Consider the following 56,020-nt stretch of genomic DNA (forward strand, 5'->3'; position numbering starts at 1 on the left):
CAGCGGGCCCACACCGCGCGCGTCCTCGTGCAGACCACCGAGCTGTCCATCACCGAGATCGCGTTCGCGTCGGGCTTCGCCAGCGTGCGGCAGTTCAACGACACGATCCGGGCGGTGTACGCGTCGACGCCGAGCGAACTGCGCGCGAGCGCGCCGCGCAACGGCAGGGGCCACCGTACGGCGACCCCGGACGCCGGCATCCCGCTGCGGCTCGCCCACCGCGGCCCCTACCGGGCCGGACCCGTCTTCGACCTGCTGGAACACCAGGCCGTACCCGGCATCGAGGAGGTGAGCGGCCCGCCCGGCGCCCGCACCTACCGGCGCACCCTCCGCCTCCCGTACGGCACCGGCATCGTCGCCGTCGACGAACGCCCCGGCACCGCCCGGACCGGGCTCGGCGCCCACCCGGGCGGCTGGCTCGACGCCCGGCTGCACCTCACCGACCCGCGCGACCTGACCACCGCCGTCCAGCGGCTGCGACGGCTGTTCGACCTCGACGCCGACCCCTACGCCGTCGACGAGCGCCTCGCGGCCGACCCCCGGCTCGCCCCCCTGATCGTCGCCCGGCCCGGGCTGCGCTCGCCGGGCACCGCCGACCCGGAGGAACTCGCGGTGCGCGCCCTGACCGGCCGGACGGGGGCGGAACGGCTCGTACGCCGCTACGGCAAGGCCCTCGACGCCCCCTGCGGCAGCCTCACCCACCTCTTCCCCGAGCCGGCCGTGCTGGCCGGGGCCGAGCCCGCCGGCACCCTCGGCGCGCTCACCGCCGCCCTCGCCGACCAGGCCGTACGCCTGGATCCGGGCGCCGACCGGGACGACGCGCAGGACGCCCTGCGGGCCGTGCCCGGCCTGGACGCCCGAACCGTCGCCGAGATCCGCACCCGCGCCCTCGGCGACCCGGACGTGGCCCCGCCCGGCCTCGACGCCCCCGACAGCTGGCGCCCCTGGCGCTCGTACGCCGTGAACCACCTGCGCGCAGCAGGGGAGTGGGAGTTGTGATGACCTGCCCGACCTACTGGACGAGCGTGCCCGGCCCCCTCGGGCCGCTGCTCCTCACCGCCGCCCCGACCGGCGAGCTGACCTCCCTGTCCGTGCCCGGACAGAAGGGCGGACGCGTGGTGCGGGACGACTGGCGGCGCGACCCCGGGCCCTTCCGGGAGGCCGAGGAGCAGCTCGCCGCGTACTTCGCCGGGGAACTGAAGGAGTTCCGCCTGGCCCGGCGCACCGAGGGCACCGCCTTCCGCGAGAAGGTCTGGGCCGCGCTGGACGACATCCCGTACGGCTCGACGGCCACGTACGGCGAGATCGCCGCGCGCATCGGAGCGCCCCGGGCCGCCGTGCGGGCGGTCGGCGGTGCGATCGGGGCGAACCCGCTGCTGGTGGTCCGCCCGTGCCACCGGGTGATCGGGGCGGACGGCGCACTGACCGGGTATGCGGGCGGTCTGGACCGCAAGGTGCGGCTGCTGACCCACGAGGGGGTGCTGTCTTCCTGAGGGCCGCCGGCCCAGCGGGGTCCGTCCGAGGGCTGACGGCTCAGCCCCAGAGGACCGCGCCCAGCCAGGCCGCCGCGATCAGCTGGCAGGTGAACAGTTCGGTCAGGATGCTGGAGCCGCCCGCGCGCATGACCGTGCGCAGGGCGGCCATCGCGTCGGTGTGGCGGCCGAGGCGGAGCCGTTCGAAGAGGTAGACACCGCCCAGGAAGCCGGGGATCGCGCCGAGGACGGGTATCAGGACGAAGCCCAGGACGGAACCGGCCCCGGCACAGGCCAGCATGCGGCGGGTGGTGCCGTTCATACGCAGCCGCCGGGGCGGGAGCGCCCAGCGGACGGCCTGGGAGACCAGCAGCAGGACCGTGGCTCCGACCAGCACCCACCAGGTGACGGGCTGCGGGTCCTTCAGCGCCCACCACATGACCGCTGCCCACACCAGCAACGATCCCGGCATGGCGGGCAGCAGCACTCCGCACAGCCCGAGCAGGATGACCAGCCCGACCAGCAGGAGGTCCCACACTCCCATCTACCCAGACTGCCGGAACACCGGAGAACGCGCAGGTCAGAAGCGTGGGCAGGGCTCAGACCCGCAGGTCAGCCACGCGCGCCGCGCCGGGCTCCGCTTTTCGCATGACCGTTCTACGGCTCACTCGACGTGCCGCTCACCGCCCCTTGGTGGGCCGGTTTTTTCCACAAGCCCCGTTTTCATCCGGCTCGTGCGGTGGACAATGACGGTCATGAGCCAGCAGGGGGGAAGGCCCACCGGTCACGAGGACGACTGGTGGAGGGAGTTGTACGACGACTCCACCGACGACACGGGCCCCGCGCCGGCGCGGGATTCCCTCGACGACCGGTTCGCGTCGGCGTCGGGGGCGGTGGCAGACGGGACGGAGGGGCGGACTGGTTCCTCGGAGGGGTCGGGCTCCTCGGACCGACCGGGGCCCTCGGACCGATCGGGGCCCTCGGACCGATCGGGGCCCTCGGACCGATCGGGGCCCTCGGACCGATCGGGGCCCTCGGACCGATCGGGGCCCTCGGAGCGGTCGGGTTCCTCGGACCGGTCGATGGGCCGGGACTTCGGAGCGGAGCCGGCGGTCCCGGCGCCCCGGACCGGTGCCGACGACATGCTGGACACGCCCCGCCCGAACGACAGGTCCCCGCAACGCGCGCCCTGGGAGCCACCACCGCCCGGCCCCACCGGGCCGGTGAGCTTCCCGACCACGGCGCGTCCATCGCAGCGGGCCGACCAGCCCCCCGCCCACGCACCCTCGGACGAGCGCCCGGGACCCGTCGCCCCGTCGCCCGGCGCCCGTACGCCCTCGGGCGAACAGCGAGGTGAAGCAGCGCCGCCTGCGGCCGACGCCCGTACGCCCTCGGACGAGCGCGCGGGGCCGGTCGCCTCGCCGCCCGGCGCCCGTACGCCCTCGGGCGAACAGCGAGGTGAAGCAGCGCCGCCTGCGGCCGACGCCCGTACGCCCTCGGACGAGCGCGCGGGGCCGGTCGCCTCGCCGCCCGGCGCCCGTACGCCCTCGGGCGAACAGCGAGGTGAAGCAGCGCCGCCTGCGGCCGACGCCCGTACGCCCTCGGACGAGCGCGCGGGCCCTTTCGCCCCGGCCCCGCAGAGCCCGGGGCAGCCGCCCGCGCCGGTGGTTCCCGACGGGGGAACGCCCCGGGTCCCGCCACCTCCCACAGCCCCTCCGACCTGGCCGAACCCCGAGTCTCACCCGGCCAGGGGGGCCGTGCCGCCGCTCCCCGCCGGGCCGCCGTCCGTGGTCCCACCGCCCGAAGAGCCGCCGTCCGTGGTCCCACTCCCCGAAAAGCCGCCGTCCGTACCCGCGCGTCCATCCGAGTCGCCGCCCGAGGCGCCCTCGCCCCCGGCCACCGATCCCTCTCCCGACGAGCACAGCCCCCGGATCGAGCGCCCCGCGCCCGTCGCCCGGTCCCGTGGTCACGTCGGCACGCGGCCGCCCACGTACGACGCCGAACCCACCGCTCTCCCGGCCGCCGATCCGGACGATCTCGACGATCTCGTGGCGGACACCGTGCTGGACGGGGCCCGGTACGGGGCCTGTACGGTGCGGGCCGTCTCCCTGCGGGGGGACTCCGCGCGGTATCGCGGAGAACCCCGCCGGGACGCGCTGCTCACCGCCCGGTTCGGCGCGGGGGAGCACGCGCTGCTGCTGGTGGCGATGGCGACCGGCGCCCGGGCCACGCCCGGGGCGCACCGGGCCGCCGCCGAGGCCTGCCACTGGATCGGGCGAGCCGTCGGGCGCAGCCACGCACGGCTCGTGGAGGACATAAGGGACGGCCGGCGCGGCGACCTGAAGTCCGGGCTGCACCGGCTCACCGACCGCAGCCTCGGCAAGCTGCGGGCCAGCGCCTCCGAGCAGGGCGTCGATCCAGGGGAGTACGCGGCCAGCCTGCGCTGCCTGCTGCTGTCGGCCGACCCGGAGTGCCGGACGCGGGTGTTCTTCGGGGTCGGACCGGGTGGACTGTTCCGGCTGCGGGAGGGGGAGTGGCAGGACATCGAGCCGCAGGTCGCCGAGGTCAAGGGCGATCCCGTCGTGGGTTTCGGTTCGCCGCCCTCCGAGACCCCCGAGGGCGACCGGCTCACCATGGACCTGGGCATCCCGACCCCGCCCAGCCCGTACGAACCGGCCCCGGAGCCGCCCCGCGAGCCCTTCCGCTTCCGGACCTCCGTCGCCCGCCCGGGTGACACGCTCCTGATGTGCAGCGGCGGCCTGGCCGACCCCCTGCGCGGCGAGCCCGAACTGGGCGAGTACCTCGCCGAGCGGTGGTCCCGCCCCGATCCACCCGGTCTCGCCGCGTTCCTCGCCGACTCCCAGGTACGGGTCAAGGGTTATGCGGACGACCGTACGGCCGCCGCGGTATGGGAGGCGTGAGCGCGACCGGTGTGACTTGATGGAACCCGGAGGGATCCCAGGAGACCGAAGGGGCAGACGAGAACCATGGCCAAACAGAACGTCGCGGAACAGTTCGTCGACATCCTGACCCGTGCCGGAGTCAAACGTCTCTACGGAGTCGTCGGCGACAGCCTCAACCCGGTCGTCGACGCCGTCCGCCGCAACTCCGCCATCGACTGGATCCACGTCCGGCACGAGGAGACCGCCGCCTTCGCCGCCAGTGCCGAGGCGCAGATCACCGGCGGGCTCGCCGCCTGCGCCGGCTCCTGCGGCCCCGGCAACCTCCACCTCATCAACGGCCTCTACGACGCCCACCGCTCCATGGCCCCGGTCCTCGCCCTCGCCTCGCACATCCCGTCCAGCGAGATCGGCCTCGGCTTCTTCCAGGAGACCCACCCCGACCGGCTGTTCACCGAGTGCAGCCACTACAGCGAGATGATCTCCAGCCCGGAGCAGATGCCGCGGCTGCTGCAGACCGCCATCCAGAACGCCGTCGGACGCAGCGGCGTCAGCGTCGTCACCCTGCCCGGCGACATCGCCGACCGGCCCGCCCCGGAGAAGGCGGTCGAGACCGCCCTCGTCACCTCCCGCCCGACGGTCCGCCCGGGGGACGCCGAGATCGACCGGCTCGTCGAGATGATCGACGAGGCCGGCAAGGTCACCCTCTTCTGCGGCAGCGGCACGGCCGGTGCGCACGCCGAGGTCATGGAGTTCGCGGGGAAGATCAAGTCCCCGGTCGGGCACGCCCTGCGCGGCAAGGAGTGGATCCAGTACGACAACCCCTTCGACGTCGGCATGAGCGGACTGCTCGGATACGGGGCCGCCTACGAGGCCACCCACGAGTGCGACCTGCTGATCCTGCTCGGCACCGACTTCCCGTACAACGCCTTCCTCCCCGACGACGTCAAGATCGTGCAGGTCGACATCCGGCCCGAACACCTCGGCCGCCGCTCCAAGCTGGACCTCGCGGTGTGGGGCGACGTACGGGAGACGCTGCGCTGTCTGATCCCGCGGGTGAAGGAGAAGAAGAACCGCCGCTTCCTCGACCGGATGCTCAAGAAGCACGCCGACGCGCTGGAAGGCATCGTGAAGGCGTACACCCGCAAGGTCGAGAAGCACACGCCGATCCACCCCGAGTACGTGGCGTCCGTGCTCGACGAAGTCGCCTCCGACGACGCCGTGTTCACCGTCGACACCGGCATGTGCAATGTCTGGGCCGCCCGCTACATCTCACCCAACGGCCGCCGCCGCGTCATCGGTTCCTTCTCCCACGGCTCCATGGCGAACGCGCTTCCCATGGCGATCGGCGCCCAGTTCACCGACCGGGGGCGGCAGGTCGTGTCGATGTCCGGCGACGGAGGCTTCTCCATGCTGATGGGCGACTTCCTGACGCTGGTGCAGTACGACCTCCCCGTGAAGGTCGTCCTGTTCAACAACTCCTCGCTCGGCATGGTCGAGTTGGAGATGCTGGTCGCCGGCCTCCCGTCGTACGGCACCACGAACAGGAACCCCGACTTCGCCGCCGTCGCCCGTGCCTGCGGTGCGTACGGCGTGCGCGTCGAGAAGCCCAAGGACCTCCCCGGGGCCCTGAAGGACGCCTTCAAGCACAAGGGGCCGGCCCTCGTCGACATCGTCACCGACCCCAACGCGCTGTCCATCCCGCCGAAGATCAAGGCCGAGATGGTGACCGGCTTCGCCCTGTCCGCCTCGAAGATCGTGCTGGACGGCGGGGTCGGCCGGATGCTGCAGATGGCCCGCTCCAACCTGCGCAACGTTCCCCGGTTCTAGCTGTAGGGCATCCACTCGCGAGCCGAGATGTCGTACACGTAGCGGGGCAGGCCCTTGATCCCGCTGGTGCGGAACGGGCTGCCGTCGTCGTCGATCCGGACCGTCCCCCTGCGGCCCTGGGAGGACCAGTCCAGCTCCAGGTGCCAGCGGCAGTCGCACCCTTGGGTCCTGGCGTTGACCAGCAGCACCTCGGGATCCCGCGCGGAGACGCGGTACGGCATGCGCACCGCCGGGATCGGCGTACCCGCGTCGCTCCCGGCGACCGCGCGGGCGATGGGGCGGTCCTTGTCCAGGTTCACGTCGAAGGAACGCGGGGTGATCGAACCGCCGCAGCCCCGGTTCATCGCATAGGCGTTGCCCCGCGCCGGTGCCGTCCGCCCCACCACGCGCACGCGCAGCGCCTCCAGCACGACGGCCGTGTCGGTGCGCCCCTGCACGGTCAGCTGTACGAGCGTCTCGCCGCCGTGCACCGCGTTCTGCGTCGCGGCCCAGACCCCGGCGTCCTGCGGGACCGGCGGCGGTGGCACCTGCGCGGGCGGCTTGGCGACGACGTAGTCGTGACCGCAGCCGAGCTTCCAGGACTGGGAGTCGGCGGACCAGGTCAGGGGTGGGGCGGAGGCGGTCGTGCCGGGAGGCGGGGTGGTGCGGGCGGAGGGGGACGGGGAGGGCTTCGGCTGCTTCGGGGTGGCGGACGGCGCGGGCCGCCGAGCGGTGGGGGAGCTGTCGCTCGGGGTCGGCGAGGCGCTCTTTCGGTCCCGGGGTTCGGCCTTCGCCGTACCGGACGGGGCCGGCCCGGTCACAGGGGCCCGGTCGCCGGTGGTCGTACGCCGATCGTCCGGCAGCGCGGTGAGGCTCCCGAGGGCCGCGAGCGTCGCGCAGACGGCGGCCAGTGCGACCGCGACGCGTCTGCGGCGGTACCAGGGGCGGAGGCCGGGCGGCGGGGATTGTGCTGTGGAGCGGTCGGCCGGGCCGTCGACGACGTCCCGTGCACCCTCCGGCTCGTCCACCGTGGCGCAGGCCGCGTCCTGCCGTGCCGGAGCGGCCGGGCTCGCCGATCGGGGCCGCTGCCGCGCCGCCACCGCCAGGAGCCAGCGGCGGTGCAGCTCCAGACGTTCCTCCGGGGACGCCCCGCACAGGGCGGCGAAGCGCTCCACGGGGGCGAAGTCGACCGGGACCGCGTCGCCCGCGCAGTAGCGGTGCAGGGTCGAGGTGTTCATGGCCAGGCGGCGGGCCAGCGAACCGTAACTGCGGTCCGTGCGCTCCTTGAACGTCCTCAGCAGCGCCGCGAACTCCCCGACGTCGTCCGCGTTGTCCATGCCGTCCATGTCGTCCTGTGCCGACACCCGTTCCCCCGTCTCCAACGTCGGACCCGGCCCGGAACGGCATCCCAGGCACCCCATGTACCTGCACGTCAGACGGGCTGGGATGGTTCCACCGGGACCGATCGGAGGCGGGCTGTTGCGTCCGCCCGGTGGGACCGCTGATGCTCTTGGTGTCGCACCGACCAGGTCCGGGCCGACCAGCGGGCCTCGGGGCGGCATCCGACATCCACGCATTCATCCACGGGGGGACACCCATGCCCATGCGCATCCCGACAAGCGCGCTCACCGCACTCACCGTCGCCGCCGTCGCGGCCGGCACGGTCCTCACCGCACCGGCGGCCGGCGCCGCACCGAAGGCCGCCGGGCCCAAGTTCCTGTCGGCGTCCCAGCTGCCGCCGCACCCGACCTCGTCCTGGACGGCCGGCCCGGTCACCGAAGGGTTCCCGGAGGGACTCGGCTTCTGTGTGAGCACGGAGGGCGTGCCCTCCTACGACTACCGGCACCGGGAGTTTTGGACCGACCTGGACACCGGCGCCGTGCAGTTGACCGTCGTGGCGGACACAGCCGCCCTGGCCAAGGCCCTGGCGAAGCACTACGACGACCTGATCCGCACCTGCGCCGACCGGATCGAGGAGAACGACCCGGACGTCGAGGCGGAGGGCCGGGACTACGGTTCGCTGCCCGTCGAGGAGGGGGCCCGTGTCCGCGGCCTGCACACCGAGACGTCCTGGGGCGCCACGGACATCTCGCTGCTGTCCGTCGGACGGGACGGCAAGACCGTCACCGTCGTGTCGTGGGGCCAGATGGGCGACTTCGACGACGCCCCCGTGACGGCCTTCAAGAAGACGACGACCACCGCCGTCAACAAGCTGTACTGACCGCGCCCGCCGAAGGACCGGGGCCGTCCTCCCGCCACGGGGGTGGGGAGGACGGCCCCGTACCGGTTCCGGCCGCTGTCAAGACCGTCGCACTTCGGCCAACTTCACCGGAGTGCCGCGCACGGCGGCCCGTCGCCCCGGCCCCTTCTCGCGTACGCAGGGATCGACAGCCGGCCCTCGGCCCATCGTCCGATCTCCGGCGGTCAAGGATCCACCCGAGGACGTCGACCGGCCGCTCTCCCGTCCCCCTGCGCGCCGTCGCCGTCCTGCTCGGCGGCCCGCCGCCCGGGCCGCCCGCCCCGTTCCGGTGGCCGAACACCCGGTCGTTGACGATTCGACATGACTGCCGCGTTTGCGATGGGGCATGGATCCCCGTGAACGTGTTCGAGCAGGAGGGGAACCGACATCGGCGCGCGGGCGGGGGTCATGGAGAGGCAGGCACGACGAGGCGGTCCCATAGCGATCGGGGGCTTCTCGGCGAAGACGGTGGAGGACAGGACCGACGATGTCACGGAACACGATCCGGCGCCGCAGTTGAGGCGCCGACTCGGGCGAGCGGACCTGCGGGCCGTCCCGGAAGCCCGCAGGGCCCTGCGGGAACTGCTCGGGCAGTGGGGGAAGCACGGGCAGTCCGACGTCGCCGAACTGCTCACCAGCGAGCTCGTCACCAACGCGATCGTCCACACCGACCACGACGCGGTCCTCACGGCCACCGTCGGACCCCGCGGACTGCGGGTCGAGGTCCGGGACTTCGTCGCCCGCAGACCGCGAGTGCGCGTACCGGTCGCCGACGAGGGCACGAACGGCAGGGGCCTGTTCCTGGTGCAGTCCCTCGCGGACGCCTGGGGTGTCCGGCCGCACGGCGTGGGCAAGGCCGTCTGGTTCGAGCTGGGGGCCGGGGCGGCGTGAACGCCGAGGGGGCGCGGCCCGCAGGCCACGCCCCCTCGCCGCTCTGCTGCGGCTCGGCTAACCGAACTGCTGCTCAAGGTCCTTGAGCTTGCGCTCCAGGGAGTCCAGACGCGGCAGCGCCATGGTGTCGTCCTCCGCGGTGAGGTCGACCGTCACCGGGTCAGTTCCTTTGCGCACCGGCTGAAGGGAGGGACGCGAGCGCACGGGCAGGGGCTCCGGCGCGGATATGGCAGGCTCCGCGGAGACCTGCGAGGAGTCGCGCTCCACCTGCACCTCCAGCTGCCGTCCGCCACCCCGGCCGAAGTGGCCGCGGTGACCGCGGCTGATCGCCTTCAGCTGGGCCCGCTCCACGCGCTGCTGGTCGCGCCGTCGCTGCCGGGCCTCTTCCTTCTTGCGCTTGTCGTCGCGCACCTCGTCGACCGCCTCGTCCAGGCTGCGCACATTCTCGAGGAGCATCAGCGACCAGGCGCGGTAGGTCTCCCGGGGGGCCCGCAGCCAGCGCACCATGCGGATCTGCGGCAGCGGGCGGGGCACCAGGCCCTGCTCCCGCAGGGCGGCCCGGCGGGTCTGCTTCAGCGCACGGTCGAAGAGGACCGCCGCCGACAGGGACATGCCCGCGAAGAAGTGGGGGGCACCCGCGTGGCCGACGCCCCGGGGCGCGTGCACCCAGTTGAACCAGGCCGCGGCGAAGGCGAACGTCCACACCAGTATCCGGGAGCCGAGCGCCGCGTCACCGTGGCTGGCCTCGCGCACCGCGAGGACGGAGCAGAACATCGCCGCGCCGTCCAGGCCGAACGGGACGAGGTACTGCCAGCCGCCCGAGAGCCCGAGGTTCTGCTCGCCGAAGCCGACCAGACCGTGGAAGGAGAGCAGGGCGGCGACGGCCGCACAGCAGAAGAGGAGGAGGTAGGAGAGGGTGCCGTAAAGGGCTTCCTTGCGTCTGCGGCGTTCCTCGCTGCGCTCCCAGGAGTCGTCCGCGCTCGTGTCCTTGACCGAGGAGCGCTTGCCGCGCGCGAGCACCGCCACCGCCGCCAGCATGCCCAGGAGAAGCACGGCGCCCGGAAGCAGCCAGTTCAGCGATATGTCGGTCAGTCTCATCTGGGTGGTCCCTTGCATTGGGATAGGGCGTAACGCCCGCCATAGTGGCCCAATCCCATCGACCCTCAGGGGGTTTCGGGGCAAGAGGCCGCCAAGGAAGTGCAAGGGAATGCCCAGGGCGGCGTTCTGCTCGAACTGCCGCTTGAGGCTCGGGAGTTGAGTTCGAACAAGACTACCCGTACGAGTGGTTCCTCGGAAAGTTCCCGTGACACGTGGGGATGATGTGAATCGCCTGTGGGTACGCGGGTGTCCGGTTCCGCGATCTTACGGGACGGCGGGCGGAGGGACCCCGCCCGAGCCTCAACCGGCCGTCGCCAGCAGCCTGGTGACGCGTTCGGTGTCGCAGGTGCGCGGGCAGGTGGCGCAGGTGTCCTCCGGACGCAGCGTGTAGAACATGCAGCAGCTCGCGCGGTCCCGGGTGAGCAGCGGTTCGCCGCCCGGGCCGGCCAGCTCCCGGAACGCCGCCGTGCCGACGTACGGCTTGGTCGCTCCCGGCAGGAGCAGCTCCAGCTCGCGCATCGCACGCCGCTCCTCGATCTCGCCGAGCAACTGGGCGATGTACCACAGCCCTTCGACGATCTCGTCGGTCGCCATACCCCACAGGGCGCGCCCGCGGCGCCGCATCCGGGGGCCGAAACCGGTCAGCACCGGCTCCAGGTGCTCGGCGACCGCCGCCCGTACCTCCGCCCGTAGCGCCTCCTCGTCGGGGACGACCCGGGCGCCCGGCAACGCGGCCGCCTCGTCGCCGGGCAGGCAGGCGAAGCCGGAGGGGCGGACGGCCAGGTGTCCGAGGGCGTGGCCCGGGGCGGTGCGGTCGTAGGAGACATGGGTCACGGGGTAGCGGGGGACCCGGCGGTTCAGGAACCACGGCACGGTGATCAGGAGGCAGGCGGGCCAGGCGTAGCGGTGCAGGCCGAAGCTCGCGACGACGTCGGGGCGGGCCTGCGTGCCGTAGTCCCGCTGGATCTGGTCCACGTCCCACGCGAGGAAGCGGTCCAGGGCTGGGCCGGCGGCCGCGAGGTCGGCGGCGGTGGTCCAGCCGTGGCCCTGCGGGGTCTCGTCGACTGCGTCCAGTTCGGTGACGGCGAGCCCCGGGAGGACCTCGGCCAGGCGGGCGTAGGCGCCGGAGACGGCCGAAAGGGGCGCAGGCATGTGATCACCGATCCGTCGGGTGAAACGGGGTCCTTAAAGGTAAGCCTAACCTTACTCATGATCTCGAAAAGTTGAACGAGGATTTGAACTGGGGGCCGGGGCGCTTATGGTGCTTGACGGACGAGTAACAACCCGCCGTAATGACCCCAAGTACCGATACGTCCGGAGGAGGACCCGTGAGGCAGGGAGCGCAGGGCTCCGCGGAAACGGGGACTCCGTGGGCAGCGGCGGGAGCGGCCGCGCCGGGCGGTCCGGTCGCGTCAGGTGGTCCGGCTGCGCCCGGTGGTCCGGTGGGGCCGGGTGGTCCGGTGGGGTCGGCGGAGCAGGCGCGGGTGCCGCGGCAGGCCGGGACGGTGCGGGGCGAGCACACGCACAGTGAGCCGCCCGCGCCGGTCGCCCCGCGGGTCCGGCCGGTGGTCCGGCGGGCCTCGGTGCGCGGGCAGATCCTGGACGCGCTGCGGGCCGCGCTGGTGGCGGGGGATCTACGGCCCGGAGAGGTGTACTCGGCGCCGGTGCTGGGCGAGCGGTTCGGGGTGTCGGCGACGCCGGTCCGGGAGGCCATGCAGCAACTGGCCCTCGAAGGGGCCGTCGAGGTCGTGCCGAACCGCGGGTTCCGGGTGGTCGAGCGGGGTGTGCGGGAACTGGGAGAGCTGGCCGAGGTCCGGGCGCTGATCGAAGTCCCGGTGATGCTGCGGCTGGCGCGTACCGTGCCCGCCGAACGCTGGGCCGAGCTGCGCCCTCTCGCCGAGGCGACGGTCCGCGCGGCGTCCTCGGGCTGCCGCGCGACCTACGCGGAGTCCGACCGGGGGTTCCACCGGGCCGTGCTGTCCCTCTCGGGGAACGTGCAACTGGTCCGGATCGCTGAGGACCTGCACCGCAGGGCGCAGTGGCCGCTGGTCGGAGGTGGACGGGGAGTTCGGGGGCGTGCCGAGCTGCTGGCGGACGCCCACGAGCACACGGCCTTGCTGGACGCGCTGGTCGCACGGGATCTGGATGTGGTGCGGGCGCTGGTGGGCGAGCATTTCGCGGGGGCGGCTGCCGCGGGCTGAGCGGCGGTGTCACTCCTTCTCGTCGCTGGTGGGCCGGGCCGCGCCGGGCTGCGGACCCACCCGGCACCGGCGGCGACGCAGCGGCCCCCGTCCCGCCGGGCTGCGGACCCACCCGGCAACGGCGGCGGCGCAGCGGCACCCGCCGCGCCGGGCTGCGGACCCACCCGGCAACGGCGGCGGCGCAGCGGCACCCGCCGCGCCGGGCTGCGGACCCACCCGGCACCGGCGGCGACGCTGCGACGCAGCGGCACCCGCCGCGCCGGGCTGCGGACCCACCCGGCACCGGCGGCGACGCCCAGTACCCGCAACCCCCTAAGCCGTCGCAGCCGGCGGTACCGGCGGAGCCAACTGGCGGGCCAGCCAGGTCGGTACGCCCCCCAGGAGGCGGAACAGCCGGCGGGCCTCCTCCCGCAGTCGGGACGCCTCCGGCTCCGTCTCGGTGTCGGCGAGGGAGACCAGCGCCGGGGCCGTACCGACGAGATAGCCCAGCTCCTCCCGGATCCGCAGCGACTCCGCGAATCCGTGCCGCGCCTCCGCCAGCTCCCCTTCGCGCAGGGCCAGTCCGGCCAGGTGGCGCCAGGTGAACGACAACAGCAGCGGGTCGGAGTGCGCGGTCGCGCCGGCGTGGGCACGGCGGTACGCGGCGCGGGCGGACTGGGGCGCGCTCGTCAGGTTCTCGGCCAGGAGCCCCCGCCGGAAGTCGAGCAGAGCCCGCGCCGGAGCCCCCGGAGGGACCAGTGCCGCCGCCCGGCCGAGCGCGGCCCGTGCCTCGTCGGCCCGGTCCCGCACCGCGAGCACTGTCGCCGCGTAGGCCAAGTACCCGCGTTCACAAGCGGCCGCGCCCCGTTCGTCGTCGCTGTGGGCCATCGCCTCGGCCGTGCGCAGCGCGTCCTCGGCCTCCTCCCAGCCCTGCTCGGTGTACAGACACCGCTCCACCAGCAGCGCCGCGCGCTGCAGCGCCGCCGCCGGTGTGGCCGGCAGCAGCAGGGCGGCCGCGTCGGCCCAGCACCCGCGGGAGCGCAGCCGCCATACCGCGGTCTGGAGGGGATCGTCACCGGCGGTCGTTCCGTTACCAGACATGGCGGTATGCGCCACGTTGCCCTCCCCGAGCACGCCATCGAGCTGTTGAGTGGTGGCGGCATCTCAGCATGAATCGGCGGGCCGGGCCAAGGGGGTGGGTGAAGGATTTCACAAAGTCGTGGGACTCGGGGGTGCCCGGGGTTTGCCGCCGGGACACCCCGCGTATCAGCTCATGCGCAGTGCCAGGAAGAAGTCCAGCTTGTCCTCGAGGCGTGACAGGTCACGGCTCGTCAACTGCTCGATTCGGCCGACCCGGTAGCGCAGCGTGTTGACGTGCAGGTGCAGACGGGTGGCGCATCGGGTCCAGGAGCCGTCGCAGTCGAGGAAGGCCTCCAGGGTCGGGATGAGCTCGGCGCGGTGGCGGCGGTCGTAGTCGCGCAGCGGGTCCAGCAGGCGGGCCGTGAAGGCCCGGCGGACGTCGTCCGGGACGAAGGGCAGCAGCAGGACGTGCGAGGCCAGCTCCTGGTGACCCGCCGCGCAGACCCGGCCCGGCCGGGCCGCGGCGACCCGCCGGGCGTGGCGGGCCTCCTCCAGCGCGCCGCGCAGACCCTCCGCCGAGTGGACGGCCGCGCTGACACCCAGGGTGAGCCGGCCGTCGTCGTCGAGGCCCGCCGTGAGGGGTTCCCGTACCGATGCCAGGAGCGTGTCCGCGAGGATGCCCGTCTCCGAGCCGTCGTGCTCCGTCGAGACGGCCGGGAGGGGGACCAGGGCGATGGCCTCGTCGCCCGTGTGGGCCACCGCGATGCGGTCGGAGTGCTCCGGCCCCGCGACCGCGGGATCGACGAGGACCTCCTCCAGCAGGGCCTGTGCCACCGGGCCGCCCTCGATCTCCCCGCCCTCCCAGTCGACGCGGGCCACGACCACCTGCCAGTGCGGCGCGGCGCCCAGACCGGGCAGCAGCACCGGCGCGGCCACGCGCAGGCGGGCGGCGATCTCGGCGGGCGCCGCGCCCGTCTGGACCAGCTCCAGGACCTCCTGGGCCAGGCGGCGGCGCACCGTGCGGGCCGCGTCGCGGCGGTCGCGTTCGACCGCGATCAGCTGGGTGACGCCGTAGAGCAGGTCCAGGCGCTCCTCGGGCCAGTCCCCGGCGTCCGCCTCCACGGCCAGCAGCCAGTCCGCCAGGACGGTCTCGCGCACGTCCCGGGCCGACTGCGGGGAACGGCCCGTGGAGCGGACCGGGAACAGGGAGTACGTCGTGGCGCCCAGGACGACGCGGTGGGGGCCGAGGCGGCCCGTCCGGGCGGCGGCCAGGTGCTCCCCGGCGAGCCGGGCGCACGTCTCGGCCGGCAGGGCGGGTCCCGTCGCCTTCGAGCCCGCGATCAGCCGGCCGGTGGGGGAGAGGACCCAGGCGCGCAGGTCCAGGTCCGTGCCGAGCAGGTCGAGGACCACGTCGGGGCCGCCGCCCGCCGGTCCTGCGGTCATCATGCGGCGGTGGCGGTCGACCACCGCCGCGAGGTCCCCGGCGCGCTCGCCGGAGACCTGCCGTACGACGTGCTCGGTGATCGTCGCGAACGCCACCGACTCGTGCACCGCGAAGAGCGGGAGGCGGTGCCGGGCGCAGGCCACGACCAGGTCCTCCGGCACGTCCCCGAGCTCGGCCTCGCCCGCGGCGAGCGCCGTCACACCCGCCTGCACCAGGATCCGGACGAACGGCTCCGAGTCGCCCGCGTTCCTGCGCCAGGCCAGGCCCGTGAGCACCAGTTCGCCGCCCGAGAGGTAGCGGCTGGGGTCGCGCAGGTCGGTGGTCATCACACCCCGCACGGTGCGGTCCAGCTCGTCCTCGCCGCCGAGCAGCTTGAGGCCCAGCGCGTCGGTGTCCAGCAGTGCGCGCAGCCGCATTCTCGTCGCCGCCGTTCTTTGTCTCGAAATCAAGCCCTGCCCCGGTTGTGTTCCAGGTCACGCGGTCGTGTCGCGTGTTTCCACAGGAGAACGAGGAGGTTTCCACGGGCCTCCGTTCATACGAATCTACAAGATGCCTGTTCTGGCCAGCCAACTCCTTCATGGTTTCCGTGACTGACTCGCTTGGCGCAACGCGCTGTGTACTGAGGCCAAGACGCGTGAACAGCACATGAAACGAGCCGGGACCGCCGCACACGGATTGGCTCAATCTGAACGCCCCACGAGAAGACGAAGAAGAGAGCCGGTCATGGACTTCCTTCGCCCCGCCAGCTGGGAGGAGGCGCTCGCCGCGAAAGCCGAGCACCCCACAGCTGTGCCGATTGCGGGTGGCACCGACGTGATGGTCGAGATCAACTTCGACCACCGCCGGCCCGAGTACCTCTTGGACCTGAACCGCATCGGCGACCTCTTCGAGTGGGAGGTCGGCGAGGACAGCGTGCGGCTCGGTGCCTCCGTGCCGTACACGAAGATCATGGAGAACCTGCGCGCCGAGCTGCCGGGTCTCGCCCTCGCCTCGCACACGGTCGCCTCCCCGCAGATCCGCAACCGCGGCGGCGTCGGCGGCAACCTCGGCACCGCCTCCCCGGCCGGTGACGCCCACCCCGCGCTGCTCGCCGCGGGCGCCGAGGTGGAGGTCGAGTCGGTGCGCGGCTCGCGCCGCATCCCGATCGACGCGTTCTTCACGGGTGTGAAGCGCAACGCGCTGGCCGCCGACGAGCTGATCCGCGCCGTGCACGTGAAGAAGGCCGACGGGCCGCAGCAGTTCTCCAAGGTGGGGACCAGGAACGCGATGGTCATCGCCGTGTGCGCCTTCGGCCTCGCGCTGCATCCCGAGACCCGGACCGTGCGGACCGGGATCGGTTCGGCCGCTCCGACCCCCGTCCGGGCCGAGGTCGCCGAGGAGTTCCTGAACGCCGCGCTGGAGGAGGGCGGCTTCTGGGACAACGGGCAGATCATCACCCCGTCGGTCGCCAAGCAGTTCGCGGACCTGTGCTCCGCCGCCTGCAACCCGATCGACGACGTCCGGGGCACCGCGAGCTACCGCCGCCACGCCGTCGGCGTCATGGCCCGCCGCACGCTGACCTGGACCTGGGAGTCCTACCGCGGCGCCCGCCGCACCATCGAGGGAGCTGCGTGATGCGCGTCAACTTCACGGTCAACGGCCGTCCGCAGGAAGCCGACGACGTGTGGGAGGGCGAGTCCCTGCTGTACGTGCTGAGGGAGCGGCTCGGCCTGCCGGGCTCGAAGAACGCCTGCGAGCAGGGCGAGTGCGGTTCGTGCACGGTCCGTCTGGACGGCGTGCCGGTGTGCGCGTGCCTGGTCGCCGCCGGGCAGGTGGAGGGCCGTGAGGTCGTCACCGTCGAGGGGCTCGCCGACTTCGCCAAGCAGCGCGCCGAGGGCGGTTGCGCGGCCGGCGCCTGCGGAACGTCGTTGCAGAGCGCCCGGGAATGGGACGCCAAGGGCGCCGACTCGCATACCGGCGAGGGCACCGAGCTGTCCCCGATCCAGCAGGCGTTCATCGACGCCGGCGCCGTCCAGTGCGGCTTCTGCACGCCCGGTCTGCTGGTCGCGGCCGACGAGATGCTGGAGCGCAACCCGAACCCGAGCGACGCGGACATCCGCGAGGCCCTGTCGGGCAACCTGTGCCGCTGCACCGGCTACGAGAAGATCATGGACGCGGTCCGCCTCGCGGCCGCCCGGCAGTCAGAGGCGGTCTGATCATGGCTTCCCCCAGTGGAACCCCCACGAAGATCACCCAAGGCTCCCGGACCAGGGGCGGCATCGGCGAGTCCACGCTCCGCCCCGACGGCATCCTCAAGGTCACCGGCGAGTTCGCGTACTCGTCCGACATGTGGCACGAGGACATGCTGTGGGGGCAGATCCTCCGCTCGACCGTCGCGCACGCCGAGATCGTGTCCATCGACACGAGCCAGGCCCTGGCCATGCCCGGCGTTCACGCCGTCATGACGTACGACGACCTGCCGACCGACGTGAAGAACTACGGCCTGGAGATCAAGGACACCCCGGTCCTCGCCCACGGCAAGGTCCGCCACCACGGGGAGCCGGTCGCCATCGTCGCCGCCGACCACCCGGAGACCGCGCGCCGGGCCGCCGCGAAGATCAGGGTCGACTACCGGGAACTGCCCGTCATCACCGACGAGGCCTCCGCCACCGCCCCGGACGCGCTCCTCGTCCACGAGAACCGCGACGACCACCACGCGGGTCACGTCCCCCACCCGAACATCGTCCACCGCCAGCCGATCGTCCGCGGTGACGTCGCCGCGGCGCGCGAGCGGGCCGACGTGATCGTCACGGGCGAGTACACCTTCGGCATGCAGGACCAGGCCTTCCTCGGCCCCGAGTCCGGCCTCGCCGTGCCCGAGGAGGACGGCGGCGTCCACCTCTACATCGCCACCCAGTGGCTGCACAGCGACCTGCGCCAGATCGCGCCCGTGCTCGGCCTGCCCGAGGACAAGGTGCGGATGACGCTGTCCGGCGTCGGCGGCGCGTTCGGCGGCCGCGAGGACCTGTCGATGCAGATCCACGCCTGCCTGCTGGCCCTGCGCACCGGCAAGCCCGTCAAGATCGTCTACAACCGCTTCGAATCCTTCTTCGGGCACGTCCACCGCCACCCGGCCAAGCTCCACTACGAGCACGGGGCCACCAAGGACGGCAAGCTCACCCACCTCAAGTGCCGGATCGTCCTGGACGGCGGTGCCTACGCCTCCGCCTCCCCGGCCGTCGTCGGCAACGCCTCCTCCCTGTCCGTCGGTCCGTACGTGGTCGAGGACGTGGACATCGAGGCCATCGCCCTCTACACCAACAACCCGCCCTGCGGCGCGATGCGCGGCTTCGGCGCGGTCCAGGCGTGCTTCGCCTACGAGGCGCAGATGGACAAGCTCGCCGCGAAGCTCGGCATGGACCCGGTGGAGTTCCGCCGGCTCAACGCCATGGAGCAGGGCACGCTCCTGCCGACCGGGCAGCCCGTCGACTCCCCGGCCCCCGTCGCCGAACTGCTGCGCCGCGTCAAGGCGATGCCGATGCCGCCGGAGCGCCAGTGGGAGTCCAGCGAGGGCGCCGACGTACGGCAGCTGCCGGGCGGCCTGTCCAACACCACGCACGGCGAGGGCGTCGTACGCGGGGTCGGCTACGCGGTGGGCATCAAGAACGTGGGCTTCTCCGAGGGGTTCGACGACTACTCCACCGCCAAGGTGCGCCTGGAGGTCGTCGCCGGCGAGCCGGTCGCCACCGTGCACACCGCCATGGCCGAGGTCGGCCAGGGCGGTGTCACCGTCCACGCCCAGATCGCCCGCACCGAGCTGGGCGTCACGCAGGTGACGATCCACCCGGCCGACACCCAGGTGGGCAGCGCCGGTTCGACGTCGGCCTCCCGGCAGACGTACGTCACCGGTGGCGCCGTGAAGAACTCCTGCGAGCTGGTCCGCGAGAAGGTCCTGGAGATCGGGCGCCGCAAGTTCGGCTCCTACCACCCCGCTTGGGCGACTGCCGAACTGCTCCTGGAGGGCGGCAAGGTCGTCACCGACGGCGGCGAGGTCCTCAGCGATCTGGCCGACGTCCTGGAGGACGAGGCCGTGGAGGTCGAGGCCGAGTGGCGGCACCGGCCGACCGAGCCCTTCGACCTGCGCACCGGCCAGGGCAACGGGCACGTCCAGTACTCCTTCGCCGCACACCGGGCCGTCGTCGAGGTCGACACCGAGCTCGGCCTGGTCAAGGTCATCGAACTGGCCTGCGCCCAGGACGTCGGCAAGGCGCTCAACCCGCTGTCGGTGCTCGGCCAGATCCAGGGCGGCACCACGCAGGGACTGGGCGTGGCGGTCATGGAGGAGATCGTCGTCGACCCGAAGACGGCGAAGGTCAAGAACCCCTCCTTCACCGACTACCTGATCCCCACCATCCTCGACACGCCGACCATTCCGGTCGACGTCCTCGAACTCGCCGACGAGCACGCCCCCTACGGGCTGCGCGGCGTCGGTGAGGCACCCACCCTGTCGTCGACTCCGGCGGTCCTCGCGGCGATCCGCGCCGCGACCGGTCTGGAGCTGAACAGGACGCCGGTCCGCCCCGAGCACCTGACCGGCACCGCGTAAGAACTCTCCGGGCGGCGTGACGGAACGTCACACACTCCGCGCCGCCCGGAGTACCGGGCACCGCACCGCTCGCGGTCCCCTGAAGACCGAATCGTTCGCCTCGGGCCGTCCCCCGGGTCGTGCGGCCGCAGTACCTTCCCAAATCCCGCAAGCCCAGAGGCAAGACGCGGGTGCCCCTTTGAACCTTGGGAGCAGGCCCACATGACCCAGCAGTCAGCAGAGCCGAGGACCACAGCCGACGACGCGGGCGAAGGCACCCGCGTCCCGGCCGGCCGGTCCTGGCTCGACCGGTACTTCCACATATCCCACAGAGGGTCCACGGTCGCCCGTGAAGTGCGCGGCGGCATCACGACCTTCATGGCGATGGCGTACATCCTTCTGCTCAACCCCCTGATCCTGTCCGGCAAGGACGCGGCCGGGGCCACCCTCGCCCAGCCGGCCCTCATCACCGCGACCGCGTTCGCGGCGGCCTTCACCACCCTGCTGATGGGTTTCGTCGGCAAGGTGCCCCTGGCCCTCGCGGCCGGCCTGTCCGTCTCCGGAGTCCTCGCCTCCCAGGTCGCACCCGAGATGACCTGGCCGCAGGCGATGGGCATGTGCGTGATGTACGGCGTGGTCATCATGCTGCTGGTCGTCACCGGCCTGCGCGAGATGATCATGAACGCGATCCCGCTCGCGCTCAAGCACGGCATCACCATGGGCATCGGCCTGTTCATCGCCCTCATCGGTTTCTACAAGTCCGGCTTCGTGCACCAGGGCGAGGCCACGCCCCTCGCGCTCGGTCCGGCGGGCGAACTGGCCGGCTGGCCCGTGCTGCTCTTCGCCGGGACCCTGCTGCTGATCTTCATGCTCCAGGCCCGGAACATCCCCGGTGCCATCCTCGTCGGCATCCTCAGCGGCACGGTCGTGGCGGCGATCCTGAACGCGGCCGGTGTCATCGACCCCAGGCAGTGGGCGGGCGGCGCACCGGAACTGCACGGCAGCGCCGTGTCCATGCCGGACTTCTCGCTCTTCGGGGAGGTGCGGTTCGGCGGCTGGGGCGAGGTCGGCGCGATGACGGTCGGCATGATCGTCTTCACGCTGGTGCTCGCCGGGTTCTTCGACGCGATGGCCACCATCATCGGTGTGGGCACCGAGGCGAAACTCGCCGACGACAAGGGCCGCATGCCGGGCCTGTCCAAGGCGCTGTTCATCGACGGGGCCGGCGGCGCGATCGGAGGCGTGTCCGGCGGTTCCGGCCAGACGGTGTTCATCGAGTCGGCCACGGGCGTCGGCGAGGGCGCCCGCACCGGTCTGGCATCCGTGGTGACGGGCCTGTTCTTCGCGGCCTGCCTGTTCTTCACCCCGCTCACGGCGATCGTGCCGCAGGAGGTCGCCTCCGCCGCCCTCGTCGTCATCGGCGCGATGATGCTGATGAACGCCCGGCACGTGGACTGGGCCGACCGGGCCACCGCCGTCCCGGTGTTCCTCACGGTCGTGCTGATGCCGTTCACGTACACCATCACCACCGGTGTCGCCGCAGGCGTCATCTCCTACGTCGCCATCAAGACCGCCCAGGGCAAGTGGCGTGAGATCGGCGCCTTCATGTGGATCCTCACGGCGGTGTTCCTCGTGTACTTCGCCCTCAACCCGATCGAGAGCTGGCTGGGCGTCCACTGACGGCCGGCCACCTCCCGCAACCTCAAGGAGACCGAGACAGATGCTGGACATCGCCGAGGAGTTGAACCGGTGGGTCGAGCAGGGCCGTGACTTCGCCGTGGCCACCGTGGTGGCCGTCGGCGGCAGCGCGCCCCGGCAGCCCGGGGCCGCGCTCGCGGTGGACACCGAGGGCACGGCGATCGGCTCGGTCTCCGGGGGCTGCGTGGAGGGCGCGGTCTACGAGCTGTGCCAACAGGCGCTGCGGGACGGCGAAACCGTCCTGGAGCGCTTCGGGTACAGCGACGACGACGCCTTCGCCGTAGGCCTGACCTGCGGCGGCGTCATCGACATCCTGGTCACCCCGGTACGGGCCGCCGATCCGGTCCGCCCGGTGGTCGGGGCCGCGCTCACCGCCGCCGCCCGAGGGGAGACGGCGGCGGTGGCGCGGATCGTGTCGGGCCCGCGCGAACTGACGGGCCGGGCCCTGGTGGTCCGCCCCGACGGTTCCCACGAGGGCGGCTTCGGCGGCCATCCGGAACTGGACCGCACGGTCGCCGCCGAAGCCGGTGCCTTCCTGGACGCCGGCCGCACCGGCACCCTGGAGATCGGCGAGCGGGGCTCACGCTGTGGAGCACCGCTCACGGTCCTGGTCGAGTCCTCGGTCCCCGCACCCCGCATGATCGTGTTCGGCGCCATCGACTTCGCCTCCGCGCTGGTCCGGATGGGCAAGTTCCTCGGCTACCACGTCACCCTCTGCGACGCGCGCCCCGTCTTCGCCACCCGGGCGCGCTTCCCGGAGGCCGACGAGATCGTCGTCGAGTGGCCCCACCGCTACCTGGAGCGCACCGACGTCGACGCCCGCACGGTCCTGTGCGTGCTGACCCACGACGCCAAGTTCGACGTGCCCCTGCTGAAGCTGGCACTGCGCCTGCCGGTGGCGTACGTCGGCGCCATGGGATCCCGGCGAACCCACCTGGACCGCAACGCCCGGCTGCGTGAAGTCGGCGTCACCGACATGGAGTTGAGCCGGCTGCACTCGCCGATCGGCCTGGACCTCGGGGCCCGTACGCCCGAGGAGACGGCTCTGTCGATCGCGTCGGAGATCGTCGCCGTACGGCGTGGCGGCAGCGGGGTCTCCCTGACCGGGGCGCACACGCCGATCCACCACGAGCCGGACCCGGGCACAATCGGGCGGATCGGGTCGGTGGCCTGAGGCCCGGCCGGGGAGGCCGGGCCTCAGGCCGGTGCGTCAGGGCTGTCGGAGCAGACGGTTCAGGGCCCGCCCGAACACGTACCGGGAGGAGCGCCGCACCACGCCGTCGAAGAGCGACGGCAGGAACCGGACCCGGATCTCCTCCCGCCAGATCACCCGCGTACGGCCCCCCGGCCCGGGCCGCACCTCGAGTTCGGCCCACCCCAGCACCACCCGGCCCCGCTTCTCCAGCCGGCACATCCCCGCTGCCCCGCCCTCGGGCGGCTGCCACACGGTGACCTCCATCGGATCGTCGAAGACCAGCGGCCCCAGGCCCGAGCGGGCGACGACGAGCGTGCCCTCGCGTGTCGGCTCGTGCGGTACGACCCTGACCACCGTCAGCGGCACCGCGTCACCGTGCCGCTGCCACCGTGTGATCCGCCGCCACGCCTCGTCGAGGGGGAGCGGGGCCGTGCGTTCGAGCAGGAAGTTCGCCACGGCACGATCGTAGGGAACCCGCGGGGCGTTACCGGTACACCTCGCCCGGCTCCGCCTTCCCGGGTGCCAGCAGCTGGGGCACCGTCACGAAGACGTAGCCGCGTTCCTTCAAGGCGTCGATGATCCCCGGTACCGCCGGCACCGTGCCGTCGTAGAGGTCGTGGAGGAGGATGATCCCGTCCCGGGAGGACTGGGCGAGGACGCGGCGGGTGATCAGGTCGGAGTCGGTCGTCCGGTAGTCCTTGGCGGTCACGCTCCACAGGACCTCGGCCAGGCCCAGTTCGCGGCAGATGGCGTGCACGGTGTCGTCGGTGCGGCCCTGCGGCGGGCGCATCAGGGTGGGGCGCCGGCCGGTGAGGCGCTCTATCTCCTGGTTGGGGCGTTCCAGTTCCTCGCGTATCTCCTCGGGTCTGAGCCGGGTGAGTATCTTGTGGTCCCAGGTGTGGCTGGCCACCTCGTGGCCCTCGTCGGCCATGCGCCGTACCAGCTCCGGGTACTCCTCGATGTGCCGTTTCCCGAGGAGGAAGAAGGTCGCCGGGACCTGCTTCTCCTTCAGGATGTCCAGCAGCCGCGCGGAGTGCTCGCTCGGCCCGGCGTCGAAGGTGAGTGCGATGCACTTGACCTCGCGGCAGTCCACGGTGCCGAAGCGGGCCGGCTGCACGTCCGTGACCGGGCGGGCCCGGACGGTGCTGGGAGCCGTGGTGTCGGTCCCGGTGCAGCCGCTCAGGGCGAGGGTGAGGGCGGCGGTCGTGGCGAGCGTTCCGGCGGTTCGGAACGCGGTCCCCGTTTTCTTCATCTTCTTGGTCAGAGAAGGCATGCCGGGACTATACATCGCGTGTATACGCGCGGTTTATAGTCGCCGAGGCGTCCCCTGAGGGCCCGACCCGGTGTTTGAGGGAGCCGGACCGCGGCACTCGCCAGCACGGCAGTCCGCGCACGCCGTCGGAGGGAGGGCCGCCCGTATGACCTCGTACGCCGTCGTGATCCCCACCCTCGTTCCGGACACCCTCGCCGACTGTCTCGCCGCGCTCGCCGCCGCGAGAGGACCGCGCCCCGAGGAGATCGTCCTGGTCGACGACCGGACCGACCCCGAACCCGGGTCGCTGCAACACCCGTTGAGCGTCCTCGGCGACCTGCGGGAGCGGACCACCGTCCTGGCCGGCGGCGGTCGTGGGCCCGCCGCCGCCCGCAACACCGGGCTGCGCGCGGTGAGTACGCCGTGGACCGTGTTCCTCGACGACGACGTCCAGGTGGGGGCCCACTGGTGCGACCAGCTGGCCGAGGACCTCGCCGGGGCGTCCCCCGACACCGCGGGCGTCCAGGGCGTCCTCGCCGTGCCGCTGCCCGGCGAACGCCGCCCCACCGACTGGGAACGCGGCACCGCGGGACTCGTCCGGGCCCACTGGGTCACCGCCGACATGGCCTACCGCACGGAGGTCCTCGAACAGGTCGGCGGCTTCGACGAGCGCTTCAAGCGCGCCTTCCGCGAGGACGCCGATCTCGCGCTGCGGGTCCTCGACTCGGGCCGGCGCATCCGGCAGGGCCGCCGCACCGCCCGCCACCCCGTGCACTCCGCCTCCCGCTGGGCGTCCGTACGCCAGCAGCGTGGCAACGCCGACGACGCCCTCATGCGGCATCTGCACGGCCCCGACTGGTGGGACAAGGCCGTCGCACCGCGCGGCCGGATCCGCACCCACGCGGCCATCACGACCGCCGGCCTCGCCGCCTGCGCCCTCGCCGCCACCGGGCACGGCCGGGCCGCCACGGCCTGCGCGCTCGGCTGGGCGGCCGGCACGGCGGAGTTCGCCCGCGCCCGTATCGTCCCCGGCCCGCGTACCCGTCACGAGGTCACGACGATGCTGGCGACCAGTGTGCTCATCCCGCCCACCGCGACCTGGCACCGGCTGACAGGTGCCTGGCGCCACCGTCACACCCCCGCCTGGCAGGAGGAGGCCACCCCGTGAGCCCGGTGAAGGCCGTGCTGTTCGACCGCGACGGCACGCTCGTCGAGGACGTCCCGAACAACGCCGACCCCGACCGCGTGCGCCCCGTCGAGGGCGCTCGCGAGGCGCTCGCGCTGCTGCGGGAGCGCGGCATCCGCACCGGAGTCGTCACCGACCAGCCGGGTGTCGCGGGCGGGCTGCTCACCGACGCCGACGTCCGCCGCGTCCACCACCGCGTCGACGAACTCCTCGGTCCCTTCGACGTGTTCGCCGTCTGCCCGCACGGCCCCGACGACGGTTGCCACTGCCGCAGGCCACAGCCCGGCATGCTGCTGTGGGCGGGCGGACGGATCTGCACCGGGCCCGCCGAGCTCGTCGTCATCGGTTCCACCGCCGCGGACGCCGAGGCCGCGCGCCGGGCGGGCGCCCACGGCATCCTCGTCCCGAACGGGCACACCCGCCCCGAGGAGACCGCCCGGGCCGACCACGTCGCCCCGGACCTGCTCACCGCCGCCCGTGCGGTCCTGGACGGACCGCCGAAGGGCCGCGTCCTCGCCGACGAACGCCCCATCCAGCAGGCATTCACGACCGGCCCGTGACCGGGCGGGCACCGGTGACGGCGGACGCCACACCGTGAACTCGAGGCCCGTACCGGCGGGCACCGGTGACGGCGGAGCCCACACCGTTGACCCGAGGCCCGAACATGACGGGCACCTACGACAGCCGCCCCACGCCCGGCGAGTGTCCGGGGTGTCAGGGGCTGCGCCGGGGCAGGTGTCTGTGGCGGTCGGGGCATGTGCGGGGGCCGGGGTCGGTGGCGGTCGGGGCGTGTGCGGGGAGTGTCCGGGGTGTCAGGGGCGGCGCGGGGGCCGGGGTCGGTGGCGGTCGGGGCGTGTGCGGGGAGTGTCCGGGGTGTCAGGGGCGGCGCGGGGGCCGGGATCGGTGGCGGTCGGGGCGTGTGCGGGGAGTGTCCGGGGTGTCAGGGGCCGCGCTCGGGCGGGTGTCTGTGACGGTCGGGCCACGCCCGGCGAGCGCCTGCGGCGGCTGGTCACGCAGAGCCGTCGCTCTCACCCGGTCGGCCACTGAGGTGCCGTGCGGCACCCCGATGGGCGTGCCTGCGGCGGCGGGTCCGGGCTGCGCGCGGCAGGCTGCTGGCATGACCCCGGACCGGACAGCGCAGCCCGTACGCCCCCGACTCCTCGTCCTGCGCGCCCTCGGGCTCGGGGACCTGCTCGCCGGCGTCCCCGCGCTACGCGCGCTGCGGCGGGCCCACCCGGGGCACGAACTCGTGCTGGCGGCGCCCGCCGAGCTCGCGCCGGTCGCGGCCGCCACGGGGGCCGTGGACCGGCTGCTGCCCGCGAGTGCCCCCGGCCGGGCCGTCCCGCACACCCTCGACTGGACCGGTCCGCCCCCGGACGTCGCCGTCGACCTGCACGGCAACGGCACGCCCAGTCACCTGCTGCTCCTGGGCCTGCGCCCGCGGAAGCTGCTCGCCTTCGCCCACCCGGACCTGCCCGGGATCGACGGCCCGCCCTGGTACGCGGAGGAGCACGAACGGGATCGCTGGTGCCGCCTGCTGAGGGCCTACGGCATCGAAGCCGACCCGGACGACCTGCTGCTGCCTCGCCCGCGGGCCGCGTCCCCGGCGCCGGGCGCGGTCGTTCTGCATCCCGGCGCCGGGTCGCCCGCGCGCTGCTGGCCCGTCGAGCGGTACGCGGCCGTCGCGGCCGAACTGCGCGCCCGGGGCCTGCGGATCGTGGTGACGGGCGGTGCGGCCGAGAGCGACCTGGTGGCCCGGCTCGCCAAGGAGGCCGGCCTTCCGGACACCGATGTGTTCGGCGGCGGCCTCCCGTTCGAACGGCTGTCCGCGCTGGTCGCCGGTGCCTACGCCGTGATCAGCGGCGACACCGGCATCGCCCACCTCGCGGTCGCCCACGGCACGCGCTCCGTCACCCTGTTCGGCCCGGTCGCGCCGAGCCGCTGGGGCCCGCCGCCCGACCCGCGCCACCGTGCCCTGTGGTACGGCCCGGAGGGCGATCCGCACGGCCGCCGCCCCGACCCGGCGCTGCTGCGCATCACGGCCGACGACGTCCTGCGCGCCGTCGGTGAACTGCCCGGCGCGCAGCGGACGTAGCGGAGAGGGGTGCGCTCAGCTCCCGCACCACCGGCACATCAGCCGGAACCCGGCGAACATCGTCAGGGGCCATATCGCGGCGAACGCCCAGATCACACCCGGATCGGACGTGACGATCCCGGCCACCATCAGCCCCGTCGACACCGCGAGCAGGAGCGCCACGGTCCAGACGCGAGGGCGGTAGGAGGCCAGACGGGCCAGCACGCGGGCGAGGTCGGGGCGGCGGCTCACTCGATGGGTACGCAGCTTGCGGTCGAGGCGACGGTCGCGGCGCAGGGCCCGTTCCATCTCGTCGAGGATGCGCTGCTCATTCTCGGGAAGTCGGCCGATGGACACGCTCTCTCCTTCCGGGCGGCCGGACCGTCTCTCCTCCCGGGGGGACGTGCGGCGGGGACGTACGCGGGGGACGTACAAGCGGATGCCCCGTGGGGCCGCTGAGCTAACCGGGCACCGGGCGCGCCAGGGCCTCGACGAGCCGGTCAGCGCTGTCGGGGACGGTGCCCTCGCGGAACCCGTCGCGGATCTGCCGCGCGGTCACCCGGCCGCCGGTCAGGCACCAGTCCCACCAGCGGTCCAACTGCCGCACGTCCAGCCGCTCGGCGGGCACCAGTGCGGGCCAGCCGCAGGCACGGGCCTGTGCGGTCAGCTTGGCGCCGCCCGCGACGGGGTCGACGGCCAGCACCGGCGTGCCCACCCGCAGCGCGATCACCAGCCCGTGCAGCCGGTCGGTGACGACCAGGTCCAGCCGGGCCAGCACGGACTGCAGTTGCGCGGGCGTCGCGCTCAGATGCCAGTCGTGCGCGTCCAGCCGGGTCTCCAGCTCCAGCCTGCCGCAGTCCTTCGCGGCCAGCCAGCGCGTCACCTCCTCGGCGACCTGCCCGTGCCGCCGCAACCGCCCGTACTCGTGCTGCCCGTGCGCGAGGATCACCCCGACCACGGGCCGCGCGGGCACGTCCGGGGCGCGGGCCGCCAGGTCCTCCACCGGCTCGCTGTCCGGACCGTCCCGCGGCAGCACCCGGTGGAAGCCGGTCACGGCCGGGCTGCCGGGGTCGATCACCGAGGTGCCGACGGCGATCCGCACGCAGTGCGCGAACCGCCGGTGCAGCTCCTCCACCTGGGGCCCGTGCAGCGGGCCGCACACGAACACGAGATGGGTGTAGTCCTCGGGCCACAGCCGGTCCAGATGCAAAGCCTCCGGACGGAAGCGGGGGCTCCAGGCGACGTCGTAGGGGATGCCGGTCCCTCGCAGCACGTCCTCCACCCGGCGCAGGGCCAGCACGTCACCGGCGGTCGCCTCCCGGTCCCGGAAGCTGAACCACCCGGTCAGCAGCACCCTGCGCGGTCGCTTGCCCTGTTGTGTGTGCACATGCCCTGAGTGCCCGCCCTCGGGCAAGACATTCAGGACATTACGCGCATTTACCCGGCCGTCACTGGGCGTAGAAGGTGGCGTCCGCCCGGTCGGTGGCCGTACTCACCGCCTGCACGTTCAGCAGGTACTCCCAGTGGCGGACGTATCGCCCCGGGTAGTTGTACGACTCGTACGACACGCCCGCCGGGTCCGCGAGCCCGGCACGCTGCCGGAAGGTCGCGTCGGAAGCGAACTGCGCGCTGCCGTCGTTCTTCCGCAGCCACACCTCGAAGTTCTCGTGCCGCAGGTAGTAGCCGGGGAGGTTGGCCGACTCCAGCGAGACCGTGCCGCTGCCGGCGAGGCCCGGCACCACGCGGAACTGCGAGTCGGCGAGCTTGGTGACGTTCGCCTCGATCCGGGCCCGGTAGTCGTAGTGCCGGACGAACCGGTCCGGGAAGTTGTACGAGGAGAAGCGCTGCGGAGTGACCCCGTCGGCCACGGGGATGCCGAGGTTCGGGGTGCCGTCGGCGTTCCAGTGGACCTTCTGCACGCGGGTGCGGCGGTTGGGATCGTCGAGGGGGTCGCCGCTGATGTCCTTGTAGCCGCGGTCGTGGTAGACGAGGATGTCGCTCTTTCCGTCCTCGGAGACCGTGAAGGAGTTGTGGCCCGGGCCGTACTGGCTGGTCGCGGCGCTGCTGACGAACACGGGCGTGGGGCTCTTGCTCCAGGACGCCTGGCTGAGCAGGTTCGCGCCGGCGAAGGCGGTGAGCATGCCCAGGCAGTAGTTGGCGTCGGTGGCGCTCGCGGAGTACGTCATGAACACCTTGCCGCTCCGCTGGACGACGGCCGGGCCCTCGTTGACCTTGTAGCCGACGCTCTCCCAGGAGTAGGTGGGCCGCGACAGCATCACCGGAGTGCCGGTGATCGTCCAATAGGAGGACGGTGAGCGGCTCGATCCCGGGGCGGCCGGGTCAGCCGGTGAAGCGGGCCGTTCCGGTGAGGATGCGCACGTCGAGGTCGGTGACCCGGGCCGCGGTGATCCGGGCGGTGAACTCGGCGCGTACCCGCTCGACGGCGGCCGGTGAGAGCCCGGTGAGCATCCCGCGTGTGCCGCTGCCGGTGGCGAGGGTCCAGGCCGTGTCCGGGGACAGCGGAGTGTCGAACTGCCGCCGCACGACCCGGGGCACGCTGCCGCCGAGGTCCTGGAGCCAGGCCGCGAGGGTGTCCGCGGTGTCGATGCGGGCGAGTTGGTCCCGCTGCGGCCGGCGGGGGAGGTCGCGTTCCGTCAGGACGGACTCCCTCAGGGCCGACTGCCAGCCGTCGAGCGCGCCCTTCTCCCAGACCGTCACGACGAACCGGCCACCGGGGCGCACCTTCCGGGTGAGTGCCGCGGCGTCCCGGTCCATGTCCGGGAAGAAGAACACGCCGAGGGCGCACTGCACGAGGTCGTAGCCGTCGCCGGTCACAGGCCACGAGGTGACGTCGTGGCGGTGGAAGCGGAGGTTGCCCAGGCCCTCCTCCCGCGCCCTGCGCTCGCCGATCGACAGCAGCCCGGTCGCGAGATCCACCGCGTCCACCCGCCCCGCCGGTCCCACGGCCCGCGCGGCCGGCAGCGCGGAGGCTCCTGCCCCGCAGCAGGCGTCCAGCACCGACTCTCCTTCGGCCGGTGCGGCCACGGCCGCCGTGGCCGCACCGACCGGGTCCCACAGTGCCCCGGACCAGAGGTGGAACTCCTCCGCTCCCGCGCTGAAGACGTCTCCGACGGTGTTCGCCCCGGTGGTCATACGGCAGCCCCCTCGTGCGACAGTCCCCTGGTGTCGGGGCCGAGTCTAAGCAGGGCCCTCGTCGAGCCGCCCTGATTTCCCTCAGACCGGCGGCAGTTGGGGCTCGGCCCGTGGGGCGGGAGGCGGGGCGGTGGTGGCCCGGGGGATGACATGGGTCGGCAGCACGACGTGCCGCTCACGGTCCCGCGCCCGGGTCGTCGATGAGCGACAGAGCCGGCTCACCGGCCTCCCAGCCGATCCGCGACGGCGACTGGGCCACCGCTGCACCGACCAGCTGGGACTCGCACCCAAACGGTACGCCCGCCTGCGGCGCTTCCAGCGGCTCCTCGGTCGCGTCGACGCCGGGCCGGGGGCACCGGACTGGGCGGCGCTCGCCGCCGACTGCGGCTACCACGACCAGGCGCACCTGATCCATGAGTTCCGCGCGCTGGCCGGGAGCACCCCGACCGCGTATGCACCGCGCTCGCCCCTCGAACGCAACCACGTGCCGCTGGACGGGTGAACGTCCCCGGACCGGCCTTTTTCTACAATCCACGATCCCCGGCACCGGCGATCGTGAAGGCATGACGAACACACCCGCACAGCAGACCGTCACCCGGCTCTACGCCCGGCTCGTGGTCCCCGACGGCCCCCGCGCGATCGACTTCTACCGGGCCGCGCTCGGCGCCGAGGAGATCGAGCGGTACACCGGCCCCGACGGGAAGATCGTGCACGCCCTGCTGCGGCTCGGCGGCGCGGTCATCGCCGTCAAGGACGCCGACGAGGCCGACCCGGCGCCGGCGTCCCTCGGCGGCAGCCCGGTGATCATGGCCCTCGACGTGCCCGACGCCGACGCCGTGGCCGAGGCCATGCTGCGGGGCGGGGCGACGGTGGTGTACCCCGTCGAAGACCAGCACTACGGGCAGCGCGGCGGCCGTCTCGCCGACCCGTTCGGACACCTCTGGATGATCTCCCAGACGATCGAGGACCTGACGCCCGAGCAGATCCAACAGCACACGGACGAGTTGTTCACCTGACGCTCGGCGTCAGCGGACCTGTCCGGCCGGTTCCTCCACCTTCGCGCTCGCTTTCACCTTGCCGCCCGGGTGGCGCAGCGCGCACAGGTAGCCGATGCCCAGGGCGATGGCAACGGACCCAGTTCGCGGACGATGTCCGGGGCCGCGATCGACACGATGGTCTGGTCGATGAAGGTCATGGCGACGGCGAACATCATCGCCGCCGGCGCGACCGTCTGATGCGGTGCGGCTCGGGAGGGGGCCGCGGCCTCGCCGCGCACCGGGCGCGTGTTGCTCACGACTTGCGCCCGGCGGTGGCGTGTCGCATCACATGACTCATCGGTACCGGGAGTCACGCGGATACCGCGAAATGTGCTCTCCGGCAACCCCCCGGCGGTGTGAGGACGACCTCCTCGGCCATGTGACCGTGGTCCGCCACGGATGCCGCGTCGAACGTGCAGGATGCGGGCACCAAGCAGGACAGACAGTCGAACGACGGGAGAGGCAGACGATGGTCCCAGCGGAACCGCAACCCCAGGGGATCGGCATACCGGCCGAATCCACTGCGGGCGAGACCAGGGTGGCGGCCACGCCGGCCACCGTGGGGAGACTCGTCGCGCTCGGGTACGACGTCACGGTCGAACCGGAGGCGGGAGCCTCGTCCCGCTTCTCCGACGCGGCCTACGTGGAGGCGGGAGCCCGGCTCGGCGACCCGTGGCAGGCGGAGATCGTGCTGAAGGTCAACGCCCCCTCGACCGAGGAGATCGGCCGGCTGCGCGACGGGGCGACGCTGATCGCGCTGGTCAGCCCCGCCCACAACCCGGACCTGGTCGAGGAGTTGGCACGGCGTCCGATCACCGTGCTCGCCATGGACGCCGTACCGCGCATCTCACGCGCCCAGTCCCTGGACGTCCTCAGCTCGATGGCGAACATCGCCGGCTACCGGGCCGTGGTCGAGGCCGCGCACGCCTTCGGCCGCTTCTTCACCGGCCAGGTCACCGCCGCCGGCAAGGTGCCGCCCGCCAAGGTGCTGGTGGCCGGGGCCGGAGTGGCCGGGCTCGCGGCGATCGGCGCGGCCCGCAGCCTCGGCGCCGTGGTCCGCGCCACCGACCCCCGGCCCGAGGTCGCCGAGCAGGTGCGCTCCCTGGGCGGGGAGTTCCTGTCGGTGACCGCCGAGCAGGAGGTGAGCACCGACGGCTACGCCAAGGCCACCTCCGAGGACTACAACCGGCTCGCCGCGCAGCTCTACGCCGAGCAGGCCGCCGATGTCGACATCATCATCACCACCGCGCTCATCCCGGGGCGTCCCGCACCGCGGCTCATCACCGCCGAGGACGTCGCGCGCATGAAGCCCGGCAGCGTGATCGTCGACATGGCCGCGGCCCAGGGCGGCAACGTCGAGGGCACGGTCGCAGGGAAGGCCGTCGTCACCGACAACGACGTGACGATCATCGGCTACACCGACCTGCCCGGCCGGCTCCCCGCTCAGGCCTCCCAGCTGTACGGCACCAACATCGTCAACCTGATGAAGCTGCTCACCCCGGGCAAGGACGGCCGGCTCGTCCTCGACTTCGACGACGTGGTGCAGCGGTCGATGACCGTCGTCCGCGAGGGCGAGAAGACCTGGCCGCCGCCCCCGGTCCAGGTGTCCGCCGCACCCGCCCCGGGCGGGGCGAAGGAGCCGGACGCGGCCCCTGCCGAGGCACCGGCGAAGACCGCCCGCCCGGCCTGGTCCTCGTACGCCCTGGTCGGTGCCGGAGCGCTCGCGCTGTTCCTGATGACGGCCTTCTCGCCGGGTGAACTCCTCGGCCACTTCACGGTGTTCGTCCTGGCGATCGTCATCGGCTTCTACGTCATCGGCAACGTGCACCACGCGCTGCACACCCCGCTGATGTCGGTGACCAACGCCATCTCCGGCATCGTCGTGGTCGGCGCGCTGCTGCAGATCGGGCAGGGCGACACCGCCGTCACCGTGCTGTCGTTCGCCGCGATCCTGCTGGCGAGCATCAACATCTTCGGCGGATTCGCCGTCACCCGCCGCATGCTCGGCATGTTCTCGAAGGGCTGATCAGGGATGACCACAGATACGGCCGCCCAGGCCGCCTACGTCGTCGCCGCGCTGCTGTTCATCCTCAGCCTCGCCGGCCTCTCCCAGCACAAGACGTCCCGCTCGGGAGTCGTCTGGGGCATCGCGGGCATGGTCGTGGCCCTGGCCGCCACGGTCGGGCTCGCCTCCCGCAGCATCACCGCGACCGGGCTCGTCCTCATCGCCGTCGCCACGGCCCTCGGCGCGGGCATCGGCCTGTGGCGGGCCCGGGTGGTCGAGATGACCGGCATGCCGGAGCTGATCGCCATCATGCACAGCCTCGTCGGCCTCGCCGCCGCGTTCGTCGGCTGGAACGGCTACCTCGACGTCGACGCCGAGCTCTCCGGCTCGCTGCTGGCGATCCATCACGCCGAGGTGTTCATCGGGGTGTTCATCGGCGCCGTCACCTTCACGGGTTCCGTCGTCGCGTACCTGAAGCTCTCGGCGCGCATCAACTCCCGCCCGCTCACGCTCCCCGGCAAGCACATCCTCAACATCGGCGCGCTCGTCGCGTTCGTCGCGCTGACGGTGGCGTTCGTCGTCCGCCCGAACATGGGCCTGCTCATCGCGGTCACGGTGATCGCGCTCGCCCTCGGCGCGCACCTGGTCGCCTCCATCGGCGGAGGTGACATGCCGGTGGTCGTCTCGATGCTCAACAGCTACTCCGGCTGGGCCGCCGCCGCTTCGGGCTTCCTGCTCGCCAACAACCTGCTCATCGTCACCGGCGCGCTGGTCGGCTCCTCCGGTGCCTACCTGTCGTACATCATGTGCAAGGCGATGAACCGCTCCTTCATCTCGGTGATCGCCGGTGGTTTCGGCACCCCGGCGGCGGCCGCCGACGAGGGCGAGCAGGGCGAGCACCGGGAGATCAACGCCGAGGAGACCGCGGAACTCCTCTCCAACGCCACCTCGGTGATCATCACCCCGGGCTACGGCATGGCCGTCGCCCAGGCCCAGTACCCCGTCGCCGAACTGGCGCGCAAGCTGCGCGACCGGGGCGTGGAAGTGCGGTTCGGCATCCACCCAGTGGCCGGCCGGCTGCCCGGGCACATGAACGTGTTGCTCGCCGAGGCCAACGTGCCGTACGACATCGTCCTGGAGATGGACGAGATCAACGACGACTTCGCCGCCACCTCGGTCGTCCTGGTCATCGGCGCCAACGACACGGTCAACCCGGCCGCCACCGACAACCCGTCCAGCCCCATCGCCGGAATGCCGGTCCTGCACGTGTGGGAGGCGGCCGACGTGATCGTCTTCAAGCGCTCCATGGCCGCCGGTTACGCGGGCGTGCAGAACCCGCTGTTCTTCCGCGAGAACACCCAGATGCTCTTCGGCGACGCCAAGCAGCGCGTCGAGGACATCCTGCGCGGCCTCGACGCCCTGGACGCACCGGTCCCGGAGATGGCCGGCACGTCGCGCTGAGCGCGGTGCCCCGCCGGTACGGCCGGCGGGGCGCGGGGCGTGGGGATGCGGTCGGCAACGTATCGGCGTTGACCGGTGGACACAGGCACCACGGCAACACCCGCGGCACGCACCGACTGACGCAACCGCGTTGCGACATTGTCGTGTTGCGGAGTCAGCCATGGCCCATCGGCATCGGGCCGGTAGGCACGGAACAGACCCGATCGCCCTACGGACAGCGCGCGTCGAGGCCGGCCCGATGTGATGTCGGACCGGCCTCACGGCGGTGCTGCGGGGTCAGTCCGTGCCGGACTCCATCGCCGCGCGGTCCAGCCACGCGTCCTCCTCCGAGACCTCACCGCGGGAGGCGATGGCCTGGGCGCCGCCCTGGGGCAGCTCCGGCATGGTGCCGATGAGACCGGTCGCGGCGGCCTGGGAGGCGCCGATGGTGGGGCTGCCCGTGCCGATCAGGCCGATGCCGGCGTACTGCTCCAGCTTGGCGCGGGAATCGGCGATGTCGAGGTTGCGCATCGTGAGCTGGCCGATCCGGTCCACCGGGCCGAACGCGGAGTCCTCGGTGCGTTCCATCGACAGCTTGTCCGGGTGGTAGCTGAACGCCGGTCCCGTGGTGTCGAGGATCGAGTAGTCCTCACCGCGCCGCAGCCGCAGCGTCACCTCGCCGGTGACGGCGGCGCCGACCCAGCGCTGCAGCGACTCGCGGATCATCAGCGCCTGCGGGTCCAGCCAACGGCCCTCGTACATCAGCCGGCCGAGACGCCGGCCCTCGGTGTGGTACTGGGCGAGGGTGTCCTCGTTGTGGATCGCGTTCACGAGGCGCTCGTAGGCGGCGTGCAGCAGGGCCATGCCCGGGGCCTCGTAGATGCCGCGGCTCTTGGCCTCGATGATCCGGTTCTCGATCTGGTCCGACATGCCCAGGCCGTGCCGGCCGCCGACGGCGTTGGCCTCCATGACCAGGTCGACGGGGGAGGCGAACTCCTTGCCGTTGATCGACACCGGGCGGCCCTCGGCGAAGCCGATCGTCACGTCCTCGGCGGCGATCTCGACCGACGGGTCCCAGAACCGGACGCCCATGATCGGCTCGACGGTCTCGACGCCGGTGTCCAGGTGCTCCAGCGTCTTGGCCTCGTGGGTGGCGCCCCAGATGTTGGCGTCCGTGGAGTACGCCTTCTCCGTGCTGTCCCGGTAGGGCAGGCCGTGGGCCAGCAGCCACTCGGACATTTCCTTGCGGCCGCCGAGCTCGGTCACGAAGGCCGCGTCCAGCCAGGGCTTGTAGATCCTGAGGTGCGGGTTGGCGAGCAGGCCGTAGCGGTAGAACCGCTCGATGTCGTTGCCCTTGAAGGTCGAGCCGTCGCCCCAGATCTGGACGTCGTCCTCCAGCATCGCCCGGACCAGGAGCGTGCCGGTGACGGCGCGGCCGAGCGGGGTGGTGTTGAAGTACGCCCGTCCGCCCGAGCGGATGTGGAACGCGCCGCAGGTCAGCGCGGCCAGGCCCTCCTCGACCAGCGCGGCACGGCAGTCGACCAGGCGCGCGATCTCGGCACCGTAGGTCTTCGCACGGCCGGGCACCGAGGCGATGTCGGGCTCGTCGTACTGGCCGATGTCGGCGGTGTAGGTGCACGGGACGGCACCCTTGTCGCGCATCCACGCGACCGCGACGGAGGTGTCGAGACCGCCCGAGAAGGCGATGCCGACGCGTTCGCCGGCGGGCAGGGAGGTGAGGACCTTGGACATAGAAAGAGTATGTATCACTTTGCATAGTCATGCAAGCCGGGTATGCGAATTCGCCGTTCCGGTCGCTTCCGGATCAGGAACCCGCTGCCTCGGAGCCGCCGCCCAGCGCGCCGAGGATCCGCTCGGCGGCCAGCGTCGGGGTGAGCTCACCCTCCCGGACCCGCTGCTCCAGCACCGGCGCCAGAGCCCGTACCGCCGGGTCGGCCTGGAGGCGGCCGAGGAGTTCGTCGCGGACCATGGTCCAGGTCCAGTCGACCTGCTGGTCGCGGCGCTTGGCGGTGAGGCGGCCGGTGGAGTCCAGCAGGGTGCGGTGCTGTTCGATGCGCGCCCACACCGTGTCCAGGCCGGTCGACTCGCGGGCACTGCAGTGCAGCACCGGCGGGGTCCAGAACGCGTCCTTGCCGTGCATCAGCCGCAGGGCGCCCGCAAGTTCGCGCGCGGCGGCACGGGCATCGCGCTCGTGCGGCCCGTCCGCCTTGTTGACGGCGATCACGTCGGCCAGCTCCAGCACGCCCTTCTTGATGCCCTGGAGCTGGTCGCCCGTGCGGGCGAGGGTGAGCAGCAGGAACGTGTCGACCATGTTCGCGACGGCGGTCTCGGACTGGCCGACGCCGACCGTCTCCACCAGGACCACGTCGAAGCCGGCCGCCTCCATCACCACGATCGACTCGCGGGTGGCCTTGGCGACCCCGCCCAGCGTGCCCGCCGTGGGGGAGGGGCGCACGAACGCCGCCGGGTCCACGGCCAGGCGCTCCATCCGGGTCTTGTCACCCAGGATGGAGCCGCCGGTACGGCTGGAGGACGGATCGACGGCCAGGACCGCGACCCGGTGCCCGAGCGAGGTCAGCAGCGTGCCGAACGCGTCGATGAACGTCGACTTGCCCACGCCGGGCACCCCGCTGACCCCGATCCGCCGGGCCCGGCCGCTGTGCGGCAGCAGCGCGGTGAGCAAATCCTGGGCCTGCGCGCGGTGTTGCGGCCGGGTCGACTCGACGAGGGTGATGGCCCGGGCGATGATCGCCCGCTTCCCGTCGAGCACGCCCTTCACATACGCGTCGACATCGATCACAGGTCGTGCCCGAGGTCGTCCGACAGCCGCTTCACCAGGTCGTACGCCGCGTCCGGGATCACCGTCCCGGGCGGGAAGACGGCCGCCGCTCCCATCTGAAGCAGCGTGGGCACGTCCTGCGGCGGGATCACCCCGCCGACCACGATCATGATGTCCTCGCGCCCCTCCTCGGCCAGCGCCTCGCGCAGCGCAGGGACGAGGGTGAGGTGACCGGCCGCCAGCGACGAGACGCCGACGATGTGCACGTCCGCCTCGACGGCCTGCCGGGCGACCTCGGCGGGCGTCTGGAACAGCGGGCCGACGTCCACGTCGAAGCCGAGGTCGGCGAAGGCGGTGGCGATCACCTTCTGGCCGCGGTCGTGGCCGTCCTGGCCCATCTTGGCGACCAGGATGCGCGGGCGGCGGCCCTCGGCCTCCTCGAAGGCGGACACCAGGGTGCGGGTGCGGTCCACGCTCGGGGACTCTCCGGTTTCGTTGCGGTACACGCCGGAGATCGTACGGATCTGCCCCGCGTGCCGGCCGTACACCTTCTCCAGGGCGTCCGAGATCTCCCCGACGGTGGCCTTCGCGCGGGCCGCGTGCACCGCCAGCTCCAGCAGGTTGCCCTCGCCGCCGGCGGCCCGGGTCAGCGCCTCCAGCGCGTCCTGGCAGGCCCGCTCGTCGCGCTCCGCGCGCAGCCGCCGCAACTTCTCGATCTGCTGGGCGCGCACGGAGGAGTTGTCGACCTTGAGCACGTCGATCTGCTCGTCGGTCTCCACCCGGTACTTGTTGACCCCGATGACCGGCTGGCGGCCCGAGTCGATCCGGGCCTGCGTACGGGCCGCGGCCTCCTCGATGCGCAGCTTCGGGATGCCCGCGTCGATGGCCTTGGCCATACCGCCCGCGGCCTCGACCTCCTCGATGTGCTGCCAGGCCCGCCGGGCCAGGTCGTACGTCAGCTTCTCCACGTACGCGCTGCCGCCCCACGGGTCGATCACGCGGGTCGTGCCGGACTCCTGCTGGAGCAGCAGCTGCGTGTTGCGGGCGATGCGCGCCGAGAAGTCGGTCGGCAGCGCGAGCGCCTCGTCCAGGGCGTTGGTGTGCAGCGACTGCGTATGGCCCTGCGTCGCCGCCATGGCCTCGACACAGGTGCGCGTCACGTTGTTGAACACGTCCTGCGCGGTCAGCGACCAGCCCGACGTCTGCGAATGGGTGCGCAGGGAAAGCGACTTGGCGTTCTGCGGGTCGAACTGCTTCACCAGCTTCGCCCACAGCAGCCGCGCCGCCCGCAGCTTGGCGACCTCCATGAAGAAGTTCATGCCGATCGCCCAGAAGAACGACAGCCGCGGCGCGAACGCGTCCACGTCCAGGCCCGCTTCACGTCCCGCGCGGATGTACTCGACGCCGTCCGCGAGGGTGTACGCCAGCTCCAGGTCGGCCGTCGCACCGGCCTCCTGGATGTGATACCCGGAGATGGAGATGGAGTTGTAGCGCGGCATCCGCTGCGAGGTGTAGGCGAAGATGTCGGAGATGATCCGCATCGACGGCTTCGGCGGATAGATGTAGGTGTTGCGGACCATGAACTCCTTCAGAATGTCGTTCTGAATGGTTCCGGCCAGCTTCTCGGGCGGTACGCCCTGCTCCTCCGCCGCGACGATGTACAGCGCCAGCACCGGCAGCACGGCGCCGTTCATCGTCATCGAGACGGTCATCTTGTCCAGCGGGATGCCGTCGAACAGCTGCCGCATGTCGTAGATCGAGTCGATGGCCACGCCCGCCATGCCGACGTCGCCGGTCACCCGCGGGTGGTCGCTGTCGTAACCCCGGTGCGTGGGCAGGTCGAAGGCGACGGACAGACCCTTCTGGCCGGCCGCGAGGTTGCGCCGGTAGAAGGCGTTGGACTCCTCGGCCGTCGAGAAGCCGGCGTACTGGCGGATCGTCCAGGGCTGGTTGACGTACATCGTCGGGTACGGGCCGCGCAGGTACGGCGCCGCTCCCGGCCGCGTGTCGAGGAAGTCCAGGCCCTCCAGGTCACGGCCGGTGTAGAGCGGCTTGACGGCGATGCCCTCCGGGGTCTCCCAGAGCAGATCGTCCCCGCCGGAGGCGTTCTTGACCGCCGTACGCCACTCGTCGGCGCCGCCGTCGGGGGCCGGGGTGCCCAGCTCGATCCCGGAGAAGTCGGGGATTCCCATCAGGACACAACTCCCATGCGGTCAAGGGTGGCGGACAGCACGGCGACGGCGTCACAGCCCGCGAACACGTACGCGTCGACCCCGGGGTGGTCCCCGGGTCGGCCCGCGAGGAACACATGCCGTGCACCGGCGGCCTTCAGGGACCGGACGGTGGCCTCGGCCTGCTCCGCGTACAGCGCGTCGCTGGAGCACAGCACGGCCTCCGTCGCACCGCTTGTCTCGAAGGTGCCCTCCGTGACCGGCTCGATGCCGCCGGCCTGGAAGAGGTTCGAGGCGAACGTGAGGCGCGCGGTGTGGGCGGCGGCCGGGCCCAGCGCGGCGAGGAAGATCCGCGGCCGGGACCCGGTCGCGGCGAGGTGGGCGTCGGAGCGGGCGCGCAGCGCCTCGTACGCCTCGTCACGGCGGACGCGCGGCAGCCCGCCGGAGCGCGGCTCGGGAGCGTCCGCGCGGACGACCGGCTTCTCCGCCAGGAACGGGAACTCGCTGACACCGGTGATGGGTTCGCGCCGCTTGGCCAGCAGGCCCGCGCGGGCCTGCCAGGTCTCGGCGAGATCCCGCTCCAGGTCGCCCGAGCGCAGGGCGGCCGGCATGCCGCCGAGCCGCTCGATCCGCTGGAAGAACTCCCAGCCCGCCTGGGCGAGTTCGTCGGTGAGCCGCTCCACGTACCAGGAGCCGCCCGCCGGGTCGATCACCCGGGCCAGGTGCGACTCCTCGATGAGGATGGTCGAGGTGTTGCGGGCGATCCGGCGCGCGAACGCGTCCGGCAGGCCGAGGGCGTGGTCGAAGGGCAGCACCGTGACCGCGTCGGCCCCGCCCGCGCCGGCGGCCAGCGTGGCGATCGTGGCGCGCAGCATGTTCACCCACGGGTCGCGGCGCGTCATCATCACCGGCGACGTCACGACGTGCTGGAGCTGCGCCCCCGCGCGCGGCGCCCCGCAGGCCTCGGCCACCCGGGCCCACAGCCGGCGCGCGGCCCGCAGCTTGGCGATCGTCAGGAACTGGTCCGCGGTCGCCGCGTACCGGAACTCCAACTGGGCACAGGCCTGTGTGACGTCCAGCCCGGCCCCGGTCAGCTCCCGCAGATACGCCACCCCGGTGGCCAGCGAGCAGCCCAGCTCCTGGGCGGCCGAACCACCGGCCTCGTGGTACGGCAGCGCGTCCACGGTCAGCGCCCGCAGCCCCGGGTACTCCCCGGCGCACCACCGCGCGAGCTCCGCCGCCGGCGCGGTCTCGCACCGCTGTCCGGTACGGGCCTCGTGGCCGAGCGGATCCGCGCCCAGATTGCCGCGCGCCGCGTCCCGGGAGACACCCCGCTCCTCGTACACCCGCAGCAACTCCCGCGCGGCGGGCTCGGCGTCGCGCCCCGCGTCGAGGACGACGGGCGCCAGATCGAGGTACACGCCGTCGAGGACCCGGCCGAGGTCCGGCACCGCGATGCCGCCCTCTCCGACCGTCAGCCAGAGGGAGGTGACACCGTTCTCCAGGTCCCCGAGCACCGCGTCACGGTCGGCCACCGTGTGCCGTTGCCGTACGTCCCAGCCGCCGACCGTGTTCCCCTCGGCGCGGCCGCCGCGCACAAAGGGAGCGAAACCGGGGAAACCCGGCTCGGGCGCGGAGTCGTGGGCGGTGTAGAGGGGGCGGGTACGCAACCCGTCCTCCAACGCGGTGGACAGGGCTTCCTCGGCCTCGGCCCCCTCGACGTCCTTGCCCGATTTGCGCAGTACGCCCGCCACAAGGCGCTGCCACTGCTCATGGGGCACGTCAGGGAACTCGCCGGCCAGCTCAAGCCCGTCGTCAGGCAGGACCGTCATGCTCGGATGTTAGGCCACGTTAACGAACGAGCAGCAGAGGGAGCGGCTGTGACCTTGCCCTCGCTGTGGCTGTGACCTCGCTCTCCCCGTCCTGCGCCCTGCGGGTGCGAGCGGTGAGTGCCGCCCATGCTAGCGACGTGTCCGTCTGCGGGGCCCGGTGTGTGGCGAGGAAATGACGGCCGTCATGCGGCGCAGAGCACACCAGTCGGTGGACCACCGGCGGTGTGTGCGCTGAGCGCCTGGGTAGACGAACGGCCGGAAGGTCACCTGGCAACACGAATACAATGAAAGAGCCCCGTATGGTCATCCCGCTTATGAAGCAGGCGGAAGATGAGCCGGGCGCGGACGAGCGGGCCACGCTGCGCTGCGGCGCGGTCTGGGCCGAAGGCGCGGCGTGCGCTGTCGAGGCGCGCCGGGCGCTGCGCGCGTTTCTGTCGCACGTACCGTGTACCGGCCGCACGTCCGTGCCGGCCCCCCTGGCGATCGACGCCGAGTTGGTCGTCAGTGAACTGGTCACCAACGCGATCCGGCACGCACCCGGCCCCTGCGGGATGATCCTCCAACTGTCCGAGGACGGACTCGCCATCACCGTGTGGGACACCTCCGCCGAGCCGCCGGTGGTAAGGCAGCGCGACGGGCAGCGCTTCGGCGGCCACGGGATGCACGTGGTGCACACGGTCAGCGCGGAGGTCGTGGTCCGTCCCCTCGGCCGCGGCAAGCGGATCACGGCCTGCCTGCGCCCGGCGCGGGACGACGAAGCCGACGCCGTGATCGACGCCGACCCGGCCGCCTGAGCCCCGCGACGAGGTCGTCTCCCGGCAGGGTTCACCACCCGGTGAGCAGCAGATGGTTGAGGAGCAGTGCGAGCAGCGCCTGGGTGGTGAGCCACAGGCGGGGGCGGGTGAGGAACGCGCAGGCCGGGAGCAGCCACAGGGCGAAGGGGAGCCAGATGCGTTCCGTCTCCGCCTTGCTCATGCCGGACAGGTCGGCGACCAGGAGGGCAGCCAGCGCGGCGCTCGCGAGGAACGCGAGGCGGAGGTCGGCCCCTGGCCCGGTGCGATGCCGGATCAGTACGGCCGCCGTCCGCCGCAGCCCTGCCGCCGTCGCCAGGCCCGTGACGAGCACTGCGCAGGCCAGGTTGGCCCACACCCAGTAACCGTAGGGACGGATGCCCCCCGCGCCTTGGCCGTAGCGCGTGACCAGCAGGCGGTAGGCCTCCCACCAGTCGAAACCCGCGAGCGTGAACACCGTGGGAACCACGGCGAGTCCGGCGAGCAGCGCCGCCGCCAGCACCGGGCGCTCCCGGACCCCGTGGCGGCCGAGCACCAGGACCGCCGCCGCGATCAGCGCGACGAGGGTGAGGCCGTACGACAGGTAGCAGGTCAGGCCGAGCAGCAGCCCGGACGCGCCCGCCCACGCCGGGGATCTCCGGGTGACCGCCAGTGCCGAAAGTGCCACGGCCCATGCCGCCACCGCCGCGAAGTACGCGTCGGCCGAGGTGCCCATCCACACGGCCGCCGGGGCCAGGACCAGGAAGGGGGCCGCCCGGCGGGCGAGCGCCTCGTCGGCCAGGGCGCGGATCGCGACCAGCACGGCCACGCAGGCGGTCGCCCCGACGGTGATGCACCACATCCCGGCCCAGCCCCCGCCCCGCAGCCCGATCCGGTCGAGCAGCACGAAGGTGAGGGTGGCGGCGGGCGGGTGCCCGGCGACGTGGGCGGGCCAGTTGTCGGGTGAGTCGAGCAGGATGTGCCCGGTGAATCCCCGCAGCGCTGCCGGGATGTCGTCGAAGCGGTCGATGACCCGCAGATATTCGTGGCGGGTGGTGAGCCTGCGGGCGATGCCCCGATGCCATCCGTCGACCAGGGCGAGGGACAGGATCCACACCATGGCCGTGCCCCAGGCGGCCGGGAGCAGGGCACGCCAGGGGAGACGGGCCGCCAGGACGGGCCCGTACGCCACGGTGGCGGCCGCCACCAGGGCGGCGGCCGGGGTGCCGGGGCCCAGATGCGGCCCCCAGGACGCCAGCAGCGGAGGCCAGTCGACGAACAGCGTCCGGCTGGTGTCCTCGATGCGGCGGCCGGCCAGTACGGACGCCGTCACGAGCAGCACGGCGGCCCCGGCGGCGCACACATCGCGGCGCAGACCTCGGGACGGGGCGGTGGGTGGGGTGCGGATCACACCGGCACGCTAGGCCGCGCGGCCGGTCGCGGACCCCCGACCGGGCCCGACGTCAGCGTTTCGTCATGGGTCGCGCACCCTTTCGCGGGGGGTTCGCGGCCTACCGTCGCCTCATGCGAGACGATCCACGCGATCCGCGGTTCCCCACGTCCCCCGGCTTCTGGCGCAGCCCCCTGCGAGGCCCCTGGTTCACCTCGGTGCTGGGTCTGGTCCTCCTGGCCGGCGTCACCGTGCTGTTCGTGACGGGACTCCTCTCGTACGCCGCCTACAACCCGGACCTGTCGCCGGTCAACGACAAGACCCCGGACAAGGGGATCCTCGGCTTCTACCTGTTCGCCTGGCCGACCGACCCGCACTGGCTGTACCGGCTGAACCAGGGCGTCCACGTCACCCTCGGCCTCACGCTGATCCCCGTCCTGCTCGCCAAGCTGTGGTCCGTCGTGCCGCGGCTGTTCGCCCTGCCGCCGGCCCGTTCGCTCGCGCACGCCCTCGAGCGGATCTCGCTGCTGCTGCTGGTCGGGGGCGGGCTGTTCGAGTTCGTGACCGGTGTCCTCAACGTCCAGCTCGACTACGTCTTCCCGGGCTCGTTCTACCCCCTGCACTTCTACGGCGCCTGGGTGTTCTTCGCCGCCTTCGTGGCCCACGCCCTGCTGAAGACGCCCACGGCACTGCGCAACCTGCGGCAGCTGCGGGAGGAGAAGAACGACCTGGTCTCCCCGCGCCCCGCCGAGCCGACCGTCTCCCGGCGGGGCGCCCTGTGGTTCGTCGGGGGCGGCTCGCTCCTGCTGTTCGTCACGACCGTGGGGCAGAACTTCGGCGGCCCGCTGCGGCGCACCGCCCTCCTCGCCCCGCACGGCGGTGGCGAACCCGGCAGCGGCCCGAACGGCTTCCAGATCAACAAGACCGCCGCGTACGCCGGGATCGACTCGGCCGAAGCGGCCGAGGACGCCTGGCGGCTCGTCGTGACGGGACGTACCGGAACGGTCCGCCTCAGCCGGGCCCAGCTCGCCGAACTCCCCTTGTACAGCTCGTCGTTGCCCATCGCCTGCGTGGAGGGCTGGTCCACGCCGGACCAGTGGTGGCGCGGGGTGCGGCTGCGCGACCTCGCGGCCCTCGTGGGGTACGGGGACGACCCGCCGGACGTGTTCGTCGAGTCCCTCCAGCTGCACGGCGCCTTCCGGAAGGCCGCCCTGCGCGCCAACCAGGTGGCCGACCCGCGTTCTCTGCTCGCTCTGTACGTCAACGGCGAGGAGCTGTCCCCCGACCACGGCTACCCGGCGCGGATCATCGTGCCCGCCGCGCCCGGCGTGCTCAACACCAAGTGGGTGGCCCGGATGACGTTCGGAGACCTGTGATGCGGATGAAGGGGAGAAGTGTGATGCGCAGGCCCGTGATGCGGGGACGCTTCGTCATCGGCAGCCCCCTGCACCTCCTCCTGCTGTGCGGCTCGTTCGCCCTCGCGGCCTACGCGGGCGTGCGGCTGCTGGCCGGCGACTGGTTCGGCGTGGCCCTGTGGATCGTGGGCGCAGCGCTGCTGCACGACCTCGTGCTGCTGCCGCTGTACGCGGCGGCGGACCGGGCGGTGGTACGGGCGCTCGGCGGGGTCCGCCGCCGGGAGTGGGCGATGTACGTACGCGTACCGGCCGCCCTCTCCGGGCTGCTGCTCCTCGTGTGGTTCCCGCTGATCAGCTCCATGGTGGAGGCGCGCTACCGGTCCGCCACCGGCCTGCCGCCGGAGGTGTTCCTCACGCGCTGGCTGCTGATCACCGCCGTCCTCTTCGGTGGCTCGGCGCTGCTGCTGGTGGTGCGGCTGCCGGGACTGCGCAGGGCGGCGAAACGCCGCCCGCCGGCCGTCCACTGACCGGCCCGCTCCCAGTCCCGCGCGTACCTCAGCAGCGCACGGGTGCCGAGCCGCGCCCAGGGGAACGGGGCGCCGGAGACTGTGTGGGCATCGGTGATGTGGACGTCCACGCGTTCGTCGACGTCCGCGGGCGCGGTCTCGGCGATCAGCAGGCCACCGGGGCGCAGGAGCTCCGCGACCCGCTGCAGCAGGGCACACGGGTCGCCGCCGATGCCGATGTTGCCGTCCATGAGCAGCACGGTGTCCCAGCGGCCCGCACCGGGCAGGGGCGCGAAGACGGAGCGCCGCAGCGCCCGGCCCCCGAGCCGGACGCTGTGCTCCACCGCGGCCCCGCTGACGTCGATCCCGAGGGCGGTCCGGCCCCGGGCGGCCAGTTCCGCCACGAGCCGTCCGGGCCCGCACCCCACGTCGAGTACGGCACCCTCGCACCGGTCCAGCACGTCCCGGTCGACCGAGTCGGCCCGGGCGCACCAGCGTTCCACCTCCAGCGGCAGCAGCCAGCCGTCCGGGCGCCGCAGGAACAGAGGGCCGCGGCCGGCCCGCAGGGCGGCGTCATAGGGGCCTGCGTCGGCCCAGGCCAGGGCGGTGGCGGGTGGGGCGCTCATCGAGGACCGGCCGTCGGTGAGGCCGGCCCGGCGGCGGGCGTCCCGGCCACGGTGCACCGGGCGAGCCGCGCCGCGAAGCGCCCTCGTGGGGCCAGCGCGGCCACCGCGTGGGCGTCGGGAGCGGTGTCGACATCGCGCAGGGGCGGCAGGTCGCGCACCCGCAGGCCCGCCGCGACCAGCCGTCCCCGCTGCACGGCACCCGTCACCGGTGTCGACATCGGCACGCCCCGCAGCAGAGAGGGGTCCGGATTCGCCAGGCCGAGGGCCCAGAAGCCGCCGTCCTCGGCCGGGCCGAACCAGGCGTCGCAGCCGGTGAAGTCCACGGTGAGCAGCTCCGGGGTCACCTGCGGGGTGTCCATGCCGATGAGCAGGGCCGGGCCGGTGCAGCGCGCGAAGGCCTGCGCCAGCCGCTCGTCCAGGTGGCCCGCGCACTGCGCCACGACGTCGAAACCGGGCGGCAGCCAGGGGCCGGGCGCGCCGTCGAGCACGAGGACGCGCCGGGTGGCGGGCGCGGCGGCCACGGCGTGCAGGGTGTCCGCGAGGGCCGCTTCGGCCAGTGCGGCCGCCTGCTGGGGTGTGAACGGCGGCGTGAGCCGGGTCTTCACCCGGCCCGGCCGCGGCTCCTTGGCGATGACGAGGAGCGTGGTCAACGGACGGTTCCCCCTTCGTGTGCGGGGGGTTCGTGTGCCGGGGCTTCGTCCGTCGGGGTTGCGTGTGCGGGGGGTTCGTGTGCTGGGGCTTCGTCTGCTGGGGTTTCGTGTGCTGGGGCTTCGGCCAGCACGCGGCTCATGTCCCGTACGGCCTGCCACGTACCGCGCCACGTGCCGGTCACCTTCGAGGCGCCCGTGCGCGGCAGATACGGCACGTCGTGCTCCTGGATCCGCCATCCCGCGTCGGCCGCACGGACCACCATCTGGAGCGGATAACCACTGCGCCGGTCGGTGAGGCCGAGCGCGAGCAGCGGCTCACGGCGGGCGGCGCGCAGGGGACCGAGGTCGCGCAGGCGCAGCCCGGTGCGCCGGCGCAGCATCCGCGCCAGCGCGAGATTCCCGGCCCGGGCATGCGGCGGCCACGCCCCCCGCCCCTGTGGACGCCGCCGCCCGAGCACCAGGTCGGCCCGTCCGTCGCGCACTTCGCGCACGAAGGGGACCAGGAGAGCGGGGTCGAGGGAGGCGTCACAGTCGCAGAAGCACACCACCTCGGCGGTGGCGGCCGTCAGCCCGGCGTGGCAGGCCGCGCCGAAGCCCCGCCGCGGCTCGTGCAGCACGGTCGCGCCCCGCGCACGGGCGATGTCGGCCGAGCCGTCCGTGGAACCGTTGTCGACGACGAGTGCGCGCCAGCCCGGCGGAATCCGTTCGAGCACCCAGGGGAGGGCCTCGGCCTCGTTCAGGCAGGGCAGCACCACGTCGACGTCCGAAGGTGTCGTCGTCACGGTTTCACCCTACGAACACGAATCGGGCATTACGGACTACCGGTCCTTACGAAACGCGGACGTCGGGGGCCAGGGCGGCTCCCGGGCCCCCGCCTGCGGCGGCGCGGTGCCAGGCTGGAGACATGCAGCAACAGCCGTACGAGCCCCTCGGGGCCGAGGACGCGTCCCCCAGGATCCTGGTGGTGGACGACGATCCGACCGTCGCCGAGGTCGTCGCCGGATACCTGGACCGCGCCGGTTACCGCGTCGACCGCGCCGACGACGGCCCGACCGCCCTCGCCCGCGCCGCCGCGCACCGCCCCGACCTGGTCGTGCTCGACCTGATGCTGCCCGGCATGGACGGCCTGGAGGTGTGCCGGCGCATCCGCGGCAACGGGCCCGTGCCCGTCATCATGCTCACTGCCCGCGGCGACGAGGACGACCGCATCCTGGGCCTGGAGGTCGGCGCCGACGACTACGTCACCAAGCCCTTCAGTCCTCGCGAACTCGTTCTGCGCGTGGAGTCGGTGCTGCGCCGCAGCCGCCCCGTCGCCACGGGAAGCCGGCTGGGAGCGGCCGGCCTGGCCGTGGAGCCGGCGGCCCGCCGAGCCACCAAGAACGGCACCGAACTCGCCCTCACCCTGCGCGAGTTCGACCTGCTCTCCTTCTTTCTGCGGCACCCCGGGCGGGCGTTCGGCCGCGAGGACCTGATGCGCGAGGTCTGGGGGTGGGACTTCGGCGACCTGTCGACCGTCACGGTCCACGTCCGCCGCCTGCGCGGCAAGGTCGAGGACGACCCGGCCCGGCCCCGCCTGATCCAGACCGTCTGGGGCGTGGGCTACCGCTTCGAACCCGGTGAGCCCGGTGAACCCGGTGAACCCGGAGAACCTGGTGAGCCCGGTGAGCCCGGTGAACCTGGTGAGCCCGGTGAGCCCGGGGAAGGGGACGACCGACCGTGAACGACACCCTCCTGATCGCCCTGTACGCCTTCGCCGGTGCCGCCGCGACGGGGCTGGCCGGAGCGGGCGTACTGCGCCTGATCCGCCGCCGTTCGCTGACCGTCTCCCTCGCCGTGGTGGCGGCGGTCGGTGTCGTCGCGATGCTCGCCGGCACGCTCGTCGTCGCCTGGGCGATGTTCCTGTCGGCACACGACCTGACCGTCGTCACCACGGTCGTCGCCATGGCGGCCGTCGTCTCGCTGGCCACCGCCCTGCTGCTGGGCCGGTGGGTCGTCGCCCGCAGCCGTGAACTCGCCGTGGCCGCACGCTCCTTCGGGGACGGCGGGGACTTCGCCGCACCCGATGGACCCGCCACCGCCGAACTCGCCGCACTGAGCCGAGAGTTGGCGGCCACCAGCGTCAGGCTGGCCGAGTCCCGGGAGCGGGAACGCGCCCTGGAGGCGTCCCGTCGTGAACTCGTCGCCTGGATCTCGCACGACCTGCGCACCCCGCTGGCCGGTCTGCGCGCCATGTCGGAGGCTCTGGAGGACGGCGTCGCCGCCGACCCGAACCGCTATCTCCGGCAGATGCGCACCGAGGTCGAACGCCTCAACGACATGGTCGGCGACCTCTTCGAGCTCTCCCGCATCCACGCCGGGACCCTGGCGCTGACGCCCACCCGGATCTCCCTGTACGACCTCGTCGGCGACGCCCTCGCCGGCGTGGACCCCCTCGCCCGCGAGTACGGGGTGCGGCTGGTGGGCGGCCGGATCGAGCCGGTGCCGGTGGAGGTGGACGGCAAGGAGATGAGCCGGGTGCTGGGCAATCTGCTGGTCAACGCGATCCGCCGGACCCCGGCCGACGGCACGGTCGCCATCACCGCCGAGCGTTCGCCCGAGGGCGTCGTCCTGTCCGTGACGGACGCCTGCGGCGGTATCCCCGAGGAGGACCTGCCGCGCGTCTTCGACACCGGCTGGCGCGGCACTCACGCCCGGACGCCCCCGGCGGGTGCGGGCCTGGGCCTCGCCATCGTCCGCGGCATCGTGGAGGCCCACCAGGGCCGGACCGGCGTACGCAACATCCCCGGCGGGTGCCGTTTCGAGGTGGTACTCCCGGCGGCCGCGTCCTGAGTGCGGCCGGAGCGGCGGGGGTTTGTCTCGAGCGTGTCCCGGCGGGCGGTCGTGTCCTGATGGCGGCGGCGCTCATCGGGTCTGTTCTTCGCATGTCCCTGCCCGCGGCCGCGTCCTGAGCGCGGCCGGAGTCGTGGGGTCTGTCTCGTGTGTGTCCCGGCGGGCGGTCGTGGCCTAATGGCGGCGGCGCTCATCGGGCCCGTTCTTCGCGCGTCCCTGTCCGCGGCCGCGGCCGCGTCCGGAATCCGGCCCGGAGCCGCCCGGGTCTACCCCTCGCGCATCCCTGCCCGCGCGAACTCCCTCATGCCCTCCTCGAAGCCGACCTCGGGCTTCCATCCCAGTTCCGCCCGCAGCCGGGACGAGTCGGCGGTGATGTGCCGTACGTCCCCGAGCCGGTACTCACCCGTGACGACCGGCTCGGGACCGCCGTACGCGGCGGCCAGGGCCCGGGCCATCTCGCCCACGGTGTGCGGGTCGCCGCTGCCGGTGTTGTATGCGGTGAGCGTGCCCGGGGCCGCGGCCTCCGCCTCCAGTGCCACGGCGTTCGCCGCCGCCACGTCCCGCACGTGCACGAAGTCCCTGCGCTGCCGCCCGTCCTCGAAGACCCGAGGGGCCTCGCCCCGGGCGAGCGCGGAGCGGAAGAACGACGCGACACCGGCGTAGGGGGTGTCCCGGGGCATGCCCGGCCCGTACACGTTGTGGTAGCGCAGCGACACCGCCGACCCGCCGGTGCAGCGGGCCCAGGCGGCGGCCAGCTGCTCCTGGGCGAGTTTGGTCGTCGCGTACACGTTCCGCGGATCGGCCGGGGCGTCCTCGCGGACCAGCCCGGGGGAGAGGTCCTGCCCGCACTGCGGGCACGCGGGCTCGAACCGGCCCCCGTCGAGAGCGGCGACGGCCCGCGGCCCGGGCCTGACCACCCCGTGCCGCGCGCACAGGTACCGTCCCTCCCCGTACACCACCATCGACCCGGCGAGCACGAGGGTGCACACTCGCGACTCCGCCATGGCCGCGAGCAGCACGGCCGTCCCCAGGTCGTTGTGCGAGACGTAGTCCGCCGCGTCGGCGACCCCGTCACCGAGCCCGACCTTCGCGGCCTGGTGGCACACGGCGTCCACACCCGCCAGGGCACGGCCCACCGCTGCGGGGTCCCGCACGTCGGCCGCGGGATCCTCCCGCACGTCGAACACGATCGCCTCGTGCCCCCGCTCCCGCAGGGCGGCGACCACCTGAGACCCGATGAACCCGGCACCGCCGGTGACCAGTACGCGCATACGGGCACGCTAGGGGCTCACCGGCGCCGCCCCGCGGGAGCGCGGCCGTACGTCATCACTCCGTAAGACGCGCACGGGTGCGCCGAACCGCAACAAAACGGACTCCGTGCGAGACCCTGCCCCCATGACAGCACCCTCCGCATCCGATGCGGCCCACCGCTTCGACGACCTGACCGCCCTGTACGTCAACTGCACCCTCAAACCGTCCCCGCAACGCAGCCACACCCAGGGCCTGATCGACAAGAGCCGGTCGATCATGGACGGCGCGGGGGTGACCACGGAGCTGATCCGCGCCGTCGACCACGACATCGCACCCGGCGTCTACCCGGACATGACCGAGCACGGCTTCGCCTCGGACGTCTGGCCGGCGCTGTACGAGAAGGTCATGGCCGCGGACATCCTGGTCCTGGCCGGGCCGATCTGGCTGGGCGACAACAGCTCCGTCACCAAGCAGGTCATCGAGCGTCTCTACGCCTGCTCCTCGCTGCTCAATTCCCAAGGGCAGTACGCCTACTACGGCCGTGTCGGCGGTTGTCTCATCACCGGCAACGAGGACGGCATCAAGCACTGTGCGATGAACGTCCTCTACAGCCTCCAGCACCTCGGCTACACGATCCCGCCCCAGGCGGACGCCGGCTGGATCGGCGCGGCCGGCCCCGGACCGTCGTACCTGGACCCGGACTCGGGCGGCCCGGAGAACGACTTCACCAATCGCAACACCAGTTTCATGACCTGGAACCTGATGCACATCGCGGCCCTGCTGAAGCGCGCCGGAGGGGTTCCCGCCCACGGCAACCAGCGCTCGCAGTGGGACGCCGGCTGCCGCCCGGGTGCGGACAACCCCGAGCACCGCTGACCGGCGGGCCCGGCCCGGGCGCCAGTTCTTACGCGATGGTGACGCGCAATCGGAACCGATGGCCGCCCTCCGTCCCAGCGGCCACGGTGGTCACACCTGGCGCACCGAGCGATTCCAGAGCCGCTGGGACGGCCGGAACACCGGCAGCGCCGACCACCGCAGCCGCGTCGCCTTCGCCGACGCCCGGGGCAGGTGCCCGGCCGGCGACTTCATCGACGCGATGCCCGAGCGACTGACGAAGCACACCGTCACCTGCGTCAATTCCGGCCGTCGCTGCGGCTGGGTCCGATGCGGCCGCCGCCGCGTCACAGCCGCTTTTCGAACCAGTGGTGGGCGTAGGGCTCGTCGTTGAAAGCGGGGACCTCGGTGTATCCGCTGTCGCGATAGAGACCGATGGCCGCCTCCAGGGCCTTGTTGGTGTCGAGCCGCACCCGGTCGCTGCCGTGCGCGGCGGCCCGCGCCTCCAGTGCGGACAGCAGGCGTCGGGCCAGGCCCAGTCCCCGGGCCCCGGGGGAGACCCACAACCGCTTGATCTCCGCGGGGGCCCCGGCCGGCAGCTTGAGCCCGGCACAGCCCACCGGCTCGCCGTGCAACCGGGCGACGAGGAACAGCCCGCGCGGCGCACGCAATTCACCGGGGTCGGGCAGCAGGCTGTTCGCGGGGTCGAAGCCGCCGTCGAAGAGCCCCCGCAGTTCCGCCGCGTAGGACCGCAGGCAGTGCTCGGCGTCAGGGTGGTCGGGGTCCAGTGCGTCCACCAAGACCATCGAGGCGGTCAGCAGCCGCTCGACCTCCGTCATGGCGGCCGTCAGCCGCTCCCGTTGCCGGGCGTTGAGCGGGGCCAGGAGCGAGGCGGCGAGAGCGTCGCTTCGCTCGTCGAGCAGGGCACGCTCGCGCTGCCCGGCCTCGGTCAGCCGTACGGTGCGGACCCGCCGGTCGCCGGGGTGGGGCTCGACGGCGACGAGACCGTCGCGCTCCAGTGCCCGCAGCAGCCGGCTCACATACCCGGAGTCCAGACCCAGCCGTTCCCGCACGCTGCGGACGTCGTGGGTGGCGCCGTCACCGATCTGCCAGAGCAGCCGTGCCTGACCGTAGGGACGGGCACCGCCCAGGTAGTGGTCGTGCAGCACCCCCACTCGCTCGGCGACCGTCCGGTTGAAGCCTCGTACCTGCTCCACCTGCTCCGTCTTCATTCTCTGACCTTAGTCAGGCAATGGCGATGGAGCAAAGGAGCATGGGCCGCCCCTCAGGCCGCCTCAGGCCTCGCGGGGCGGGAACTCGGTCTCCTTCGCCGTGATGATCCGGGCGCCCATGTTGCGTTCCATCATCTCGAGGGCCGCGGAGGCCAGGTGGGGATGGATGGAGGCGACGGCGTCCCTCGGCACCGTCACCTCCAGGTGACGGATGTGCGCGTCCAGGGCTGAGTACAGGACGCACTGCTCGGTGACCTGGCCGGTCAGCACCACGTGTCCGACGTCCAGGCTCCACAGCAGGTAGGACAGGGGCGTCTCGAAGAAGACCGAGTGGCGGGCCTTCATGACGAAGAGCGACCGGTCGTCGGGCCGGATGGGCTCGATGAGGTGGGAGTTCGGCTGGGACAGGGCCGCGTCCAGCAGCTCTCCGTGGTGCGAACGCCACAGGCCGAAGTTGTCGTTCACGTAGATCACGGGTGCGTCCGCCTCGCGGGCCCGGCCGAGCAGCTCCGTCAGGACGGGCACGACCGGCTCGACGGACGGCACGAGGAGCTCGGCGTCCTCGTGGTCGTAGGTGTTGATCATGTCGATCACGATCAGAGCCGACCGCGTCGGGTCCGCGCCTCGTTCCATGTCCTCCACCGTCCGTCCGGTGCTGTCACTCATGGGATCCGGCGAGTTCTGGTCGGGGTGGAAGTCGAAGCATCGGATCTCCCGGGTGGAGCGTGTGGTGCGGGTTCAGGGAACGCACTGCTGAGTACCCGGGGGCGCGGCGGGCGTAACGACCCGCACGGGCGTCGTCGGTCGGTGACGACGGCGTCGCGGCGAAATCCCCCCGGGGGGGCGTGGGCCGCCTCGTACAGGGAGGTCGGCGACGTCCGCCCGGCTGATCGCCGGGCCGGGACGCGCTGCGGGCGATGGCCGCCCATGGCTTCCAGGTGCGGCTCGCCGGCCGCCCCGCCTCCGCCGGCGTCTCCGTGTTCTGCGGGGCGACCGGCGCGGCGTCCGAGAAACGGGAGCCCGGCCGACCGGGCCCGTCAGTCGCGGCCAGAACCTGTCCGCAAGTCCCGCTACCGTGCCTCACATGACGAACACCAAGCGGAGCGTCACCGGCACGGCACCCCTGCTCGACGCGCGTGCCCTCAACCGCGCGACCCTCGACCGGCAGTTGCTCCTGCGCCCCGCCCGGCTCTCCGTCGCTGCGGCCGTCGAGCACCTGCTCGGGCTCCAGGCGCAGAACGTCAAACCGCCGTACTACGCGCTCGCCGCCCGGCTCGACGGGTTCGCCCCCGAGGCGCTGTCCCGGCTGATGGCCGACCGCGAGGCCGTCCGGATCGTCACGATGCGCTCCACGATCCACACCCACACCGCGGACGACTGCCTCACCCTGCGGCCGTTGGTGCAGCCCGCCCGCGACCGGGAGCTCGTCACCTTCCGCAAGGGACTCGCCGGCGTCGACCTGGACCGGCTGGCCCGGCTCGCCCGCGACCTCGTCGAGACCGAGCCCCGCACCATGGGGCAACTGCGCGAGGCCCTGCTCCGGGAGTGGCCCGACGCCGATCCGCAGGCCCTGGCCGTCGCCGCACGCTGCCGCCTCCCGCTGGTGCAGGTGACGCCGCGCGGACTGTGGGGGCGGAGCGGGCAGGTCAGTCTCACCACCGCCGAACACTGGCTCGGCCGGCCCGCACAGCCGGCGCCCACGCCCGAGGCGGTCGTCCTGCGCTATCTCGCGGCCTTCGGCCCGGCCTCGGTGAAGGACATGCAGACCTGGGCCGGCATGACGCGCCTGCGCGACGCCTTCGAACGCCTCCGCCCGCAGCTCCTGACCTTCCGGGACGACCGCGGCGTCGAACTCTTCGACCTCCCGGAAGCCCCCCGCCCCGACCCGGACACCCCGGCACCGCCGCGGTTCCTCCCCGAGTTCGACAACCTGCTGCTCTCGCACGCCGACCGCAGCCGCGTGATCCCGCCCGAGCACCGGGGCCGCTCGTGGAAGGGCAACATGGTGTACTGCACGCTCCTCGTCGACGGCTTCCTCGCGGGGCTGTGGCGGCTGACGGAGGACGCGCTCGTGATCGAGCCCTTCGACCGCCTCACCCGCGCGCAGCGGGACGAGGTCACCACCGAGGGGGAGCGGATGCTGCGGGTCATGCACCCGGGGTCGTCGTACGACATCCGGTTCGGTGCCGTACGGACCTAGAGGGGCCGCCTCACGACATGGAACAGGGGGCGTTGCGGGCCGCTCGTGGAGGCCCGCAACGCCCCCCGGTCAATCACCTGAGGGATACTCAGGAGCTAGTGGCCGGTCACGAGTTGACCTGCGTCGTGACCAGGTTGGAGAAGGTGGTCAGCCGGGTGTAGACACCCGGGTAACCGGCCTGGGCGCAGCCTTCGCCCCAGGAAGTGATGCCTGCCAGGACGCCCCCGATGAGCAGGGGGCCGCCGCTGTCGCCCTGGCAGGTGTCCACGCCGCCGGAGGTGTATCCGGCGCACACCATCTCGCTCTTCACGAAGTCGGAGCCGTAGGAGCTCCCACAACTGGAGTCGGACACGGTCGGTACGGTCGCGGTGCGCAGCTGGTTGGAGCTGCTGCCGTTCGAGGCGGTGGTGCCCCAGCCGAGGATGCGGGCCGTGGTGCCGGCCGCGTACACCGACGTCTGGGAGGAGGAGACGTACTTCGCCGGGGTGTACGGCATCGACGTCGACAGCGTCAGCACGGCCACGTCCTCGCCGTTGGTGGCGTCGGTGTAGCTCGGGTGGATCCATATCTTGCTGACTCTGCTGACCGTGCCGTTGGTGCCGTTGAGATAGGTGCGGCCACCGACCACGCGCACGCTGCTCGTCGTCTCGCCGACCATGCAGTGCGCGGCGGTGACGACCTTGGTGGGCGAGACCAGCGTGCCGCCGCAGAACTGGTTCTGCGAGGCGTCCGTGATCTGCATGACGAACGGGTACGCGGACGTCGTGGTCGTGGTACCCCCGACGATCGGCTGGGGTGCGGCGACGGCCGAGGGGGCGGCGAGCAGCGCGGTCGTGGCGGCGGCGGCGGTCGCCGCG

The 56,020-nt window shown here is 72.8% G+C and carries 49 protein-coding genes and 1 pseudogene (2 of these 50 cut by a window edge); 25 read left to right on the top strand and 25 right to left on the bottom strand.

The annotated features are described in order from the left end of the window. Together ACZ7EG_RS22205 and ACZ7EG_RS22210 are read left to right on the top strand one after the other, a co-directional pair. A protein-coding gene (locus ACZ7EG_RS22205; protein ID WP_471081877.1) for a DNA-3-methyladenine glycosylase 2 family protein crosses the window boundary here: on the top strand, window positions 1-999 show its 3' portion. It extends 411 nt beyond the left edge of the window; the window shows 999 of its 1,410 coding nt (coding positions 412-1,410); the start codon falls outside the window, past its left edge; the stop codon is at window positions 997-999. Beyond that, entirely contained in the window at window positions 999-1,493 is a 495-nt protein-coding gene (locus ACZ7EG_RS22210; protein ID WP_471081410.1) for a methylated-DNA--[protein]-cysteine S-methyltransferase, read from the top strand. Before ACZ7EG_RS22205 ends, ACZ7EG_RS22210 begins: the two co-directional genes overlap by 1 nt. A gap of 40 nt (window positions 1,494-1,533) precedes the next feature. On the opposite strand, the gene ACZ7EG_RS22215 is transcribed toward ACZ7EG_RS22210, so the two are convergent. Then, entirely contained in the window at window positions 1,534-2,016 is a 483-nt protein-coding gene (locus ACZ7EG_RS22215) for a DUF456 domain-containing protein (protein WP_471081413.1), read from the bottom strand. A gap of 1,387 nt (window positions 2,017-3,403) precedes the next feature. Here ACZ7EG_RS22215 and ACZ7EG_RS22220 point away from each other — a divergent pair. Next, the gene (locus ACZ7EG_RS22220) at window positions 3,404-4,393 is read left to right on the top strand and encodes a protein phosphatase 2C domain-containing protein (RefSeq protein ID WP_471081880.1); all 990 of its coding nucleotides are present in this window, start codon (window positions 3,404-3,406) and stop codon (window positions 4,391-4,393) included. 66 nt (window positions 4,394-4,459) lie between these two features. Further along, a complete protein-coding gene (locus tag ACZ7EG_RS22225; protein WP_471081416.1) occupies window positions 4,460-6,202 on the top strand; it encodes a pyruvate dehydrogenase in 1,743 nt (580 codons plus the stop codon). Here ACZ7EG_RS22225 and ACZ7EG_RS22230 read toward each other — a convergent pair. Further along, window positions 6,199-7,527 carry a helix-turn-helix domain-containing protein gene (locus ACZ7EG_RS22230; protein WP_471081883.1) on the bottom strand — a complete coding sequence of 443 codons (1,329 nt, stop codon included), beginning with the start codon at window positions 7,525-7,527 and terminating at the stop codon, window positions 6,199-6,201. The two genes, ACZ7EG_RS22225 and ACZ7EG_RS22230, sit on opposite strands and share 4 nt — an antisense overlap. 251 nt (window positions 7,528-7,778) lie before the next feature. Here ACZ7EG_RS22230 and ACZ7EG_RS22235 point away from each other — a divergent pair, with 251 nt between their 5' ends. Beyond that, window positions 7,779-8,402: a hypothetical protein gene (locus ACZ7EG_RS22235; RefSeq protein ID WP_471081419.1), complete on the top strand. Its 624-nt coding sequence runs from the start codon at window positions 7,779-7,781 to the stop codon at window positions 8,400-8,402. A gap of 426 nt (window positions 8,403-8,828) precedes the next feature. Beyond that, window positions 8,829-9,311 carry an ATP-binding protein gene (locus ACZ7EG_RS22240; protein ID WP_471081422.1) on the top strand — a complete coding sequence of 161 codons (483 nt, stop codon included), beginning with the start codon at window positions 8,829-8,831 and terminating at the stop codon, window positions 9,309-9,311. Window positions 9,312-9,368: 57 nt separating this feature from the next. Here the strand turns inward: ACZ7EG_RS22240 and ACZ7EG_RS22245 are convergent, their stop codons facing one another. Both ACZ7EG_RS22245 and ACZ7EG_RS22250 read right to left on the bottom strand, forming a co-directional pair. Further along, complete coding sequence (locus ACZ7EG_RS22245) at window positions 9,369-10,409, bottom strand: DUF2637 domain-containing protein (protein WP_471081425.1); 1,041 nt, start codon at window positions 10,407-10,409, stop codon at window positions 9,369-9,371. A 300-nt stretch (window positions 10,410-10,709) separates the two neighbouring features. Next, complete coding sequence (locus ACZ7EG_RS22250) at window positions 10,710-11,561, bottom strand: (2Fe-2S)-binding protein (protein WP_471081428.1); 852 nt, start codon at window positions 11,559-11,561, stop codon at window positions 10,710-10,712. 176 nt (window positions 11,562-11,737) lie between these two features. On the opposite strand from ACZ7EG_RS22250, the gene ACZ7EG_RS22255 reads away from it, so the two are divergent. Continuing rightward, a complete protein-coding gene (locus tag ACZ7EG_RS22255; protein WP_471081431.1) occupies window positions 11,738-12,610 on the top strand; it encodes a GntR family transcriptional regulator in 873 nt (290 codons plus the stop codon). A gap of 312 nt (window positions 12,611-12,922) precedes the next feature. Here the strand turns inward: ACZ7EG_RS22255 and ACZ7EG_RS22260 are convergent, their stop codons facing one another. Together ACZ7EG_RS22260 and ACZ7EG_RS22265 are read right to left on the bottom strand one after the other, a co-directional pair. After that, window positions 12,923-13,690, bottom strand: a complete 768-nt coding sequence (locus tag ACZ7EG_RS22260; RefSeq protein ID WP_471081434.1) for a hypothetical protein — start codon at window positions 13,688-13,690, stop codon at window positions 12,923-12,925. A gap of 165 nt (window positions 13,691-13,855) precedes the next feature. Further along, window positions 13,856-15,529 (bottom strand): PucR family transcriptional regulator, encoded by a 1,674-nt coding sequence (locus tag ACZ7EG_RS22265; protein ID WP_471081437.1) that lies wholly within the window; start codon window positions 15,527-15,529, stop codon window positions 13,856-13,858. 307 nt (window positions 15,530-15,836) lie between these two features. Here ACZ7EG_RS22265 and ACZ7EG_RS22270 point away from each other — a divergent pair, with 307 nt between their 5' ends. From ACZ7EG_RS22270 to ACZ7EG_RS22290, 5 genes are all read left to right on the top strand, one after another. Next, complete coding sequence (locus tag ACZ7EG_RS22270) at window positions 15,837-16,727, top strand: FAD binding domain-containing protein (RefSeq protein ID WP_471081440.1); 891 nt, start codon at window positions 15,837-15,839, stop codon at window positions 16,725-16,727. Continuing rightward, the gene (locus ACZ7EG_RS22275) at window positions 16,727-17,308 is read left to right on the top strand and encodes a (2Fe-2S)-binding protein (RefSeq protein WP_471081443.1); all 582 of its coding nucleotides are present in this window, start codon (window positions 16,727-16,729) and stop codon (window positions 17,306-17,308) included. Before ACZ7EG_RS22270 ends, ACZ7EG_RS22275 begins: the two co-directional genes overlap by 1 nt. A gap of 2 nt (window positions 17,309-17,310) precedes the next feature. After that, complete coding sequence (locus ACZ7EG_RS22280; RefSeq protein WP_471081446.1) at window positions 17,311-19,698, top strand: xanthine dehydrogenase family protein molybdopterin-binding subunit; 2,388 nt, start codon at window positions 17,311-17,313, stop codon at window positions 19,696-19,698. A gap of 201 nt (window positions 19,699-19,899) precedes the next feature. Next, on the top strand, window positions 19,900-21,357 hold the full coding sequence (locus tag ACZ7EG_RS22285) for an NCS2 family permease (protein WP_471081449.1): 1,458 nt from the start codon (window positions 19,900-19,902) through the stop codon (window positions 21,355-21,357). Between the two features lie 40 nt (window positions 21,358-21,397). After that, on the top strand, window positions 21,398-22,549 hold the full coding sequence (locus tag ACZ7EG_RS22290; RefSeq protein ID WP_471081452.1) for an XdhC family protein: 1,152 nt from the start codon (window positions 21,398-21,400) through the stop codon (window positions 22,547-22,549). Window positions 22,550-22,585: 36 nt separating this feature from the next. Here ACZ7EG_RS22290 and ACZ7EG_RS22295 read toward each other — a convergent pair whose 3' ends face one another. Together ACZ7EG_RS22295 and ACZ7EG_RS22300 are read right to left on the bottom strand one after the other, a co-directional pair. Further along, window positions 22,586-23,026 carry an SRPBCC family protein gene (locus tag ACZ7EG_RS22295; protein WP_471081455.1) on the bottom strand — a complete coding sequence of 147 codons (441 nt, stop codon included), beginning with the start codon at window positions 23,024-23,026 and terminating at the stop codon, window positions 22,586-22,588. Window positions 23,027-23,054: 28 nt separating this feature from the next. Then, window positions 23,055-23,822 (bottom strand): polysaccharide deacetylase family protein, encoded by a 768-nt coding sequence (locus tag ACZ7EG_RS22300; RefSeq protein ID WP_471081886.1) that lies wholly within the window; start codon window positions 23,820-23,822, stop codon window positions 23,055-23,057. Between the two features lie 166 nt (window positions 23,823-23,988). Here ACZ7EG_RS22300 and ACZ7EG_RS22305 point away from each other — a divergent pair, with 166 nt between their 5' ends. The 3 genes from ACZ7EG_RS22305 (at window position 23,989) to ACZ7EG_RS22315 (ending at window position 27,103) form a co-directional block, all read left to right on the top strand. Next, entirely contained in the window at window positions 23,989-24,990 is a 1,002-nt protein-coding gene (locus tag ACZ7EG_RS22305; RefSeq protein ID WP_471081458.1) for a glycosyltransferase family 2 protein, read from the top strand. Then, window positions 24,987-25,568 carry a D-glycero-alpha-D-manno-heptose-1,7-bisphosphate 7-phosphatase gene (locus tag ACZ7EG_RS22310; RefSeq protein ID WP_471081460.1) on the top strand — a complete coding sequence of 194 codons (582 nt, stop codon included), beginning with the start codon at window positions 24,987-24,989 and terminating at the stop codon, window positions 25,566-25,568. Before ACZ7EG_RS22305 ends, ACZ7EG_RS22310 begins: the two co-directional genes overlap by 4 nt. Window positions 25,569-26,125: 557 nt before the next feature. Further along, complete coding sequence (locus tag ACZ7EG_RS22315) at window positions 26,126-27,103, top strand: glycosyltransferase family 9 protein (protein ID WP_471081463.1); 978 nt, start codon at window positions 26,126-26,128, stop codon at window positions 27,101-27,103. Between the two features lie 15 nt (window positions 27,104-27,118). Here the strand turns inward: ACZ7EG_RS22315 and ACZ7EG_RS22320 are convergent, their stop codons facing one another. From ACZ7EG_RS22320 to ACZ7EG_RS22335, 4 genes and pseudogenes are all read right to left on the bottom strand, one after another. Further along, entirely contained in the window at window positions 27,119-27,439 is a 321-nt protein-coding gene (locus ACZ7EG_RS22320) for a DUF3040 domain-containing protein (protein ID WP_471081466.1), read from the bottom strand. Window positions 27,440-27,542: 103 nt separating this feature from the next. Next, a complete protein-coding gene (locus ACZ7EG_RS22325) occupies window positions 27,543-28,469 on the bottom strand; it encodes a polysaccharide pyruvyl transferase family protein (RefSeq protein ID WP_471081469.1) in 927 nt (308 codons plus the stop codon). A 61-nt stretch (window positions 28,470-28,530) separates the two neighbouring features. Next, a pseudogene (locus tag ACZ7EG_RS22330) lies at window positions 28,531-29,391 on the bottom strand (AbfB domain-containing protein); the annotation flags it as partial. 31 nt (window positions 29,392-29,422) lie between these two features. Continuing rightward, window positions 29,423-30,235, bottom strand: a complete 813-nt coding sequence (locus ACZ7EG_RS22335) for a class I SAM-dependent methyltransferase (RefSeq protein WP_471081472.1) — start codon at window positions 30,233-30,235, stop codon at window positions 29,423-29,425. A 145-nt stretch (window positions 30,236-30,380) separates the two neighbouring features. Here ACZ7EG_RS22335 and ACZ7EG_RS22340 point away from each other — a divergent pair, with 145 nt between their 5' ends. Beyond that, window positions 30,381-30,737: a helix-turn-helix domain-containing protein gene (locus ACZ7EG_RS22340; protein WP_471081475.1), complete on the top strand. Its 357-nt coding sequence runs from the start codon at window positions 30,381-30,383 to the stop codon at window positions 30,735-30,737. A gap of 61 nt (window positions 30,738-30,798) precedes the next feature. Beyond that, complete coding sequence (locus ACZ7EG_RS22345) at window positions 30,799-31,251, top strand: VOC family protein (protein ID WP_471081478.1); 453 nt, start codon at window positions 30,799-30,801, stop codon at window positions 31,249-31,251. Between the two features lie 53 nt (window positions 31,252-31,304). Here ACZ7EG_RS22345 and ACZ7EG_RS22350 read toward each other — a convergent pair whose 3' ends face one another. After that, window positions 31,305-31,529, bottom strand: coding sequence for a hypothetical protein (locus ACZ7EG_RS22350; protein ID WP_471081916.1), 225 nt, complete (start codon window positions 31,527-31,529; stop codon window positions 31,305-31,307). A 212-nt stretch (window positions 31,530-31,741) separates the two neighbouring features. On the opposite strand from ACZ7EG_RS22350, the gene ACZ7EG_RS22355 reads away from it, so the two are divergent. After that, the gene (locus ACZ7EG_RS22355) at window positions 31,742-33,298 is read left to right on the top strand and encodes a Re/Si-specific NAD(P)(+) transhydrogenase subunit alpha (protein ID WP_471081480.1); all 1,557 of its coding nucleotides are present in this window, start codon (window positions 31,742-31,744) and stop codon (window positions 33,296-33,298) included. Between the two features lie 6 nt (window positions 33,299-33,304). Beyond that, complete coding sequence (pntB, locus tag ACZ7EG_RS22360; RefSeq protein WP_471081483.1) at window positions 33,305-34,738, top strand: Re/Si-specific NAD(P)(+) transhydrogenase subunit beta; 1,434 nt, start codon at window positions 33,305-33,307, stop codon at window positions 34,736-34,738. Window positions 34,739-35,014: 276 nt separating this feature from the next. On the opposite strand, the gene argG is transcribed toward pntB, so the two are convergent. The 4 genes from argG to ACZ7EG_RS22380 form a co-directional block, all read right to left on the bottom strand. Next, window positions 35,015-36,469 carry an argininosuccinate synthase gene (gene argG / locus ACZ7EG_RS22365; protein ID WP_471081486.1) on the bottom strand — a complete coding sequence of 485 codons (1,455 nt, stop codon included), beginning with the start codon at window positions 36,467-36,469 and terminating at the stop codon, window positions 35,015-35,017. 73 nt (window positions 36,470-36,542) lie between these two features. Further along, the gene (gene meaB / locus ACZ7EG_RS22370; RefSeq protein ID WP_471081489.1) at window positions 36,543-37,538 is read right to left on the bottom strand and encodes a methylmalonyl Co-A mutase-associated GTPase MeaB; all 996 of its coding nucleotides are present in this window, start codon (window positions 37,536-37,538) and stop codon (window positions 36,543-36,545) included. Continuing rightward, complete coding sequence (gene scpA, locus ACZ7EG_RS22375) at window positions 37,535-39,709, bottom strand: methylmalonyl-CoA mutase (RefSeq protein ID WP_471081492.1); 2,175 nt, start codon at window positions 39,707-39,709, stop codon at window positions 37,535-37,537. Before scpA ends, meaB begins: the two co-directional genes overlap by 4 nt. After that, complete coding sequence (locus ACZ7EG_RS22380) at window positions 39,709-41,520, bottom strand: methylmalonyl-CoA mutase family protein (protein WP_471081495.1); 1,812 nt, start codon at window positions 41,518-41,520, stop codon at window positions 39,709-39,711. The genes scpA and ACZ7EG_RS22380 overlap by 1 nt, the downstream gene beginning before the upstream one ends. A 299-nt stretch (window positions 41,521-41,819) precedes the next feature. Here ACZ7EG_RS22380 and ACZ7EG_RS22385 point away from each other — a divergent pair, with 299 nt between their 5' ends. Continuing rightward, entirely contained in the window at window positions 41,820-42,314 is a 495-nt protein-coding gene (locus tag ACZ7EG_RS22385; RefSeq protein WP_471081498.1) for an ATP-binding protein, read from the top strand. A gap of 31 nt (window positions 42,315-42,345) precedes the next feature. Here the strand turns inward: ACZ7EG_RS22385 and ACZ7EG_RS22390 are convergent, their stop codons facing one another. Beyond that, on the bottom strand, window positions 42,346-43,701 hold the full coding sequence (locus ACZ7EG_RS22390; RefSeq protein ID WP_471081501.1) for a hypothetical protein: 1,356 nt from the start codon (window positions 43,699-43,701) through the stop codon (window positions 42,346-42,348). 113 nt (window positions 43,702-43,814) lie between these two features. Here ACZ7EG_RS22390 and ACZ7EG_RS22395 point away from each other — a divergent pair, with 113 nt between their 5' ends. After that, a complete protein-coding gene (locus ACZ7EG_RS22395) occupies window positions 43,815-45,056 on the top strand; it encodes a molybdopterin-dependent oxidoreductase (protein ID WP_471081504.1) in 1,242 nt (413 codons plus the stop codon). 352 nt (window positions 45,057-45,408) lie between these two features. On the opposite strand, the gene ACZ7EG_RS22400 is transcribed toward ACZ7EG_RS22395, so the two are convergent. From ACZ7EG_RS22400 to ACZ7EG_RS22410, 3 genes are read right to left on the bottom strand one after another with little or no spacing between them, the layout of a single operon-like run. Further along, a complete protein-coding gene (locus ACZ7EG_RS22400) occupies window positions 45,409-46,167 on the bottom strand; it encodes a class I SAM-dependent methyltransferase (protein ID WP_471081506.1) in 759 nt (252 codons plus the stop codon). Further along, window positions 46,164-46,817: a TIGR04282 family arsenosugar biosynthesis glycosyltransferase gene (locus ACZ7EG_RS22405; protein WP_471081509.1), complete on the bottom strand. Its 654-nt coding sequence runs from the start codon at window positions 46,815-46,817 to the stop codon at window positions 46,164-46,166. Before ACZ7EG_RS22405 ends, ACZ7EG_RS22400 begins: the two co-directional genes overlap by 4 nt. After that, the gene (locus ACZ7EG_RS22410) at window positions 46,814-47,599 is read right to left on the bottom strand and encodes a glycosyltransferase family 2 protein (protein WP_471081512.1); all 786 of its coding nucleotides are present in this window, start codon (window positions 47,597-47,599) and stop codon (window positions 46,814-46,816) included. Before ACZ7EG_RS22410 ends, ACZ7EG_RS22405 begins: the two co-directional genes overlap by 4 nt. A gap of 122 nt (window positions 47,600-47,721) precedes the next feature. Here ACZ7EG_RS22410 and ACZ7EG_RS22415 point away from each other — a divergent pair, with 122 nt between their 5' ends. After that, window positions 47,722-48,537, top strand: a complete 816-nt coding sequence (locus ACZ7EG_RS22415; RefSeq protein ID WP_471081515.1) for a response regulator transcription factor — start codon at window positions 47,722-47,724, stop codon at window positions 48,535-48,537. Next, window positions 48,534-49,646 carry a sensor histidine kinase gene (locus ACZ7EG_RS22420; protein WP_471081518.1) on the top strand — a complete coding sequence of 371 codons (1,113 nt, stop codon included), beginning with the start codon at window positions 48,534-48,536 and terminating at the stop codon, window positions 49,644-49,646. The genes ACZ7EG_RS22415 and ACZ7EG_RS22420 overlap by 4 nt, the downstream gene beginning before the upstream one ends. Window positions 49,647-49,912: 266 nt before the next feature. On the opposite strand, the gene ACZ7EG_RS22425 is transcribed toward ACZ7EG_RS22420, so the two are convergent. Next, window positions 49,913-50,917, bottom strand: a complete 1,005-nt coding sequence (locus tag ACZ7EG_RS22425) for an NAD-dependent epimerase/dehydratase family protein (RefSeq protein WP_471081521.1) — start codon at window positions 50,915-50,917, stop codon at window positions 49,913-49,915. 124 nt (window positions 50,918-51,041) lie between these two features. On the opposite strand from ACZ7EG_RS22425, the gene ACZ7EG_RS22430 reads away from it, so the two are divergent. Next, window positions 51,042-51,773: a flavodoxin family protein gene (locus tag ACZ7EG_RS22430; protein ID WP_471081524.1), complete on the top strand. Its 732-nt coding sequence runs from the start codon at window positions 51,042-51,044 to the stop codon at window positions 51,771-51,773. Window positions 51,774-52,078: 305 nt separating this feature from the next. On the opposite strand, the gene ACZ7EG_RS22435 is transcribed toward ACZ7EG_RS22430, so the two are convergent. Beyond that, on the bottom strand, window positions 52,079-52,963 hold the full coding sequence (locus ACZ7EG_RS22435; protein ID WP_471081526.1) for a bifunctional helix-turn-helix transcriptional regulator/GNAT family N-acetyltransferase: 885 nt from the start codon (window positions 52,961-52,963) through the stop codon (window positions 52,079-52,081). A 63-nt stretch (window positions 52,964-53,026) separates the two neighbouring features. Beyond that, entirely contained in the window at window positions 53,027-53,596 is a 570-nt protein-coding gene (locus ACZ7EG_RS22440) for a cysteine hydrolase family protein (RefSeq protein WP_471081889.1), read from the bottom strand. A 451-nt stretch (window positions 53,597-54,047) separates the two neighbouring features. Here ACZ7EG_RS22440 and ACZ7EG_RS22445 point away from each other — a divergent pair, with 451 nt between their 5' ends. Continuing rightward, window positions 54,048-55,163, top strand: coding sequence for a winged helix DNA-binding domain-containing protein (locus ACZ7EG_RS22445; RefSeq protein ID WP_471081529.1), 1,116 nt, complete (start codon window positions 54,048-54,050; stop codon window positions 55,161-55,163). Window positions 55,164-55,269: 106 nt separating this feature from the next. Here the strand turns inward: ACZ7EG_RS22445 and ACZ7EG_RS22450 are convergent, their stop codons facing one another. Next, a protein-coding gene (locus ACZ7EG_RS22450) for a S1 family peptidase (RefSeq protein WP_471081533.1) crosses the window boundary here: on the bottom strand, window positions 55,270-56,020 show its 3' portion. The gene runs 41 nt beyond the window's last position; 751 of the gene's 792 nt are visible here — the last part of the coding sequence; the start codon falls outside the window, past its right edge — the gene reads right to left on this strand; the stop codon is at window positions 55,270-55,272.

The sequence above is a fragment of the Streptomyces sp. NPDC037100 genome (assembly GCF_055606225.1).

Coding starts and splice junctions, on each gene's coding strand:
- ACZ7EG_RS22440 (WP_471081889.1), bottom strand. CDS start 53,596: ATGGAACGAGGCGCGGACCCGACGCGGTCGGCTCTGATCGTGATCGAC.
- ACZ7EG_RS22395 (WP_471081504.1), top strand. CDS start 43,815: ATGCGAGACGATCCACGCGATCCGCGGTTCCCCACGTCCCCCGGCTTC.
- ACZ7EG_RS22305 (WP_471081458.1), top strand. CDS start 23,989: ATGACCTCGTACGCCGTCGTGATCCCCACCCTCGTTCCGGACACCCTC.
- ACZ7EG_RS22385 (WP_471081498.1), top strand. CDS start 41,820: ATGGTCATCCCGCTTATGAAGCAGGCGGAAGATGAGCCGGGCGCGGAC.
- ACZ7EG_RS22230 (WP_471081883.1), bottom strand. CDS start 7,527: ATGGACGGCATGGACAACGCGGACGACGTCGGGGAGTTCGCGGCGCTG.
- ACZ7EG_RS22225 (WP_471081416.1), top strand. CDS start 4,460: ATGGCCAAACAGAACGTCGCGGAACAGTTCGTCGACATCCTGACCCGT.
- ACZ7EG_RS22315 (WP_471081463.1), top strand. CDS start 26,126: ATGACCCCGGACCGGACAGCGCAGCCCGTACGCCCCCGACTCCTCGTC.
- ACZ7EG_RS22300 (WP_471081886.1), bottom strand. CDS start 23,822: ATGAAGAAAACGGGGACCGCGTTCCGAACCGCCGGAACGCTCGCCACG.
- argG (WP_471081486.1), bottom strand. CDS start 36,469: ATGTCCAAGGTCCTCACCTCCCTGCCCGCCGGCGAACGCGTCGGCATC.
- ACZ7EG_RS22215 (WP_471081413.1), bottom strand. CDS start 2,016: ATGGGAGTGTGGGACCTCCTGCTGGTCGGGCTGGTCATCCTGCTCGGG.
- ACZ7EG_RS22355 (WP_471081480.1), top strand. CDS start 31,742: ATGGTCCCAGCGGAACCGCAACCCCAGGGGATCGGCATACCGGCCGAA.
- ACZ7EG_RS22245 (WP_471081425.1), bottom strand. CDS start 10,409: ATGAGACTGACCGACATATCGCTGAACTGGCTGCTTCCGGGCGCCGTG.
- ACZ7EG_RS22435 (WP_471081526.1), bottom strand. CDS start 52,963: ATGAAGACGGAGCAGGTGGAGCAGGTACGAGGCTTCAACCGGACGGTC.
- ACZ7EG_RS22430 (WP_471081524.1), top strand. CDS start 51,042: ATGACAGCACCCTCCGCATCCGATGCGGCCCACCGCTTCGACGACCTG.
- ACZ7EG_RS22270 (WP_471081440.1), top strand. CDS start 15,837: ATGGACTTCCTTCGCCCCGCCAGCTGGGAGGAGGCGCTCGCCGCGAAA.
- ACZ7EG_RS22335 (WP_471081472.1), bottom strand. CDS start 30,235: ATGACCACCGGGGCGAACACCGTCGGAGACGTCTTCAGCGCGGGAGCG.
- ACZ7EG_RS22445 (WP_471081529.1), top strand. CDS start 54,048: ATGACGAACACCAAGCGGAGCGTCACCGGCACGGCACCCCTGCTCGAC.
- ACZ7EG_RS22415 (WP_471081515.1), top strand. CDS start 47,722: ATGCAGCAACAGCCGTACGAGCCCCTCGGGGCCGAGGACGCGTCCCCC.
- ACZ7EG_RS22340 (WP_471081475.1), top strand. CDS start 30,381: ATGACATGGGTCGGCAGCACGACGTGCCGCTCACGGTCCCGCGCCCGG.
- ACZ7EG_RS22250 (WP_471081428.1), bottom strand. CDS start 11,561: ATGCCTGCGCCCCTTTCGGCCGTCTCCGGCGCCTACGCCCGCCTGGCC.
- ACZ7EG_RS22425 (WP_471081521.1), bottom strand. CDS start 50,917: ATGCGCGTACTGGTCACCGGCGGTGCCGGGTTCATCGGGTCTCAGGTG.
- ACZ7EG_RS22285 (WP_471081449.1), top strand. CDS start 19,900: ATGACCCAGCAGTCAGCAGAGCCGAGGACCACAGCCGACGACGCGGGC.
- ACZ7EG_RS22265 (WP_471081437.1), bottom strand. CDS start 15,529: ATGCGGCTGCGCGCACTGCTGGACACCGACGCGCTGGGCCTCAAGCTG.
- scpA (WP_471081492.1), bottom strand. CDS start 39,709: ATGGGAATCCCCGACTTCTCCGGGATCGAGCTGGGCACCCCGGCCCCC.
- ACZ7EG_RS22380 (WP_471081495.1), bottom strand. CDS start 41,520: ATGACGGTCCTGCCTGACGACGGGCTTGAGCTGGCCGGCGAGTTCCCT.
- ACZ7EG_RS22240 (WP_471081422.1), top strand. CDS start 8,829: ATGGAGAGGCAGGCACGACGAGGCGGTCCCATAGCGATCGGGGGCTTC.
- ACZ7EG_RS22280 (WP_471081446.1), top strand. CDS start 17,311: ATGGCTTCCCCCAGTGGAACCCCCACGAAGATCACCCAAGGCTCCCGG.
- ACZ7EG_RS22400 (WP_471081506.1), bottom strand. CDS start 46,167: ATGAGCGCCCCACCCGCCACCGCCCTGGCCTGGGCCGACGCAGGCCCC.
- ACZ7EG_RS22345 (WP_471081478.1), top strand. CDS start 30,799: ATGACGAACACACCCGCACAGCAGACCGTCACCCGGCTCTACGCCCGG.
- ACZ7EG_RS22235 (WP_471081419.1), top strand. CDS start 7,779: ATGCCCATGCGCATCCCGACAAGCGCGCTCACCGCACTCACCGTCGCC.
- ACZ7EG_RS22210 (WP_471081410.1), top strand. CDS start 999: ATGACCTGCCCGACCTACTGGACGAGCGTGCCCGGCCCCCTCGGGCCG.
- ACZ7EG_RS22260 (WP_471081434.1), bottom strand. CDS start 13,690: ATGTCTGGTAACGGAACGACCGCCGGTGACGATCCCCTCCAGACCGCG.
- pntB (WP_471081483.1), top strand. CDS start 33,305: ATGACCACAGATACGGCCGCCCAGGCCGCCTACGTCGTCGCCGCGCTG.
- ACZ7EG_RS22275 (WP_471081443.1), top strand. CDS start 16,727: ATGCGCGTCAACTTCACGGTCAACGGCCGTCCGCAGGAAGCCGACGAC.
- ACZ7EG_RS22290 (WP_471081452.1), top strand. CDS start 21,398: ATGCTGGACATCGCCGAGGAGTTGAACCGGTGGGTCGAGCAGGGCCGT.